The following is a 57671-nucleotide window of genomic DNA, read 5'->3' on the forward strand; positions in this document are numbered from 1 at the left end:
GGGGAGTCCGGGATCGGCGTCGATCGCCCGGAGCGACGCGCAGGTGTGACAGGGCTGTCCTGGCGGGAGCACGAGGGGCCCCACCGTGAACTGCGTGTCGGAAAACCGGAGGAGAAGATGCGGCAGATCCGCGAGGAGCCAGCGCTGGGCTCGTTCCAGGGGTTCGAGATACCGCTCGACGTGGAGGACAACATCACACGTCCCGACGGTTTCGACCTGCACACACGTGTCCGCAGCGATCAGGGCGGCCGCGAGCCCCGGCACGGGCCACGCGCCATCGTTGAGGAAGACGCGCAGCGGAGACGTGCGCTCCGACCACGGCGGTAGCTTCGGGCCGGGATCGAGCGCGGGGGCCACCGCCGCCAACAGCGCACGAGCCTCGCGCGGGGTGGCACCAGCCGCGCGGGTGTGCTCGGGCCAGTCCTCGGAGTGCACGCCAGTGCGGATCCGCCCGATCAAGCGCTGCTGAGCGGGCGAGGGGTCGCGGACCCGAGCGATAGCGCGCTCGAAGCCCACGCGCAGCGTGTCGGGGTCTTCCCAGCCCAGCGGCAGGTCGGCACGGATCCGGAGCAGAGTCATGCGAAATAGTGTGCACGCAGTACCGCGGGGGAATCACGCTGTCCACAGAGCCCGGTCAAATTGGGGGGCATTCAGGACCCCGCGCCGCCCTGTGGACGACGCGGGGTCGCCGGCGCTACTCCTTTAGCGGGGTCGTTCCGTCCGCGCCGCCCTCGTGCGGCGGAAGCTCGCCGTCGAGCAACTGCGCGAGCGCGGCATCGAACTCGTCCGCTGCCGGATCCGCCGCGGCTTCGGTAAGGCCGAGGCGGGCGAGCAGCAGCGCGGGATCGTCAAGCTCCTCCGACGAGGGCAGCAGATCCGGGTGGGCCCAGATGCCGTCGCGGGTCGCCACGTCACTGTGTTCCGCCACGAGTCGCCACAGTGCGGCGGCCTCGCGGAGGCGGCGTGGGCGCAGCTCCAGGCCGGCGAGCGCCGCGAAGGCGTGCTCGGCTGGCCCGCCCGTGGCGCGGCGTCGGCGCACCATCTCCGCGATCGCGTCGGCGCCGGGGATGCGCTTCGCCGCGTCCGCGGTGACCACATCTACCCAGCCCTCGATCAGCGCGAGGATCGTCTCGAGGCGCGCGTGTGCAGCCTCTTGAGCTTCCGTCTTCGGCGGGATCAGCGCCCCGCTTGTGATGAGTTCCTGGATCTGTTCGGGGTGCGCTGGATCGATGTCGTGCGCGAGCTCTTCGATCCGATCCGTGTTGATGTGGATGCCGCGCGAGTAGTCGGTAATAGCTGAGAGGAGATGGAGTCGCAGCCACTTCGCATGGCGGAACAGGCGAGCGTGGGCAAGCTCTCGCACCGCGAGGTACAGGGTGACCGCCTCGGGATCCTGGTCGAGGCCCTCCGCAAACGCAGCGACGCCACCCGGGAGCAGCGCGCCACCCTCGCGGCCGGGGCCGGACAGCAGGGGGATGCCAATGTCGCCCGCGGACACAACCTCTCCCGAGAGCTTGCCGATGATCGTGCCCAGCTGCACCGCGAAGAGTGCTCCACCCACACTGCGCAGCATGGGTGCTGCACCCTGCAGTGCTGAGCTCAGCTCCTCCGGCATCTGCGTCTGAAGTGCGTGCATCAGCGCGCCCGTGATCGATTCGGCGACGGGCTCGGCAAGTCCGACCCAGGTGTCCACGGACTGCTGCACCCACTCGATCCGGCTCAGCGTGCGCGGTGCGTCAGGGGTGGCACCGAGTTCGGTGACCTCGTCGAGCCACAGGGTCGCCACGGGGAACGCTCGCATCGCGGGGGCCGGATCCGCGGCGGGGCCACCGCCGCTTGCGACCTCGATCGCGGTGCGCCGGGTCGCGGACCAGTCGATCTGTTCTGAAGGGTTCTGCATGGCACCCTGCAGCGTGGCAAACAGGCCCTGTAGCGTCTGCGGATCGACCGGGATCCCCGCAGCTTTGGCGAACTGCTCGGGGTCGAGCGCTGCCCCGCCGCCACCGCCGGACAGCATCTCCCCGAGGATCCGCTGGAGTTCCTCGAAATCGTTCCGGCTCTGGTCGTCGGAGCCGTCGTGCTCGTTCGCGCTCATGGCTGCTCCCTCAGTAATCGTCGTGTGTCAACGCTACGGTACGGTGCCCAGTTCTGCCTGCTAGATTGACGGGCGCTCGGCGATTTCCATTGCGCCGAGTGCGAACAGACGCAGGGAACGGGACGCTGGGGAGTGCAGTGAGCGACGAGAAAACGAGCGTGACATCGGGTCCCGCACCCCGGGACTTCACGGGTTCGGGTGCCTTCGGCCCGGTCTGGCGAGAACGCCGCCGATCCCGCCGCTCACTCGTGGTCGCCGGGCTCGCGAGCGTACTGCTCCTCGCCGCCGTCATCCCGTCTCCGTACACGATCGAACGGCCGGGACCCGTCGTGAACACGCTCGGTGAGGTGCAAATCGAGGGCGAGGCCCAGCCCGTGATCTCCTTGCCGGGCAGCGAGACGTATCCGACGACCGGCACGCTCAACCTGCTGACAGTCTCGCTCGTGGGTAGCCCGGAACACCCGGTGTCCTGGTTGTCCCTCATTCCCGCGGTGGTGGATCCGACTCAGCGAATCCAGCCGCGCACGAACTTCTTCCCCGAGGGCAGCACACTCGAAGATCGCGAGGCGCAGGGCACCGTTCAGATGCAGTCTTCGCAGGCGCAGGCAGCAGCGGCGGCGTTCCGGGAACTTGGACACGACGTGCCTGTAGAACTGATCGTCGCCGCCGTTTCTGAGGATGGCCCCGCCGAAGGGATCCTGCGCGAGGGGGACGTCCTCACAGCGATTGCTGGCGAGCCCGTGGCGGACTTCGCTGGGCTCCGTGCCGCGATTGTGGCGTCTGGGGCCGATACGGAACTGACACTCACCGTGGAGCGAGATGGTGAACCGCAGGACGTGGCGCTCACGCCGCAGGTCCCGGATGGGGGAGGGGACCCGCTCATCGGAGCCGTCATCGCCACGACATTCGAGCTCCCCATCGAGGTCGATATCTCGCTCTCCGAGATCGGCGGTCCGAGCGCGGGCATGATCTTCGCGCTCGCAATCATCGATCAGCTCACCCCGGGTGCCATGCTTGGCGACCTCACCGTGAGCGGCACGGGTACCGTCACTGACGCCGGCATTGTCGGTCCGATTGGTGGGCTCGAACAGAAGCTCTGGGCCGCCGCCCGCGCCGAAAGCGATCTGTTCCTGATGCCGGTGGGCAACTGCGGTGACCTGCCGAAGCGGCTCCCGTCTGGCATCGACGTTGCTCCGGTCGAGACTCTCGAAGAAGCGATGGGTGTGATCGAGGATGCGGCCGCAGGCAAACCGGTGCCCGGGATCGAGCGCTGCGAGGCCGCGCCAGCGCAGTGAACCCGGAGGATTGTCAGCGCCGACCGATAGGCTAACTGGCGGAACCCGCCCGGCAGCAGCCGGTGCCATACCGACAGGAAAGTACTCAGAGACGTGACCGACCAGAACGCAGAAGCTCAGGCCGCCCGTCAGCGCCGCATTTCCCCACTCGCCGCCACGATCGTGTTGGTGGTGATCCTGATCCTTGGCTTCCTCGCGGTTGCTGCGGTGACGGCGGAGGTGCTGTGGTACCGGCAGACCGGATATCTCCCGGTATTGATGACCCAGTGGATCGCCGCGGCGGTGATGTTCGTCATCGGTTTCCTTGGGATGGCGGTGCCGCTATTTTTCGCGATTGATATCGCCTATCGAAAACGCCCGGTCTACGCTCGGCTGACCGCCCAGCTCGATCGCTACCAGGAACTCTTCGAGCCGCTGCGGCGCCTCGTGAAGTGGGGCCTGCCCGCGGTGATCGGTCTCTTCGCGGGCGTGACCGCCGCGGCACAGTGGCAGAACATCTTGCTGTGGCTGAACAGCACGCCGACCGGGGAGAAGGATCCGCAGTTCGGCTTCGATGTCTCGTTCTTCCTGTTTGACCTTCCGGTCTTCCAGGGTGCGGTCGGCTTCGCGTCGGCCGTGGCCCTCATCGCGCTGATCGCCGGGGTGGCCACGAGCTACCTCTACGGCGGCATCGCCTTCTCGGGTCGCGACGTGCGCGTCTCGAAGGCGACCCGAATTCAGGCGGCAGTGCTCGCCACGATCTACCTGCTGTTGCAGGCTGTCAGCCTCTGGCTCGACCAGTATCGTGCCCTGACAAGCAGCGCCGGGCTGCGCACCGGTGCAATGTTCCAGGACGTGCACGCCGTGATCCCGGGTAAGCAGATCCTCGCAGGCATCGCCATCATCGTCGCGATCTTGTTCCTCGTCACCGCCTTCACCGGCAAGTGGCGTCTGCCCGTTGTCGGCACCGCCCTGTTCCTCGTGTCGAGCATCGTGCTCGGTGTGGGATACCCGTGGGCGATCCAGCAGTTCCAGGTGCGACCCGATGAGAAGAGCCTGGAGTCCGAGTACATCCAGCGCAACATCGACGCGACCCGTGTGGCCTACGGCTTGGACGAGGTTGAAGTTGAACGCTACGACGCCGTGACTGACGCGGAGCCCGGCGCGCTCCGCGACGACGCGCTGGCAACCGCGAACATCCGCATCATCGACCCTGAGGTCGTGTCACCCACGTTCTCCCAGCTTGAGCAGATCCGCCAGTACTACCAGTTCCCGAAGTCGCTGAGCGTTGACCGCTACGAGATCGACGGTCAGGTTGAGGACACGGTGAGCGCGGTGCGCGACATCAACATTGAGGATCAGACCGGGTGGTACAACCGGACCCTGGTCTACACGCACGGCTATGGTCTGGTCGCGGCGTTCGGCAACCAGCGTTCACCCGGCGGGGAGCCCGTATTCCTCGAGAACGGGATTCCCACGAGCGGCAAGCTCGGCGAGTTTGAACCCCGCGTGTACTTCGGACAGAACTCTCCCGAGTACTCGATTGTCGGCGGTGAGCGCACGAAGCCCATCGAGCTCGACTTCCCGGCGGATGGCGAGAGCAGCGCCGAAGCGACCGCGGACGATCCCGTGCCCGCCGATCCCGAGGCAACCGAGGCCGCCGCGGAGGCGTCGGCTGAAGAGCCCGCAGCGGAAGACGCTCCTGAGGAAGAAGCCGCGGACTCCGGGCGTCAGAACATGACGACCTTCGGCGGCGACGGCGGCCCGGAACTCAGCAACATCTTCACGAAGCTGATCTACGCGCTGAAGTTCCAGGACATGGAGGTGCTGCTCTCCGGTGCCGTGGTCGACGGGTCGCAGATCCTGTACGACCGTGACCCGGTGGAGCGTGTCCAGAAGGTGGCGCCGTACCTTACGCTCGATAAGGCCCCGTACGCCTCGGTCGTTGACGGCCGGATCGTGTGGATCGTTGACGGCTACACAACCTCTGCGGACTACCCGTACTCCGAGGTCAAGGACATGAACGACCTCACTGTCGACTCGGCGAACAAGACGCGCGACCCGATGCCGAAGCCGGTGAACTACATCCGGAACTCGGTGAAGGCCACGGTTGACGCCTACGACGGCAAGGTGTCGCTGTACGCCTGGGATACCGAGGACCCGCTGCTCAAGTCCTGGGGCAAGATCTTCCCGGACACCCTGAAGCCGGTCACGGAGATGAGCGGTGGCCTCCTGAGCCACGTGCGCTACCCGACGGATCTGTTCAAGGTGCAGCGCTCGGTGCTTGGTGAATACCACGTCACCGACCCGGACGCGTTCTACTCGGCCGAGGATCGCTGGCGCACGCCGAACGATCCGGTAGCAAGTGCCGCTGCCGACGCGCAGAAGCTGGCGCAGCCGCCGTACTACCTGACGCTCGCGGCGGGTGCAGGCGCTGATCCGAACTTCTCGATCTACTCCACCTACATCCCGGACGCGCGGGGCGAGGGACAGCGAGATATCCTCACCGGATACCTTGCCGCGAACTCAAACGCCGGTTCGAAGGACGGGGCAATTTCTGAGGACTACGGGACGCTGAAGCTACTCACGCTGCCGAAGAGCAACTCGATCCCCGGCCCCGGCCAGGTGCAGAACAGCTTCACCACCGACTCCAAGGTGTCGAACCTGCTGAACATCCTGCGCCAGGGCGAGAGTAAGGTCATCAGCGGGAACCTGCTGACGCTCCCCGTCGGTGGTGGACTGCTCTATGTGCAGCCCGTCTACGTGCAGGCGTCCTCGGGTACGAGCTTCCCGATCCTGCAGAAGGTGCTTGTCTCCTTCGGTGACGACATCGCATTCGAGGACACGCTCGACGCGGCGCTCGACGAGCTCTTCGGCGGCAGCTCGGGTGCAAATGCTGGTGATGGTGGGGTGCCCGTCACGCCCGGGGACGGCGCGACGCCGCCCGCGGACGGAGACGAGAGCACGAGCGGCGGCAGCACTGGCGGCTCAAGCGACCCGATGGACGCCGTGTTGCAGGAGATGCAGCAGGCCATCAAGGACCGCGATGCGGCAATGAAGGCGGGCGACTGGACGGCGTACGGTGAGGCCGACGAGAAGCTGCGGGACGCGCTCGAGAACGCGCTGCAGGGCAGTTAGTGTGCTGGCCTGGGCGGCGCAGCAGCGCCGCCCGGGCCTGCACACCACAACCTGACCACGTCCCTACCAAACGACCCCGGAGTTGCAGGATCTCCTGCAACTCCGGGGTCGTTTGGTGTGTTGGGGGTCGTTTCGTGTGCGGCGGGGAGCGTCGAGCGAGTCCGGCTAACGCTTGGGCCAGCTCCAGTGCGGACCCTCGAATCGGAGTTGGCCGCGCACGGAGGTCGCGCCGCCCTCCTTCTCGAGCTCGATCAGCTGAGCTTCGTGCGCGAGTGCCTGGACAAGCGGCTGTGCGTGTGTGACCACCACCACCTGTGTGTGCTGGGCGGCGTCGCCGATCAGCGCAGCGAGCACGGGGAGCAGGCTCGGATGCAGGCTGCCCTCGGGCTCGTTCAAGACGAGCAGCTCGGGTGGGCGCGGGCTCAAGAGCGCGGTTGCGAGCAGAAGGAAACGGAGCGTGCCGTCCGAGAGCTCCGCGGCGCTCACACGGCGTTCGAGGCCTGGCTGCGTGAGGCACACCTGTGCCACTCCGTGATTGTCGCCGTCGAGCACGATCTCGGAGCCCCCAAAAGCGTCCGCAACGGCGCGCTGCAGGCGATCCCCGTCACCCACACCGAGGACGGTCGCGACGGCACCCGTGAAATTCGCGCCCGAGGGATCGAGCACCGGGGTGAAGCTGACGGGGCCCGCGCGCCGGGCCGGCGCGTCCACATCGGTGCGCAGATTGTCAATGAAGCGCCAGCGACGAGCCGACTCCCGGAGGGAGAATAACTCGGGGGTGTCTGCGGGAGAGGACAGGGTTGCGAGCATAGATTCGCTGTCCCGCACGCGCCAGTCGCTCAGGACGAGTGCCCCACTGCGGTCCCGGAGTCTCACTGCGAGAGAGCGGCGTTCGGCCAGGAGTGCGGCTGGACGAAGGATCGGGCCGTGCCAGACCGCCTCGGTCTTCACTTCAGGGTCGAGCAGCCGCGCGGTGCCTGGAACGCTGAACGCCGGGAGCTGGGGCAGACCCAGGTCGATCGCGTAAGAGAAGTCGTCGGTGGCGCAGCCCAGACGCAGCGCCACCGGCCGCGACGAATCGCGCTTGCCCGCGTACAGGGCGCTGTGCATGCCGCCCTCTGCGGCGAGCGAGCCGAGCGCCCCGTCGCGCACGATCTCCGAGAGAAGTCGGAGCGCGCGGTATACGTTCGATTTTCCGCTGCCATTGGTCCCTGTGATCACGGTGAGCTGCCCGAGTTCGAGCGTGACCTCCCGGAGCGAGCGATAGTTCTCGATGGCAAGCGTCCGGATCATGCACCCCACTGTAGTGGTGACCGAGGCGAACCGACGGCCCGCACGACCGTGCACCGAGGCCTCCTCCTCCGATAATCTGATGAAAGTAAGGTCAAGCTCAACTACATCGCATCAATTTGGAAGGGGCGCTGTGCAGTCCTCTCATCTCGTTTCTCGATCCAGGCGACACGGGTCGATCAGCCGTGTCGCCGCTGTACCCCGCGTGGGTATCCGGGCCACTCCCTGCTCGGTGAACGGAGACTGAGCCGTGGCAATTCCATGCGCACCTGCACGGGTCGTCGGCACGCAGCGCGTGACGCCAAATATGATTCGAATCCAGTTCGAAGCCGAGGGGGACTGGCGGTGGCCCGAGCATGGCCGCGGCGATGAGCGCGTGGATATCGCACTCCCCATGCCCGGTGAAACTCGGGCCGCGATCGACGTGTTTCTGCTTCCTGAATACGGGCGGGGCTGGGAGGGGGAGGAGCCGCCATGGCGTCACTACACGGTTCGGCACGTGCGCGAGGGCGGTCGTGTGCTTGAGATCGACTTCGTTGTGCACGAGGGGGGTCTCGCTTCGTCCTGGGCTGAGCGTGCCGAACCCGGTCATGTCATTGGGGTCTTTGGTGCCGGCACGCGCGAGGAACCCTCCTCCTACTACGCCGCACCTGACGACGCGGAGTTCCAGCTGCTCGTCGCGGACGCTACTGGAGTGCCAGGGCTCGGGCGGATCATCGAACAACTCCCCGCCGGCGCTCGCGCGTTGGCGGTCGCCGAGGTGCCGAGCCACGCCGATATCCAAGAGTTCGACACCCGTGGGGATGTCGAGATGATCTGGCGGGTGGGGACCGGAAACGGCCTCGGAGCGAGTTCCCTCGCCGCAGAAGTGTCCCGGGTTACTGACCCCGGTGTGCCGTGGTACGCCTGGGTGGCGTGTGAGGCCGCGACAAGTCGCGCGATCCGGCGCGACCTGCGAAACCGGCTCGGCCTGGCTCGCGACCGGCATCACGCGATCGGGTACTGGACGCAGGACCGCACGGGCAACATGTCCGCCGAAGTGGAGTGACCCGGTGTGGGGGCTGTCTTTCAGCCCCCACACCGACGCCGCGGCCTGTAGAGAACACCTGTCACAGTGAGGGCGCGGCTGTTGCGCGGAAGGCGGGAACTCGTTCTCCCTGGGCGGACGAAGTGATCAGACTGTTCAATCGTTTCACTCTCGTTTCTTCCCGCTTTGCACTCATCACCCACCAAACAGCGTCACGTTGATAGGACGGCGTGAACGTCGAAAACTTCTCCCACGCCTGCGGATCTTCCCTGAATTTTTGCGCGTAGCTCGGGTGAAGTTCACGCTCTCGGGTGCGAGATGAATACCCCTGAACGTCGCTTCGGCTTGTGAAGAGCTTCATTCCTTCCGGTCGCATCTTCCCTGACCGCACCAACGCCTCAGCCTTTTTCACGTTGACCGCACTCCACACGCTCGTGGGCTTCCGAGGGGTGAAGCGCACTCGATAGCTCTCGGTATCGACGCGCTTTCTGAGTCCATCGATCCAGCCAAAGCACAGTGCCACGTCGACGGCCTCTGGCCAGGTTTGGCTGACCCTTCCTGAGCCTTTCTTGTGAAACAACACCCATACTTCGGAGACGTCCTTGTGGTGCGTTTCAAGCCAGGCGTTGAACAACTCCGCATCACTGAAGAACAGTGTGTCGACCATCGTGCCTCCTACTTGACGGGGTGTTGTCCCAACCAGTCAATGATCGCACTCGTGGACTCGGCGTGACGTTCCTGATGCACCCAGTGGCCGCTGTCACAGCTCAGCTCTGCCACATTTGGGACAAAAATGGACAGACTTTCTGAACGGGCGACGGCGTCGCGCAGCCCGTAGATCATGAGCGCAGGCTGGTGGATGATCGGGTCGGCGTCTGCCAAGAGCCGCCAGTTTCTATTGAGGTTGCGGTACCAATTGATCCCGCCAGTGAATCCCGAGCGTGAGAACGCGGAGTCGTAGACTGCCAGCTCGCGTTCGTTGAGCAGCGGCTCGCCCAGCGGGGCGGAATTCTGGGCGATCTCGATCATCGCCATACCGGGTTTCGGTGGGGAGAGCGGCTCATCCTTCCGGTACAGATTGTTCAGAAAACGCGCAGGATTCTCGTCGAAGATCGCGTCCGCAACTCCCGGCTGCTTGGTGAAATGCACGAAATAGTAGTCCTCACCGAACACTGCCTCCATGAAGTCAAGCCAGGGCACGTCCCCGCGTGCGAGGTAGGGCAAGCTGAGCGCCACGATCTTGTCGACCCGCTGGGGGTACAACAGCGTGAAACTCCAGACGACAAACGCACCCCAGTCGTGGCCCATGAACACTGCGCTCTGGTACCCGAAGTGGTCGAGGAGCGCAGCGAGGTCCCCCGTGAGGTGCTCGATGTCGTAGGCAATGATTTCTTCTGGTCGGGCAGAGTTGCCGAATCCTCGCTGGTTCGGAGCGATCACGTGGTACCCGGCAGCCACAAGCTCTGGGATCTGAAAGCGCCAAGTGTATGCAATGTCAGGCCAGCCGTGGCAGAGCACGATTGGATTTCCACGGTTCTCTTGGCCGGCTTCGAACACCTCGAGATCGACTCCATTTACGGAGATGACTGTGGCTTCGGGGAATGTGCTGTCGTGTGTGGGAATGTCCATTCCATAAAGCTAGTTTCCTAAATAGGTCATCTAGTGACCGGTTTTTCTGGAAGTATGCACATTATGAAATCGGATCGTTTGGTGGCCATTCTCCTGATGCTGCAGCGACGTGAGCAGGTCACAGCCGCGGAGGTCGCACGGGAACTCGAAGTTTCTGAACGCACGGCCCGCCGTGATCTCGACGCACTGGGCATGGCGGGGATACCGATCTATTCGGTCCAGGGCCGTTCGGGTGGGTGGCGTCTCCTCGGCGGTGGCCGCACCGACCTGTCGGGCCTCACCGAGAGTGAATCCCGCGCCCTGTTCCTTGTTGCAGGCCCCGCGGCAACCGCGGGCAGCGCTGCACCAGAACTGAAGGCGGCACTACGGAAGCTCGTGCGGGCGTTGCCGGAAAGCTTCCGCAGGCCCGCGGAGGCCGCCGCGTCGTCGATGATCGTGGATTCGCAGCCGTGGGGGACAGGGAGAACTGCGGAACAGCCCCCACCCTGCCTTGAGGTGCTGCAGAATGCCGTGATCAGTGGCGTGCAAGCTCAACTCAGTTATGTCGACAGCGCAGGCACTGAAACCGAGCGGATTGTGGAACCGCTCGGGCTCGTGGCGAAGGGGCCGCGGTTGTATCTCGTTGCTCACACCGAGCCGGGTCGTCGGACGTTTCGGCTCGATCGCATAGCGGCCGTGACGCTGACGGATGTCCCGGTGCGCCGGGTCGAGGGCTTCGATCTTACGCAGAGTTGGCGTGCCCTTACCGACGAAGCGGAACGCCACCGAACCGTCGTCGAGGTACACGCGAACTGCGATCCCGCAGGGCTCGGCTTTCTCCAACAGGCAGTGGGGAGCGACCTCGAAATAGGCCAGGCCAGGAGCGACGGCCGCATCCCAGTCGTGATTCACGCCCCCAGCGAGTACGGGATCGCGGGTCACCTCGCAGGCCTCGTCGAGTGGCTTGACGTCACCAGCCCACCCGGCGTGCGGGACAAATTGAGGATGATCGGCGCCGGGCTCACCGAGCGATACGCCACGCTTGACGGGGTGGTAAGCAGGAATGATGAAGGCCCCTGATCCAAAGATCAGGGGCCTTCATGCCGCAGTGCGACTCTTGGTTGCGGGGGCAGGATTTGAACCTACGACCTCCGGGTTATGAGCCCGGCGAGCTACCGAACTGCTCCACCCCGCGGCACGAGTAAGAGTCTAGCGGGCAGGGATGCGCGGGCACGAACCGGGGTGCACGCGGGGCGTGTTGCCGGGCGTTGTGCGGGTGAAAGGTCCGTGTGTGCCGGAGCCGCGCGAGTGTCGCTCACAGGGGAGCGAGGTTGCGGTGAACCGCGTCGTCTGGCGCGCGCATTTCTCGGGCGAGCGGTGCAACGCAAAAGGCCCCTGATGTGGAATATATTCCAGATCAAGGGCCTTGCGTGTGTCGCATATCCGTTGCGGGGGCAGGATTTGAACCTACGACCTCCGGGTTATGAGCCCGGCGAGCTACCGAACTGCTCCACCCCGCGGCACGATTAATACTCTAGCACGCGGTGGGGGAGCGCCCCAAATTGAGGCCGCGGTGTGCCTGTGGATGGCGTGTCGCACTGGCGCTCGAGTTCTCGGATCATCGGTGCACGCGACTCACTGTCCGGTGAGCGTGCACGCACCAGCAACGGTGTCACACCGAAGGGACTGCCATGCCAGGCTTACAGCGATGGACGTATTTGCGGATCGGGGACGGAACGCGTGGGGGAGCCCGAGGATGGGCGCGGCGGGCCTGGGGAAACCGGCGCGCGGGCCGGCGAGGTTCGCGCTGGCGCGAACGGACGCTTGTCGGCGGACTCATCGCGGGTGTGCTCGCCGGGACGTTGATCTCGATCGATTCGCCTCCCGTTGAGGCCGTACCGCGGGGTGAAGCGATGGCGTTTCCCGGCGGCCTCGTGATTTCGAACTACATCATGCCGAATGGGACGCGTGCCTACTGTATCGAGATCCAGTTTGGGGAACCGTCCGGATACATGTCCGAAGCGGGGCGGGTGTCGACCTTGCCGGGCCGTCCGGGAATGTTCACCTCGTGGGGCGAGCCTGCGGGGATGCGGCAGATGAACTACCTGATCGATCGACACGGGCAGAATCGCGACGCGTGGAGTGCCGCCGCGGTGCAGCTGTCCGTCTGGCGGCTGCGCGCGAATTTTCTCTCGGGGAACCCGCCCTCAACTCGCGAATCGCAATCCTGGAGGGGTCAGCCCAGGGGCGGGCGCTGATTGCCGCGTCTGACGTGTTGGTGCAGGATGCGCGGCAGAACGCGAACCCGCCCAGGGATCCGAAACCAGTGACCGGCAAACTTGAATTGGCACCGGATCCCGGTGGCCGTGAAGGGCGTTACCGGGTGGCGTATCCGGCGGGGACCGGGGAGCTTTCGGTGTCCGGCGGGCTGTTTGTGCGCAACGGCGGTACCTCGTTGTCAGTTGCGGGGTCCGGATCATCGGCGCGCTATGTCGACGTCTCCGAGGGTGAGCGGCAAATTACCGTCAATGGATCCTGGCTCGCGTCGGGAACACGGGGTTGGGAGCCAGTTCTTGACATCTATAACACCTCGACCGCCAGCGGCGGTGTGGGACAACGTCTCGCCGTGGCGACCGGCGAATCGACGGGAAAAGACCTGCGAGGACGATTCGACGCGGTCGCGGTGAAAGTGCCGCCCCCGTTTGCGGACCCGCAGGCCGTGACGCAGGCGCAGCCGTCCGCGGACGTGGGCGGCACGATGCGAGACACGCTCGTCGTGAGCGAAGCACCCGACACCCGCGCTCGGCTATGGCCCGAGGCGGTTGCCGACTTCACCGCGTATCTGATGCCCGAGGTTGGCGCACCCAAGTATGGAGAGAACTGGGAGCCGCTGTTTGCTGCGGCGGAGCCTGTGTCTGCCCAGGCGGAGTCTGTGCAACCACGCGAGAATGAGCCTCCGAGCGATCACCAGGTCCCCGGCACCCCTTTGGATAGGCAAAACGTTGAAGAAGCTGAAGGCGCAGAGGAGGCGGAGCACGCAGAAGCCTTGCGCTGGACCGCCGCAGAACTCGAATCGATGAGTGCCGGGGAGCGGTGTGTTGCGCAGCCCGTCTATCGGCAGGGTGGGATCCCCATTCCAGGCCTCGGTGAGTACCAGACGGCCGAGGTGAGCGTGCGATCGCCGGGCACGATCAACTGGGTGGAACGCATCGTCTCGCAGGGGCGCACAGTCCACGAGGGCACGTGCGGCGTGCCCAATGAGCGGACGGTGACCGAGCAGCCAGGCGTGGTCACTCAGGCCGCGCCGCAGGCGATGATCGGGGAGCTGCTGACCGACACAGCGACGGTGACGGGGCGTTTCTCTCCGAACGCGCAGTACAGCCTCCGATTCGAGGCCTACCGAGCAGAAGAATCTGTCGAGGGAGTGCCGCTCTGCACGGCGGAGAACCGGATCTATCGTTCGGAGAGCATCCCAGTGAGCGAGCCCGGTGACGTCGTTGCCCCGGGCTTCGTGGCGCGATGGGAGCACGGCACGAAGGTGTGGTGGGTGGAAACCCTGAGCATTGATACCGGATCTGGACCCGAGCGGCTACACCGCGGCACGTGTGGCCTGGACACCGAGACCACAGAGATCGGCCGGCCCGAAGTTGCAACGGTGGCCCCGGAAACTGCCGTCGTCGGTGACGTGATCCGGGACACCGCCCTGGTGACCGGGGACCTCACCGAAACCGAGCATGCGCGGTGGGAACTGACATTCGCGGGGTACCGTGGCTCGGAGGACGCAACGACCCCGGTGTGCACAGCGGGCAACCTGCTGTTCGAGACGGGGTCCACGCCGGTGACCGAGCCGGGAGCGGTCGAGTCTGAGGCGGTATTCGTGCCCGTGGGGTGGGCGGGCCCGGTGTGGTGGGTCGAAACGCTGTGGCTTATCGAGGGCGACACCCGAACCCCTGTGATCCAGGGGGACTGCGGGGCGACCCAAGAACGCACACTCGTGACCGAACCTGGGGTGGCGACCCGGGCGAGCACGGTTGTGGCGACCGGGGAAGCAATCCGCGACGTTGCCGAAGTGACGGGAGACCTCACTCAGCGGGAGGACGCTTCCCACGATGTCGTATTCGAGGGATACCGCGGCGATGCCAGGCTTACGGGCACCGACGCCGCCCAGTGCGTCACGGATAACGCCCTGTTCCGCACGGAGCCGGTGCCGGTTACCGCGTCCGGGGAAATCGAGTCTTCCGAGGTCACAGCCCTGCCTGAATTTGGAGATACCGTGTGGTGGGTAGCCGTACTGCGGTTGCACGTCGACGGTGCGACATCGGAACTTGTCCGCGGCGTGTGTGGCGCGCCCGAAGAAACAACAACGGTGCAGACCCCGCACGTCCGCACGGAATCCGCGGGCACGATCGCCCTGGGGAGCGAGATGTACGACACCGCGATCGTCGAGGGGCGCTTCGCAGATCGTCCCGAAGTGAGCTACCGCGTCTGGTTCACTGCCTACGCCGCAGACGCCGATGGAACGCTCACGTGCACGCCAGATCGGGTCATCCCTGCACTCTCGGACCTCGAGGGAGTCGCGGTCGACGGGCCGGGGAGATATGTCTCGCGCAGGGTCACCGCGACCCCAGAGCTCGTCGGGGTGGGCGGCTTTGTGGAGACGCTCGTGATGCGTGAATCCGGCAAAGACCATGTGATGAGTGTCGGAGAGTGCGGTGCTGCGAGTGAGCGCTTCGAGGTCCTGGCAGCGGTTGTTCCCGATGCACCGCCCCTGGCCCGCACCGGCGGACCTGGGCCGGCGGTTTTCCTGTGGGGGAGCGCTGGACTGCTCCTCATGGCGCTCGCTGCAGGTGTTGCTGTGCTCGCCCGGCGGCGCAGGGAACGTCGAATCTTGGGCGGAACGGTGCAATCTGCAGCCCCTATGCAGTCTGTACCTACGAAATTCATAGATTAGGGGGCCAAGCTAGTCACATGAGAAGGGAGCTCACATGACTACCACGCCTGAGAGCCACAACACCGATCGCAGTGACGCGCCGGAGCAGCCGAATACCGAGGCCGCGCCGACCGCGGCTCCGGTTGAATCGGCCGGTCCCGCAGAAGCAGGGCACCCCGCACCGCAGTACTCGCCACCGGAGCAGCCGGTGACGGGCCACGCGGCCGCGGGATATCCCGCACCGGCGGGATCGCCCGCAGCCCCGGAAGGCGCGACAGCCCCGGAGGCCCCCGCGGCCCCGCAGCATCCGGTCGCCCCGCACGGTGTCGCCCCGCAGTACGCGGCCGCCCCGCAGCACCCGGCGGCCCCGCGAGCTGGAGAGACGCAGCCGACGGTTGCGCTGGGGGCCGATCCGCTGCAGCCTGCTGGGGCGCACACGCCCGGCGCGGCCTTCGGACCGGGGCACGGCGAATCTCAGCCCTCGCAGGCCTCGGGCAACGCGAAGCCGAAGACCCGCACCGGGGCGCTCCTCGCGGGTCTCGCGATCGGTGCCCTGCTCGGCGGGGTTGTCGGTGGCGGAGTTGCCGCGGTTGTGGCATCGAACGTGGCCCCGCAGGCCGCCTCTCAGGGCAGCGGAGCAATCACCCTGAACAACGCAGAGAACGCCACCGCGATCTCCGGTGTCGCCGCGGTCGCGACCCCCAGCGTGGTCACCCTGGAAGTCCAGAGCGGAAACGCGAGCGGTTCCGGATCGGGCGTCATCTACAGCGAGGACGGCTACATTGTCACCAACGCGCACGTGGTGACACTCGATGGTGCTGCGCTGGAGAACGCCGGGATTCGCGTGAAGCTCAGCGACGGTCGCATCCTCGATGGCACGCTTGTGGGCGTGGACCCATACGCGGACCTTGCCGTCGTGAAGGTCGACGCGGACGGACTGCCCGCGATCAAGGTGGCAGATTCCGACAAGATCGACGTGGGTGATCTGACCGTAGCGATCGGCGCACCGCTGAACCTGGCGAACACCGTGACGAGCGGCGTCGTGAGCGCCCTCAACCGCGGAATCTCGGTGGGTAGCCCGCTGATCCCGCAGGACCCCAGCCAGCAGCCCGACGACAACGGGGGCAGCGAGGAAAACCCGGGCTTCCCCTGGGACTTCCGATTCGGGCTTCCGGACAGCCGTCAGCAGCAAGAACAACCGCAGCAGCAGTCGAGCGGTGGCGGGTCTGTCACCCTGCCCGTGATCCAGACGGATGCGTCGATTAACCCGGGCAACTCCGGCGGCGCGCTCCTGAACGGCTCCGGCGAGCTCATTGGGATTAACGTCGCGATCGCCTCGGCTTCTGCGTCGAGCGGCACCGCGGGGAGCAACGGCCTTGGCTTTGCGATCCCCGCAAACCTCGCCTCGCGCGTTGCCGACGCGATCATCGCGGGGGAGCAGCCCTCGCACGGTCTCCTCGGTGCCTCGGTCGCGAACTCAAGTCAGGACACTGACGAGGACGCGAACCACGCGGGCGGCCTGCTCGTCGAGGTTGTGCGTGACGGTGCCGCGGCGAAGGCCGGCCTGAAGGCCGGCGATGTCATCACCGCTGTGGACGGGGTGTCGGCGGTCGACGGAACTTCGGTCTCCGCCCTGATCCGCATGCACGCTGGCGGGAGCGAAGTCAGTATCGACTACACCCGTGGTGGGAAGCCCGGGCAAGTCGATGTGAAACTCGGAAATCTCGAGTGGTAGTGCCCTAGCCCACGCAATCACAGTCACGGTGCCGGTGCCCCCGAACGGGGGCACCGGCACCGTGCGTTGATCCCCCTCTTCTCCGCAGCTCGATCCTCTACAGTGGGGGGCGATGAGTACCGCAGGATTCACCTTCGCGCGCGGCAACCTTTCGAAGTTGCTCGCCGTTCCCCAGTACCTTCTCTCGATCGTGCTGTCATGGTTCGTTCCCCGGCGTGCGGCACGCTGGGCATTTGGGAGCGGGATCGGGGTGGGCGAGGGGGCGCTCGCGGTCGCACGCGCGCTGCGGGCGTCCGATCCGGCAGCCGAGATTCTGTGGCTCGTCGCCGACGAGGCTGAGGCGGAGCTCGCTCAGGCTGAGGGCTTCACGCCCGTGATCCGGCGCGGCTGGGCTGGGTACTGGGCCACGTTGCGGGCCGGGCAGATCGTGGTGACGCACGGGCTCGGCGACGTGAACCGCTTCGGGATCACGGGTGCGCGGATCGTGCAACTCTGGCACGGGGCCCCGCTCAAGCGCCTGCACCTCGATTCTCCAGTGACAACCGCGGTGCGCGGCCCGGCACCGGTGCGTGCGCTGCTGCGCCGGATGTACCTTGCCGGATCTCGCGAAATCGACCTCTATGTTGCTGGATCGGAACTCGCCGCCGAGCGGCTTCGATCCGCGTTCCGCGTGGACCCGGGCAAGGTCCGCGTCCTCGGTGATCCGCGAGACGATGCGCTCGCGCAGCAGGCTGCCAATCCGGCAGCAGCGGCGGCAGCCCGCGCCGAGATGATCCGGCTTCTTGACGATTCCGGCACCATCGCCCCGGATGCCCAGTTTGTCCTTTACGCCCCGACCTGGCGCGATGGCGAGGAAGACCCCGCCGTGCCGACGCCCGCGGAGGCCGCAGCGATCGCGGCGACGCTTGAACGACTGGATGCGCACCTTGTGATCCGGCCCCACCAGCTGGGCCGCGGGGCCTACGAGGAGCTTCAGAGCGATCGGGTACATCTGCTCGGCTCCGACCGGCTGCGGGATCTCACCCCGATGCTCGGCGCATTCGACGTTGTCATCACCGACTATTCCTCGACCGCGCTCGATTTCTCTTTGCTGGGCCGCCCCATCATCTGGTTCGCTCCCGATCTGGCGCACTACACGGCGACGCGCGGGCTCTACGAGCCGCTCGAAGTGACGAGCGGCGGCCGCGTGGAACGAGACTGGGCGGGAGCGCTGCACCGCCTGGGTGAGCTCGGTCTGGGAACTCACGCGCGTCGTGCAGCTGAAGCCGAGACGCGCGCTCTCGCGGCCCGCTTTCACACATTCCCCGAGGGCGGTGCTGCGACACGCGTCCTCGCGGCGGCCGGTGAGCTTGCTCTCCCCGCGCGGGAACTTGTCACACCGGGAGGGGTGTTTTTTGAGAGCTTTTACGGCAGGCAGGTGAGCTGCAATCCCCTCGCGATCGATGCCGAGATTGCTCCAAGATTCCCGGATCTGCCTCGCTACTGGAGCGTGACAAGCGAGGCCCAGGCTGTGCCGGAGGGTGCGACTGCGGTGGTTGTCGGGAGTCGCGCGTGGCACGCTGCGCGTCGCTACTCTCGGCTGCTCGTGGTGAACGACTGGTTGCGCTATGGATTCCGGCGTCGGCGCGGCCAGATCGTGTTGCAAACGTGGCATGGCACCATGCTGAAACATCTCGCGCTCGGCCGGCCGAATATCGGGCTGCGCACCCGCCTCGCGATTCGGCGCGAGAGCCGACGGTGGAACCTGCTGCTGTCTCAGAATCCGCACTCCAGCGAGCAATTTCGGAGGAGCTACGCGTACCGCGGGGAAATTCTGGAAACCGGGTACCCGCGCGCGGACAGGCTGGCTCGTGCGGTGCTCGGTCACGACCGCAACCCGATTCTCGTCGGGGCTGCGCGAGCCGCGCTCGGGATCCCCTCGGGGCGGCAGGTACTCGTCTACGCGCCCACCTGGCGCGATGGCGGAATCTCAGTCGTCGATGAGCTGGACGTGCGGCAACTCGCTGCGGAGCTCGGCGACGAGTGGGTGGTTGTGGCGCGCGGACACACGCGTACGCAGGGGCTGGGCGGCTATGGTGCGGGCCTCGGCGGTGTCGGATCAGCCCTGATCATCGACGCTTCCGCTCATCCGGACGTCAACGACGTGATTCTCGCGGCGGATATCTTGGTCACCGACTACTCCTCGATCATGTTCGACGCGGCTGTAGCGCGCGTTCCACTCATGTTCTTCGTGCCGGATCTCGAAGCATACCGGGACCGGGAGCGCGGATTTACCTTTGACTTCGCTGCCACGGCACCGGGGCCCCTGCTGAACCGCCGGGGCGAGGTCATCGCTCACGCGCGGGAGTGGGCGGAGCACGGTTCCGGGGCATCCTGGGTGCGGCCCGACGCTGAGGCGGCCTGGCGTGTCCGCTTCGCGCCGCACGACGACGGGCATGCCGCCGAGCGTGTTGTCTCCGCCCTCGTGGATCGCGGGGCGCTCGGGCGCTAACGCGTGGGGCGGAGGTCCCTCACGGCTTCCGCTTATCGGCGCGACGGCGCAAGTGTTGCCAACTGGCCCAGCAAGGAGTCGGGGACGAGCTCCGGATCGGCCTGACCGTCGCGGACCAGCGCCGCGATCCGCGCGCCGACCTCGTCTGTGCGCATGCCCATCTCGGCCCCGGCGAGCGCCGGTAGCTCGCCGAGCACCTGCACCGTGGCCGCTTCGATGGCGCGGGCCGCTTCGCCTTCGCCGAGGTGGCCCAGCAGGAGTGCGAGTGAGAGGATGGCGCCGGAGGGGTTTGCCCAGCCCTTGCCCGCGATATCGGGCGCAGAACCGTGAATCGCCTCGAACATGCTGGGGGCGGAACCGTCGAGGTTCAAGTTCGCGCTCGTCGCGACGCCGAGGCCGCCCTGGATGACGGCACCCAGGTCGGTGATGATGTCGCCGAAGAGGTTGTCGGTCACCACGACATCGAAGCGCTCGGGTGTGAGCGGGAGGTGGAAGCACATCGCGTCCACGTGCACGTAGTCAGTCTCGACCTCGGGGTAGCGCAGTGAGAGATCCGCGACGACTTCCTGCCAGAGCTGGCCGGCCGCCACGAGGATGTTTGTCTTGTGGCAGAGCGTGAGCTTCTTGCGGCGACCGAGTGCCAGGCGGAACGCGAAGTCGACGACTCGCTCGATCCCGGCGCGGGTGTTGAGCGACTCCTGCATGGCGACCGCGTGCTCGGTGCCCGCGTGAACGGTGGAGCCGCTGCCCACATAGGCGCCCTCGGTGTTCTCGCGCACGATCACCATTTCGCAGCGCTCGGGGGTCAGCCCGGCAATGGGTGTCGGGACGCCGGGGTAGAGGCGCACGGGGCGCACGTTCGCGGCCTGCTGAAAACGCTGACGCATTTCAAGGATGAAGCCGCGCTCGAGAATTCCCGGGGTGACTGCCGGATCGCCCATCGAGCCAAACAGGATGGCGTCGTGACCGCGCAGCGCGTCCGCAACTTCTGCGAAGAGTTCGCCGGTGGCGAGGTAGTGCTGTGCGCCAGCCGAGATGGGGGTGCGCTCGGTCGTGAAGCCGAAACGGGCCTCGGCGGCGTCGAGAACTTCGAGGGCGCAGCCCACGACCTCTGGGCCGATGCCGTCGCCGGGGAGTACTGCGAGGGAGTAGCGCTTCGTCATGGGAGATCCTTCCGGCGGTCGCGCCGAAAACGGCTGCGGCGTTGCGTTGGCGAACGGGCGATGTTCAACTATATTAACTGGTAAGGCCACTCGCGTCACGCGGCGGCCGCACACTTCACCGGTCAGTCGTTGCGCTGGGGCACACCTTCGTGCCGCAGCGCGGCCCGCACGCGAGGACACCACCATGAGCGACGACACGCAGCGCGACACTTCTGAGCACGGCACCACTCAGAGCCCGGGGAGTGGGCGCTCGGCGCTGGCCCTCCGGGCACCGGCCGGGCAGCTCCCGATCGGCGCAGCATGGCGCCCGGTTGCCGACGCAGCTGACGTCATATTCCCCTTCGACGGCACGGTGGTTGCTGAAGCCCCGGTCAGCACTGCGGCCGAATCCCGCGACGCGCTCGACGCTGCCGAGGCTGCCCGGCCCGAGGTCGCAGCGCTCACCACCGCAGAACGAAAGGCCGTGCTGCTCGCGGTACACGACCGGCTGCGCGCAGAGGCAGAGCGTTTCGTCGAGCTGCTCATTCTCGAGACCGGCAAGCCCCGCGTCGACTGCCAGACCGAGGTGAACCGAACCATCGTGACACTCCAAGCCACCGCAGAGGAGGTGTCGCACGTGCACGGGGAGACCGTCCCCCTTGACCTGCAGGAGTTGGGCCGAGGAATGATTGGGTACTACACCCGAAAGCCCGCTGGTGTGGTCGTCGGCATCGCTGGCTTCAACTACCCGCTGCTGCTCGCCACCCACAAGCTTGCTCCCGCGATCGCCGCGGGCTGCCCCGTGATCATCAAGCCGGCCCCCAACACTCCGCTTGCGACCCTCGAACTCGTCGCAATCGTGCGCGAGGAACTGACCGCGCGCGGGATCACACAGGCTGCGGTACAACTCGTGAACGGTGCCCCCGAGGTTGGGGAGACGCTCGTGCGGGACCCGCGGGCCCAGGTCGTCTCGTTCACCGGCTCGGCGAAGATCGGTCACCTGATCGCGCAGCAGGCGGCACCGCGCAAGACAGTGTTGGAGCTCGGCTCCAACACAGGTTTTATTGTTGCGGCCGACGCCGACGTTGACGCCGCCGTCGAAGCCGTGCTGCGCGGTGGTTTCTACGCCAACGGCCAGGCGTGCATCTCCGTGCAGCGCGTTGTGCTCGAACGCCCGATCGCGCAGATGTTTACGGAGCGCCTCATCGCGCGCATGGGAGAGGTCGTCGTGGGTGATCCCCGCGCTGCTGAAACGACAGTGGCCCCCGTGATCAATGCGGCGTCTGGCGACCGGATCCGGGCGATGATTGCCGCCGCTGTTGCTGCAGGGGCCACGGTGCTCGCGGGGGAGGACGGGAGCGCACCCGACGCCGCCGCGAACCCCGCACTCGTGCGGCCGACGGTGCTCGGAAGCGTTCCGGCAGCGGCGGAGGTCTGGGCTGAGGAGATCTTCGGCCCGGTCATTTGCCTCACCACCGTCGACTCGATGCCGGACGCAATTTCGCTCGTGAATGCCTCACGCTACGGCCTGCAGGCCGCCATCTACACGGCCTCGTTGGAGAGCGCGTTCGCCGCGATCGAGCAGCTCGAAGTCGGCGGTGTCGTCGTGAACGAGATCCCCGGTTTCCGCTCCGACATCATGCCCTACGGCGGCGTCAAAGACTCCGGCATCGGCCGCGAAGGCCCGCGCTACGCCATCGAAGAGTTCACCGTCACCCGCATGGCAATGATCCGGCCCCGCGCCCGCGGCTAGCCGGCCGCCCACTCCCTTCGCCCCGACCCGCACCACCAAAGGACCCAGCATGACGCAGCTCCCCGCTTCCCCCGACTACACTCGGCTGTTTCGCCTCGACTCGCGCACGGTTGTCGTGATCGGTGCCGGATCGGGTATCGGCCGTGAATCGGCGCAGGCGCTGGCCGCCCAGGGTGCGCATGTTGTTGTCGCCGACTGGGCCCGTGACGCTGCAGAAGCAACGACGGCGATCATCACCGAACAGGGCGGCTCGGCGGAGGCCTACCGTCTGAACGTGCTCGATGACGCCGAGGTCGCCGAGGCAGCCGAGCGCTTCGGCACCGCCGCGGCGCTCGTGTTCACCGCCGCGACGAACGTCCGGAAGCGGATGGCTGACTACACGATGGACGAGTTCGATCGTGTGCTGAACCTCAACCTCCGGGCGTCATTCCAGCTGATCCGTCACTTCGCGGAGAGTTTCGCGGCGAACGGTGGCGGCTCGATCATCGGCTTCGCCTCGATCCGGGCTCAGGTCGTGGAGCCCGGCCAAGGCGTGTATGCCGCGACGAAGGCCGGGCTTGTGCAGCTCGCGAAGACCGCTGCGGCGGAGTACGGCGCACACGGGGTACGGGTCAATGTTGTTGCGCCCGGCGTCGTTGAGACGCCGCTCACCGCGCAAATCAAGGCCCATCCGGAGTGGTACAACGCGTACGCGGAGAAGAGTGCGCTGGGTCGCTGGTCTCGACCCGATGAGCTTGCCGGTGCCGTGGTGTTCTTGGCCTCGGATGCGTCCTCTTTTGTGACGGGTACAACGCTCACCGTCGATGGTGGCTGGACCGCAATCGATGGTCGCTTTACCCCGCCCGCGAGCTGAGCGCTGCGCAACGACAGAACCCGCCCAAGTCAGCTGACTTGGGCGGGTTCTGTCGTGTGCGGCGTCGGATCAGGTGCGGTGCGTTCCCGTGCGTGCGCGGGTCAGCAGCAGGGCCGTCCCCGCGAGCGCGCTCCCGTCGGGCGTGCGTGCGTCCGGGCTGGGCGTGCCGGGCTCCGTTGATGCGTCGGTGCTCGGCTCCGTCGCGGGGTCCGTGCCGGGGTCCGTGCTCGGGTCCGTTGAGGGGTCCGTGCCGGGGTCGGATCCGGGGTCCGTCGCCGGGTCAGCCGCAGGATCGGTGCTCGGGTCGGTTGTGGGGTCCGTGCTCGGGTCCGTCGTGGGCTCCGTGCCGGGATCGGTGCTCGGGTCGGTCGTGGGATCGGTTACGGGGTCCGTGCTCGGATCGGTCGTGGGTGATGAGGCGAGTTCGACAGCGCCGATATCGCTGCGGGGGCCCTGTGGACGGGGGACACCGCGCTGATCCGGCACCTGCTCCGGGTCGGTGTCGCCGGCATCAATGAGCGGGCTGTCCTCAGCCGGGAGCACGGTGGGGGTCTGCCCGCCGTTGTCGGCAAGCGTCCCCAGGCGGAGCTCGGCGGGATCGCGCACGACAACGTCCTCGGTGCTCTGGATCCGCGGCTGGCCGCTCTCGTAGGCATCCACGTAGGCGCTCCGCAGCGAGGTCGCGACGATCGGGACGGCGGGCTCATCGGCTGCCGGTGCAGCGGCCTCCGCGGGTGCCGAGCGTGCGGGCTGCGCGACGTTGATGGGGTCCCAGTCGCCAGATTCGATGACAGTGTCCTGCATCTGGAACACGGGCGTCTCGACCCAGTAGGCCACTGACACGATGCCGTGGAGCACGGTCACCTGGTCAAAGGTGGACCGAGTTGCGGGGTTGTTGAGGGTGAGAACGCGTGAGGGGGCCTCTTCGAGGCCCACGAAGGTGCTGTTCGCAACATCGAAGACGACGGGCTTCTCGGTGGTCGGCTCGGCCTCACTCGCGCCATCCGCTTCGCCACCGTCGTTCGCCGCTGCGAAGGACGGCTGGGCCATTTCTGAGAGGTCATCCGAGTCATAGCCGAGGTTGCCCTCAAACGTCGTGCCGGTAATTTTGACAACACGTGCCGAGCTCGGTGCGTCCCAGCCGGGGCTGCTGACGGCGATCCCGCCAGCCGAGTACCCGGAGTTCCCGGAGAGCACGGAGTCCGTCACGACCAGGCGTGGGACATCGGGCACGTCCTGCGACTGGTTCAGCACGATTGCGCCCGCCGGGGCGGTGGGCTCCTCAATGTTGCCGTTGTGCGAGATTGTGGTGCGTGCGAAGCGGATCTCGGCGCGTGTGTCCGGCACGCGGTTCCATTCTTGGAATGAGGCGGCTGTGACACCAAAGCCGGTGATCGTACTGTCGGTGACAGTGACAGCCGTCGCGGAGCTGTCCTCGCCCACAATTCCTGTGGCTCGGTTCGCCGGATCCTGCTGGATGAGTGTGCTTCGTTCCAGCGAGACCGGAGCGTGGGACCCGGCGAAGACAAGGGCGCTGCCGGTCGCGTCACGGAGGATTGCGTCACCGATCACGATGGATTCGCGGGCGGAGGGTGCCTCAATGAACACGACGGACTCGGCGCGTTGCGCCGCATCGAGCGTGACACCCGAGACTGTGAGTGAGGAACGCTGGGAGTGCAGCAGCACGTCTGCCGGACGGGGCGCGCTGGGATCGGTCACTGACACGTTCCAGTCGCGCCCCGCGGCTACGGTAACGCCGGGGCCGGTGAGGGCGAGGGCGTCGGTGCTCACCAGCGGGCTGTCGATTGTCACAGCCGAGATGTCGGCGGCGAAGCCGATTGTTTGCGGGCCCGCGGTGGCGTTCGCCTGTTCGACGGCGGCGCGCAGGGTGCCGTCGCCCGCGTCGGCCGCGGAAGTCACGACAATATCGGGGGCGGCGGCGGTCGTCGCCGTAGCAAGCGCCGCGGTCGGGGCCCAGGCGCTCGCACAGGCGGCGCCGGCGAGAACCGTGAGTGCTGCGGTGCCGAGGGCGGCAGCCGTGCGCATGGGGGTGGACAAGGAGGCGGGTACGTCGCGGGGAATCACAGGGTCTCCAGGCGGTGCGAAAAAGGGGGAACCGACGTAGCGTAACCCGAATCGCGGCGATATTACATGAGCGTGAATGAAGTTTCCGCGCTGTTCACACACATTTCACCCGGAGCTTCACCCGGCCACGTACGGACCAGCTAGGGCAGGCGCGACCAATCGACCGTGGCATCGCTGCCGCGCACCGTCTCGAACCAGGCGGCCACTCGGAGCAGACTGTCGTCGCTCCCGATGTGACCGGCGATCTGGAGGCCGATTGTGCGCCCGTCGTCCTGGATTCCCGCCCCGACGGAGACGGCCGGTTGACCCGACATGTTGTAGGGGACAGTGAACGAGATGTGTCCCATGGTCTGCAGCGGATCGGTGATCGGCATCGGGTCCTCGGCGGCGAACGCCGCGACGGGGGTGACCGGAGAGAGCACGAGATCATAGGGTTGCGTGGCCGCGCGGGTGAGACGCGCCATTTCATCCATCATGCTGCGGTTCCGCACGGTCTCCGCCGCGCTGAAGTCCCGCCCGGCGACGCACCACTCCACGATGAACGGCAGCACAACCGCTTGTTCGGCGGGCGTGAGTGCACTGTAGTCCGCATACGAGCGGCTGCGCCAGAACCCGACGATCCCGTCGAGAATTTCGGGCGCAATGAAGGGGGAGAGCGGCTCGACGGTGGCCCCGGCAGCGGCGAAGAGCTCAGCGGCGCGTTCGATCGCGGCGCGCGTCTCGGGCTCGACCGGGAGGCCGGAACCGGCGTCAAGCTGCAGTGCGACGCACATCCCCGAGGGGGAGAGGGGGGCTGTCGTCCAGTCGAGGCCCGCGTAGGGGCGCGTGAGGTAGTCCCGGGGATCCGGCTGGCCAATCACGGACATGAGCCGGATCGCATCGGCAGCGGTGCGCGTCAGCGGCCCGGCAGCCCGACCCGTGTACGGCACGTCGAGCGGAATGAGTCCCTCGCTGGGCTTGAGCGCGGTCAGCCCCTGCCACGAGCCGGGAAGTCGGATCGATCCGCCAATATCGGTGCCAACGTGGAGCGGCCCGTAGCCCGCCGCCGCTGCGGCTCCGGCACCTGCGCTCGATCCTCCGGAGGTGTGCGCGGGGTTCAGCCCGCCGCGGGTGATCCCGTGCAGGCTCGATACCCCGGAGGAGAGCATGCCCCAGTCGGGCATGGTTGTCGATCCCACGATCACGGCGCCGGCCTCGATGAGTCGATCCGTGGTCGGCGCGTTCTGCTCGGGCACGGGAGGATTCGGGATCGCGGTGCCCGAGGGCTTGGGATGTCCCGCGCGGGCGATGTTTTCTTTCACGGTGACGGGCACGCCGTCGAGAGGACCACGCGGGGTGCCATCGGCCCAGCGCGCCGTGGCCGCGGCGGCGTCCGCGCGGACCTGCTCGGGGTCAAACAGATACAGCGCGTTCAGCTCAGGCTCGCGCTCCTGCACCCGTGCGATCACGTCGTCCGCGACCGCGCTCGGGGTGAACGTCCCCGCGGCGTACCCGGTCGCCAGCTCACCGGCCGTGAGATCGGCGAGGCGGCGATCGGCGGCGGTGTTGGGGGAAGCGGGGGCAGCGTGGTCGGTCACGGGGTGTCCTTTCGGGAGACGAGATGGAACGGGAACGGGAAGCCGAGGCCCGGAGCTAGAACGCGTGTTGCAGCTCCTGGCGCAGCGTGAGCGACGAATCGATGAGGCGTTGCGTGTACGGGTGCTGAGGGGCGCGGTAGACGGTTTCGGTGGGACCCGCCTCGACGATCTCCCCGGCCTGCATCACGATCACGGAGTCGCACAGGTGGCGCACAACGTTCAGATCGTGCGAGACGAAAACGAGGGTGAGCCCGTACTCATCCACAAGGTCAGCAAGCAGGTTGAGCACCTGAGCCCGCACGGACACGTCGAGCGCGCTCACGGGCTCATCCGCGACGACTACCTGCGGACGGCAGATCAGGGCGCGGGCGATCGAGATGCGCTGGCGCTGCCCGCCAGAGAACTGGTGCGGGTAGCGCTCTGCCGCCGAGGCGGGCAGCCCGACGGCCTCGAGCATCTCCGCGACCATGCGGGAGCGCTCGGCCGCGGTTTCGGAGCGGCCTCGCACCAGCAGCGGCTCGGCGATGATCTGCTCCACCGTCATGCGCGGGTCGAGCGAACCCATCGGGTCCTGGAACACGATCTGCAACTGCTGGCGCAGCTCCCTGAGCTGGTGCTCCTTCGCCCCCGCAACCTCGTTGCCGGCCACGATTGCGCTGCCCGACGTGGGCTGATCGAGGCCCGCAAGGATCCGGAGCAGGGTGGACTTGCCGGAGCCAGACTCGCCAACCACGCCGAGGCGACCGCCGCGCGGTACCTCGAAGGAGATGCCCTTGAGCGCGTGGACCTCGGGGGCGGGCTTGAACAGGCTCGTTTTGCCACGGGTGTACGTGCGGACAAGGTCCGTCACGCGCATCACGGTTTCGGGTGTCGTGGCGTTCTGATCCGGCACCGTGTCCTGCTCCGGCACTGTGTCCTGCTCCGACACCCTGTCCTGATCCGGCACCCTGTCCTGCTCCGACACCGCCGCAGCCGTAACGGCCGCGGCGGCTGCCTCAGCCGCGAGCTGTTCGCGTGTCGGGGGGATGTACTCCTTCGCGCTGGCGACAGTGAAGAGTCGGCCGTCCGCGTCGGTCGCGTCGAGGTCGCTCGCGGCGAGCAGGCCACGGGTGTACGGGTGCTGTGGCCGGGTGAAGACCTCCTCGGTGGTGCCCTCCTCAACCACGATGCCCTGATTCATGACAAGCACACGCGTGCACATGTTCGCGACCACGGCGAGGTCGTGGGTGATGAACAGGAGGCCGGTGTTGCGCTCCTTCACAAGTTCGAGGATCAGATCGAGCACCTGCCGCTGCACGGTGACGTCGAGCGCCGTGGTGGGCTCGTCACAGAGCAGCAGCGCAGGATCGTTGGCGAGCGCCATGGCAAGCATGACGCGCTGGCGTTGCCCGCCCGAGAGCTGGTGCGGGTATGCGCGGGCGGCCTGCGCGGGATCTGGGAGGTGCACGGCGTCGAGCATCTCGACGGCCCGGCGGTGCGCTTCGGCCTTCGACGGTGCCAGCTTGTGCACGAGCATGATCTCGGCAACCTGAGCCCCCACGCGCATGAGCGGGTTCAGAGCGGTCAACGGTTCCTGGAACACCATGGCGGCGTCGCGCCCTCGGACCCGCATGAGCTCGGACTCCGACGCCTCGAGCAGGTTGCCGCTCGGGGCACCCTCGCGCCCGGAATTGAGCTGCACGGAGCCCGTCGCGGACACCCCGGCGGGGAGCAAACCGAGCAAAGCGGTGGTGGTCATGGACTTGCCCGAGCCGGACTCGCCGATGAGGCCGATCCGCTCGCCGTGTGCCATGTGCAGCGTGAAATCGTGCACAAGGGTGCGGTGCGGGGTCGCGACGGTGAGCCCGTCGACGGCCAGCAACGGGGCGCTGCCGGTAGTGGGGTGAGTGATCGTGGTCATTAGCCGCGGCTCCCGTTCAGCTTCGGGTCGAATCGGTCACGGAGCCCGTCGCCGAGCAGGTTGAAACCCATCACAGCGATCGCGATGGCGATGCCGGGGATGATGGCGAGCAGCGGGTGGGTGCCCAGGAACTGCTGCGACTCCTGCAGCATGCGACCCCACGACGGGGTGGGCGGCGGGGTTCCGAGTCCGAGGAAGCTGAGGCCGGCCTCGGCGAGCACCGCGAGCGCGAACGACACGGAGCACTGCACCACAACGATGCCAATGATGTTGGGGAGCACGTGCCGCAGCGCGATCCGGAACCGGGACTGGCTTGACGCCCGGGCGGCGAGCACATACTCGGTGCTCATGACTTGCAGGGTGCCGGATCGGGCCACGCGGGCGAAGCCCGGAATCGTCGCGATGCCGATGGCGACCATCGCCGTCAGCGTTGACGCGCCGAACACAGCGCTAAACATGATGGCGAGCAGCAGCGCGGGGAACGCGAGGGCGATGTCGGAGCTGCGCATGATGACCTCTTCGATCCAGCCGCCCCGGATCCCGGCGATGATGCCGAGTGGGGTGCCGATGAGGATCGCGATGCCGACGGAGATGATGCCGACAAACAGGGTGATCCGCGCGCCGTAGAGCATTGCGGAGAATACGTCGCGGCCGTATTTGTCCGTGCCGAACCAGTGGGTGCCGCTGGGGCCCTGGAGCCTGTCGGCGGCGATGGCCTGCACCGGGTCATAGGGGGTCCACACGAAGGAGACGAGTGCGGCGACGGTGACGACACCGACGAGCACGAGGCCGATGATCAGTGTGGGGGAGAGTCGGCTGCGCTTTCGCGGCGCGCGGGGCGCGGAGATCGCGCTGGTGCGCGGGGCCTGCACCGGGGGCGTGGGAACGTTCTGCGTGGTCATGGTTACGCGCTCTTTCGCATCCGGGGGTCGACGATCGTGTAGAGCACGTCGACGACGAGGTTGAGGACCAGGGTGATGGCCACGAGCACCATCACGACGGACTGCACGGTCAGGAGATCGCGGTTGCCGACGGCGTCGAGCAGCATCGAGCCGAGGCCGGGGATCACGAACACGCGCTCGATGACAACTGCGCCGATGATGAGCGCCGCTATCTGCACACCCGTCACGGTGATAACGGGGATCGCGGCGTTGCGGAGGCCATGCTTTACGAGCGCGCCCATCTTGCTGAGCCCCTTAGCGCGCGCGGTGCGGAGGTAATCCTCGCTCATGATCTCGAGCACGGCGGAGCGGACGTAGCGGGTGAGGATCGCGCCCTGCACGGAGGCGAGCGCGAGCACCGGCAGGACCAGACGGCGCAGGAAGTCGCCGAAGTCCTCGCCCGGCGGCGTCCAGCCGCTCGCGGGCAGCCAGCCGAGGCCGACGGCGAACACGAGCACGAGCAGGATCGCGGCCAGGAAGCCGGGGACGGCGACGCCGAGCTGCGATCCGGCACCGATCACGACACCCGAAATGTTGCGGTGCTTCACCGCGGCCCAGGTGCCGAGGGGGATCGCGATTGCGAGCGCCACGATCATGGCGGCGATGACGAGGATCAAGCTCACCTGGAGCCGGTCGGTGACGAGCGGGCTGATGTCGGTGCGCGTCACATACGAGGTGCCGAAGTCGCCGCGCAGGAGGCCGCCGGCCCAGTCGAAGTACTGCACGATCAGGGGCTGATCCGTGCCGAACTCTTTTCGGGTCTGCTCGAGCAGTTCCGGGGTGGCGTTGACGCCGAGGGCGATCTGCGCGGGATCGCCGGGGATCAGCCGCATGAAGAGGAACACGACGACGGTCGCGACCAGATAGGTCACCACAAAGCGGGCGAGGTTAATCAGAATCCGTATGGCCATGCGTGGTCCTCGGGGGTTGAGAGAGGGAGTGCGGGCGCGAACCGGGGAGATTCGCGCCCGCGTCAATCAGTGGGCGGAGCCCGTTACTTCCAGCTGAGCTCGGTGAGGTCGAGCGCTTCGATGATGGCGTTCTCGGGGAGACCCTGCAGCTCGGCCTTGGCGACCGTGATGTTCGGGAACAGGAAGAGCACGCCGGAGGCGGCGTCGTCGACGATCTGCTCGGCGACCTGCTTCATGCCCGAGACGTAGCCCGCCTCGTCCGCAGCGTCGGCCTCGGCGGCGATCGGGGCGATCTTCGCGTTGTCGTAGCCGATGTAGTAGTTCGGGTCGTTGAACACCGTGAGCAGGTCGCGAGCCTCGGTGGCGAGCACCGTGGTCATCTGGTAGTTGTGCTTCGTGAACACCTCATCGAGCCAGACGGCGGGGAACTCCGAGCTCTTGATCGTCGCGGTGATGCCGACATCCTTGAGCTGGGAGACGACGATCTCGGACACGGCCTGCGCGTAGGGGCGGGTCGGCACGGTGTATTCGATGCTGAGGTTCTCCTGGCCGGCCTCCTTGAGGAGCGCCTTCGCCTTTTCCGGGTCGAACGGGTACCGGTCGTTCAGATCCTCGTAGTACGGATCAGTCGGGGTGGCGTAGGTTGCAACGAGCGAGCCGTAGCCGTTCCATGCGGTGTCGAGGATCGCCTGCTTGTCGAGCGCGTAGAGCACCGCCTGGCGCACCCGCACGTCGTCAAAGGGTGCGGCCTTGTTGTTCAGCGACAGGGAGATCTCGCCGCTCGAGGTGCCGGTCGTGACCGTAAAGGCATCGTCAGCTTCGAAGGTGTCGAGGAGCTCAGGGGCCTGCAGGTTTACGATCGCGTCGATGTCGCCGGTGCGGAGCGCGTTGGTCGTGGCGGTTGCGTCCGCGAAGTACTTCAACGTGACGGACTCGACGCCGGGAGCCTCACCCCAGTAGTCGTCGCGGGTGTCGAGCACGATCTTCTCGTTCGCGGTGAACGTCTCGACGGCGTAGGGGCCGGTGCCCACGGGGGCGTTCGCGAGATCAGACACGGCGTCCGAGGAGAAGATTGCGCCCACCGGCGTGGCGAGGCTGAACAGCCACGCGTTCGAGGGCTGCGTCAGGGTCACGGCAACCTCGGTGTCCGAGATCACGTCCACGCTTGCGACAACGTCCATCTTCGCTTTCAGGCTCGACACCCAGTCGGTCTTGACACGGTCGAAGCTGAACTTCACGTCGTCCGCGGTAAACGCGTCACCGTTCGAGAACGTGACGCCCTCTTCGAGCGTGAAGGTGTAGGTCTTGCGGTCGTCGCTCACGGTCCAGCTCTTCGCGAGCAGCGGCTGGATCTCGCCGGCCTGGTCGAGCTGCACGAGGCCCTCGTAGACGTTCGACATCATTGCCTGCGGGATCGCGGATCCCGCCGTTGTCGTGAAGTCGAGGTTGACCGGTGCGCCCGTGAGGGCGATTGTCGCGGTTGTCGGCGTGGTGCCGGATCCGCCAGAGCTGCTGCCAGCGGAGCCCGCGGAGCAGCCCGCGAGGGCGAGCGTGCCCGCGGCGATGAGTGCCGCGGTGAGGGTCAAGGAGTTCCTGCGTCGCATCATTGCTTCCTGTTCGAGGGTAGGGCGTTGGCGTTCGGGCCGCGGCTCGGTCATACAGTGGAACAAGCGGGGTGTGCCTGTCTCCGTGATCTTGTGGGTGGGTACACCCGGTACGGTAATCATCCTTGATATGTCATGCGATCACGGGGTTCGAACCAGGATACATGGTAAGGCCACTGCGCGGGGACTAGACTGAGGACAATTCCGGCACCGCCCGGGAATAGCGCGAGGACGAGCCGTTCCCACCCCGTGTCCGCCCCAGCAGGAAAGGCTCTCAGTTGACGAACACCCACAGCTTTTCGCCCGCGGTTCCCGTGCACACCTACCAGCGCATCGTCGAGCAGATCGAAGACGCGATCCTCTCTGGCGAAATTGCCATTGGGTCCCAGCTCGCGAGCGAGCGTGACCTGATGGTGCAGTTCAGTGTGAGCCGTCCCACCGTACGTGAAGCACTCCGTGTGCTGCAGTCGATGGGGCTGATCGAGTCACGTCCGGGAACGCGCGGCGGACCCCAAGTACTTGCGCCCTCCTCGAAGACGCTGGGGCGTTCCTTCCGCACAATGATCGGCACCGACGCGCTGAGTGTCTCCGAGCTTGTGCAGTACCGCGTCATCCTTGAAGGATCGGCGTCGAAACTCGCCGCGCTCAGCCACACCCCGGAGCAGCTCGACCGCATGCGCCTCGCCGTTGAGCGCATGCAGGCCGCCGCCGATACCAATGCGGAGGACTTCGCCTCGGCCGATCTTGAGTTTCACGAGGCGGTCTGGGCCGCGAGCGGCAACCAGATCCTCGAGATGAGTGGACAAGCTGTCTCCGGGGTACTGCGCGGCATGATGCAGCGCGACGCCGAGGGCGAGCACCACGACAACCGCGTGAAGCTTGCCTCCGCGGAAATCGACCGCGGCCTCTTCGATGCGATCGCCGCGCGGGACGCCCAGGCCGCGGGCAAGATCGCCCGCGGCGCGGTCGCCGAGCGCTTTGGTCCCCTCCTCGCGCCCGCCGAGCGCGCGGCCCTCGAGCTGCTCGCAGAGTAGCCGGGCAGCGTTAGCTTTGGCGGCGCCGCCCCGCGGCGATCGCGAGGGCGCCGCAGGCGAGTGCTGTCGCGAGCGCGAACACCGTCACCGCGTTTGTGAGCCCGAGTCGCTCCACCAGTAGCCCGAGTGAGATCACGGGCAGAGCGCTTCCCAGGTAGGTGACCGTGTAGATCGCACTGACTGTCGAGGCATGGTGATCCGGATCGACCGCAGCGGTTGCCGCAGTGAACGCGGCCTGAAACGCGACGCCTTGGCCCATGCCCGCCGCGAGGCTCGCGGCGACGAGCAGCGCCGGGCTGCTGGTGACGCCAGCGGCGGCGAGGCCACACAGCGCGAGCGCGAGCGCGCCGAGCCCAACGGGGAGCCGCCACGCGCCCCGGAGCGGCAGCAATTGGGTGAGTGCAGAGGCCCCGAGAGTGAGGGCAGCGAGGAGTCCGATGAGGGGACGCGAGTCCGTGCCCACGATGCCCGCGAAGTGCGAGGGTGCGAGGGAGAGACAGAAGCCAAACACCGTGAAGCTGAGGAAGCCAGTGGCTGCGGCGATGCGGAATGCGCGCAGGGCTTCGGGGGACTGCCGACCCCGGCCCCGGTCCATGCGCGGGACTCGCGGCGGGGCATCGGCGAGCGCGATGGGCGCCGAGAATCGGGCCGGCCGGCACAGCTCGTGCGGGGCGATGATCAGGATTGCGGGGATCAGGGTAGCGAGTGCGATCGCGAGGGTCACAAACGGTGTCGTGAGCGGTGCCGCGCCCTGCGAGAGCGCGCCGCCGATGATTGGGCCGGCTGCTACCCCGCCTGAGCTTGCGAGGAGCGTGAGCCGCCCGACGAGCGCCGGTCGGCCCGGGAGCAGGGCGCGGAGTGCGCCCGAGGCGGTGCCGGTGGCGCAGGCGATGGCGGCACCCTGGGCAGCGCGGGCGAGGCAGAACCAGCCGAGGCTTGGTGCGAACGCGAGCGCAAGAGTTCCCAGCGCGGTGACCGCGAGTGCAGTGACGAGTACCGTGCGCCGGTTCACGGTGTCCGCGAATCGGCGGAACACGATGAGGCCGACGATGAGGCTCAAGACATAACTCGAAAATGCGAGCGTCGTGCCGAGCGCGGTGATGTCGAGCCGGAGTTCCAAGAGGGGGAACAGGGGAGTGGCGAGGTTCGCGCTGACAAGGAGCGTGAAGAGTGTCAGGGCGGTCAGTGCGATGCGTGTGCGGGGGCGGACCTGGGCCGGGGTGGCGACCTGGGCGAGGGTGGGGTGCTCGTGGGTACGGGCGACGCTCATGGCGTTCTCCTTGGGTGGGCGTGCCCTTGTGGGGCGTAACCATCCGCGTCCGCCGGGTGTGGCGGGTGCGGTGCTCCTGCTGAGTATACGGACGCACTGACCGCGTCCCAGAACACAATTGAGTCAGGATCGCGCGATCCGCGCAAGCGCGAGTGTCTCAATTGTGCAATATGATGGGTGGAGTAGTCATTAACCCATCAGAAAGCGTGCAAAATGAGCGATCTTGACGCGACCGACCGGCGGATTCTCCGCGAGCTCGACCATGACGCGCGGATGCCGACCGCGATGGTTGCCCAGCGGCTGGGGCTGGCCCGCGGCACCGTCCAGGCGCGCCTCGAAAAGCTTGCGGGCTCGGGTGCGCTGCGCGCTCACAGCGCCCGCGTTTCGCCCGCTGCGCTGGGCCGCCCCGTGGGGGCAAGCGTGCAGGTCGAACTGGACCAGCACCTGATCACGGAAGCGATTGCCGCGCTTGCTGATATCCCCGAAGTGCTGGAGTGCTTCGCCCCGGCTGGCAGCACGGATCTGTTGCTGCGCGTTGTCGCGAAAGACCCGGACGACCTCTACCGGGTGAGTGAGGAGATTCGACTGTGCCCCGGGATCAACCGAACCTCGACAAGCTTGTTCCTGCGCGAGGTGATTCCCTACCGCGTGACGGGTCTGCTGGGCCTGCGGGACTAGCCGATGCGGGAGCGGTCCACGACGCGACCCCCACCGAGTGTGATGCCGCGCAGAAACCCCGCACCCCAGCTGAGGTGCATGGTGATGAGCGTGGCACCGGTGAGAATCCGGTCTGTGATCCCGCGCTGATCCGGGATCCGCGCGACAGCGAACAGGATCCCGAGTAGATACAGGGCGGCGGGGGCGAGCAGGATCGGCCAGGCCGAAGCCCAGGGCAGCACTCCGCTCACCAGAAGGATTAAGGCGATGACGCTCACCGCGATTCCAAGTACCAGCGCGCCGGGGGCAAAGAAACGCCACGGGTTCGCGCGGCCGTAGCGGCGCACAAGCACCGCGCGCCACGTCCCGGTCGCAAAGAACTGCCGAGCGAGGTCGCCGAGACTCGCCCGCGGCCAATACGTCACTCCGAGGGCCGGCTCGAACCACACGGTAAAGCCCGCGCGCCTGATCCGGAGGTTGAGTTCCCAGTCCTCGCCGCGCAGGATCGTGGGGTCGTAGCCGCCGACAGCCTCAATTGCCTCGCGCCGGAAGATGCCGAGATACGCGGACTCGGCCTCCCCGGCAACGCCGTCGCCGTGATAGGCGCCGCCGCCGAGACCAAAGGGGCTGTTGTAGCCCCGGGCAATGGCCCGCTGCACGCTTCCGCGGCCCGCGGCCCGCATGATCCCGCCGACATTTGCTGCCCCCGTGCGCGCGAGCGCCGCGATCCCGAGCCGGGTGTAGTCCGGGGTCAGCTCTGAGTGCGCGTCCACCCGGATGATCACCGGGTGGCGGCTCGCCGCGATTGCGTGGTTGAGTCCAGCGGGGATGTCACGCTCGGGGTTCGCGACGAGGCGCACGCGCGGGTCCTCCGCCGCGAGCCGTTCCGCAATTGCGTCGCTCGCGTCCGTGGACGGGCCGAGCGCCAGCACGATCTCTTTTTCGCCCGCGTAGTCCTGGGCAAGGATCGTTCGCACCGCTGACTCAAGGAAGCCCTCCTCATTCAACACGGGCATCACAAAGCTCACGGCGGGGCGTTCGGGGAGAGGAGGCAACTGCACGCCTCGATCCTCCCACACGCGCTCTGGGTCCTCCCGACTGTGCGGCGCTATCCTGGAGGGATGCAACTGGCGAAGGATACGAAGCGCGCGGTCAAGCTGGCAAAGCGCGTACTCAAGGGGCGTCGCGCGTACTTCGAACTCCGTACGATGCTGGAGGCGCGTGGTCCGCTTTCCGAGCAGCGCTACCGGGTCGGTGTGTACTTCGCCGACAGCGACGTCAACATCTATCAGATGCGGCAGTGGTACGCCCCGCTGCAGGAGCTTTCGAAGACACACCCGGTCCTCGTGCTCTCCCGGAACGCGGCCGGTGCGCGTCAGCTCATGCGCGAGAGCGGTCTCGACGTCGCCTTCGCGCAGAAGGTGACGGATCTTGAGCGCGTCATCGAACAGCAGCCGCTCGACGTGATTCTCTACGTCAACCAGAACACGCGTAACTTCCAGATGATGCGGTACGGCCAGCGGTGGCACGTCTTCGTGAATCACGGGGAGAGCGACAAGATGTATATGACGAGCAACCAACACAAGGCGTACGACTACGCGTTTGTCGCCGGCGATGCGGCCCGCGCGCGCTTGAGCGCTGCACTCTGGGACTACGACGTTGAGGCTCGGACCATCGCAATCGGGCGCCCGCAGGCGGATCATCTGGACGGGGTGCCGCCGTTTGCGCCCGACGAGCGTACCGTTGTGTTCTACGCCCCGACCTGGGAAGGTGACCGCCCGGCCGCGAGCTACGGCTCCGTCGCCTCACACGGTGAGCGCCTGGTCGCCGCGCTGCTTGCCTCGGGGCGACACCGTGTTGTCTACCGGCCGCACCCCCGCAGCGGTGTCGTGGACCCAGACTTTGGGGCCGCCAACGAGCGGATCATCGCCGCGATCGCCGAGGCCAATCGTGTCGATCCCGCTGCGCAGCACGTGTACGACGAGTCGCCCGTGCTTGGTTGGCAGCTGTCACTCCCGGACCTCGCGATCTGTGATATTTCCGCGATGGTCTACGACAGGCTCGCCACAGGCAAGCCGCTGATGGTGACCCGACCCGCCTCGCCCGATGCCGCGGTGGACGAGGATGGGTACCTGAGCGTCTGTGAGTGGCTCTCCGTGGGGGAGCTCGACGACACCGTCGCGGTCACCGACCGCGTGATCCGGGATGATGCCGCGCGCGAGCGGCTCGGCACCTGGTCGCAGCGATACTTCGGAGACACGGCGCCTGGCGCGCCGACGCGTCGTTTCCACGAGGCTATCGAGGAGCTGCTCAGCCGTGCCGATACTTGGCGGGCTCGCGGCTAATTGTTTCGCGCTGACGACTCGTCGGTGGCGCTGGGACGCGGTTACTCCGCCGGATGGTCGGCGTTGTAGCGGTCCACAACCTCGTCGATGGGTCCGTCGAGCACGAGTCGACCGCCGTTGAGGTAGAGCCCCCGGGTGCAGAAGCGACGCAGATCCCGCTCATTGTGGGACACGAGGAACAGCGTTTTGCCCTCGGCGAGCAGCTGCTCGATCCGGCGGTAGCACTTTGCGCGGAACGCTTTGTCGCCCACCGCGAGCACCTCGTCCACGAGCAGCACTGGCTCGTCGAGCTGCGAGATCACGGAAAACGCGACGCGTACCTTCATCCCGCTGGAGAGGTGCTTGAACGGCGTATCGATCACATCTTCGGCCCCCGCAAACTCGATGATCGAGTCAAAGCGTGCCGAGATCTCCTGTTTGCTCAATCCGTGAAGGCCGCCGGTGAGTTGCACGTTGTCACGCACGGTGAGGTCGCCGACAAAGCCGCCCGTGATCTCGATGAGTGGCGCAACGCCACCGTGCACGGTGACATGCCCCTCATCAGGGAAAAGGACGCGTGCCACGAGCTTCAGGAGCGTGGATTTCCCTTGACCGTTGCGGCCGACGACGCCGATCGCCTCGCCCGGCACAACCGTGAACGAGACGTCTCGGAGTGCCCAGAACTCGCCCCGGCGGGTGCGCCGCGCGCGGCTCGCGAACAGGTCCTTGAAGCTGCGGCGCGAGCCGCGATTGCGGCGAAACCGCACGCCGAGTCCGGATGCGGTGATCAGTGGTTCCGCGGTGTGGTCTGTCACGTCACAACTCCTTCAAGACGCCACCGATGGTGCGTCGGAACACAAGCACGCCGACTCCAAGGAGTACCAGCGTCATGATCGCGGATGCTCCTACGAGCGTCCAGTTCAGTTGGTCTGGGAAGAACCCGGCCCGGAACAGCGCAAAGATCCCCGAGAGGGGATTGAGCCACGCGAGCGGCTGCGCAAACGCCGGGAGGTCGGCGGCACCGTAGATGATCGGGGACGCGTAGAACGCGACACGGATGATCAACTTCACGGCCCGCTCGAGATCCCGGAAGAACACAACGAGGGGTGCCACGATCAGCCCAATACCGAGGATCAGCGCGGCGAGCATGATCACCGCGAGCGGGAAGAGGAGGAGACCCCAGCCCACCTTCGCGCCCGAGAAGATGGCAAACGCCACGAGCACGGGGAGACTCAGGAGAAACTCAACGCCCTTCGAGCACACGATCCGGCCCACCCAGATCCAGTGGGGAAGGGCGACCGAGCGCACGAGCTTTACGTCTCGGAGGAACGCGCGCGTCGAGTCGGACACGGCGCCCGTAAACCATACCCACGGCAGCAGAGCGGTCAGCAGGAACACGATGTAGGGAGACTCGCCCACCGAACGCGTGAACACCTGAGTAAAAACGAACCAGTAGATCAGGCTCATCAGGAGCGGGTCCAGGATCGACCACAGGTATCCCAAGAGTGAGGTGGAGTACCGCACCTTCAGGTCACGACGGGTGAGGAGCCACAGAGATGACCACGCGCTTGAGCGCTGCGATCTGGATGCGGAAGTCACACCGCTATTCTGCCGGTTTCTGTGATTCCCGGCGCGCATACGCTCCGAACGCAAGTATTTGATAAATTAGACGGTGTGCCGTCCGTAACCCCCTCAGCCGTGCCCGATTCCGAGCCACACGAGAGCTCGCCGTCGAGCGTCCCGGTTTCCGAGGGTGACCTCGGAACCGCCTCGAGTGGAACCTCCCGCGTGCGACCCAGTCGCGCCGCCGGGGCACCGGTCCCGCCCGTGACGCCTCGCGCCGACGCCCCGCAGCCCTCACCTGTGCCGACCCCCGAAGCCGAGGTGGTGCCCGAAGCGGCACCCGCGGTTGCGCCTGAGCCGGTTGCCCAGCCGGCTCCGGAATCGCTTTCGACGCCCGAGCCTGTCGCCGAGCCGACGCGGGCAGCGGAGCCGGCGCCGTCACCCGAGTCGACGCCGGAGCCCACCGCAGCACCACGTACCGGCCGGATCCAGGTGCCGGTGCCCTCGGTGGTGCGTGCGCGTGAGCGCGGCCGCCTCGCCGAACAGAACCCGGTGGTGCTGCGCACCGAGATGCTCACAAAGACGTATGGTTCGGTGATTGCCGCCAACGAGGTCTCGATCGAGGTCCATGCGGGCTCCTTCACCGGTGTTGTCGGCCCGAACGGTGCCGGTAAGACGACCACGCTCTCGATGATCAGCGGGCTGTTGCGCCCCACCTCCGGGCGCGTGTCCGTGAGTGGCGTCGATGTGTGGACCGATGGTCCCGCGGCCAAGCGACTCATCGGTTCGCTGCCGGATCGGCTGCGCCTGTTCGATCGCCTCACCGGCGCGCAGTTGCTGTACTACTCGGGCGTGCTGCACGGTGTGGATGAGGCTGCGGTGGCCCAGCGCTCCTCGGAGCTCGCTGTTGCGTTCGGTCTGGAATCCGCGCTCGGACGCCTCGTGTCCGACTATTCAGCGGGCATGCAGAAGAAGATTGCGCTCGCTTGTGCGATGATTCACGCTCCCGAGGTCCTGGTGCTCGACGAACCGTTCGAGACGATCGACCCGGTGTCCGCGGCAAACGTGACCGAGATTCTTGAAAAGTACGTGGCCGGCGGTGGCAGCGTCGTGATGTCGAGCCACAGCCTGGACCTGATCCAGCGCGTCTGCGACCACGTCTCCATCATCGTGGACGGCAGCGTCATTGCGCAGGGCACGGTCGACGCGGTCCGCGACGGTTTGAGCCTGGAAGAGCGCTTCACGCAGCTCACCGGCATGAGTGATACACAGAAGGGCCTGGAATGGCTGCACGGCTCCTCCGAATCCGCCTAGCGCTGCTCGGCGGCGCATTTCGGGGGTCGTTCGGACGTGGGCTGCGCACCGCGCTGCTGTTCGTGCTCCTGGGTGCCGTCGCGGTGCTCGCCGCCGCGCTTCCCGCAGTGTTGATCGCGAATCCCGCTGACCGTGCGATCGTGGACACCGGTTTCGGTGCGATCGTGCTGGCCGCGGTGTTCGCCGTGCCGTTCTTTGCCCACCGCGGCCATCTGGAACCGCGCCAGTTCGGTCAGGTTCCGGCCTCGCCCGCCTCGATTGGCAGCGCGTTGCTCGTGACAACCGTCGCGAGTTGGCCGTTCCTGTTGCTCGCGGTGTGGCTCATTGCGCTCGGCGTGCTGCGCCCGGAGTGGGGCGATCCCGCGTGGCTCGCTCCCGTCGCGCTTGTGCTCGCCGCGGTGCTCGCGGTGTGCAGCGCTCGTGTCACCTCCGCGCTCGCGAAGCTCATTGTGGGGGATCGCTACGAGGGGCTCGTCCGCACGATCGGTGCTGTGCTGCTGGTGGCGCTGCTGCCGCTCATCGTGTTCGCGATCGCTGCCGCGGCCGGAGTCGACGGGTTCTCCGCGGTTTCGGACTTCTCTGAGGTGCTGGGCTGGACCCCGTTTGGGGCACCGTTCGCGGCGCTCGCGCTCGCTGCCGATCCCGCTGCCGCCATGCTGCGGCTCGCAATTGTCGGTGCCGCAATCGTGCTGCTCGTGATTGTGTGGAGCGTGGTTGTCGGGTCGTCCCTGCGCCGCGTGGCGCGTCCGCTGGATCCGGGCGTGGCCCGCAGCGGCCTCGGCTGGTTCGAGCGGTTCCCCGCCCGCCCGGCGCCCGCCATCGCTGCCCGGCTCCTGACGTACTGGTCGCGGGATCCGCGCTACCGCGTCGCGCTGTTTGCGATCCCGATTGCCCCGATCTTCATGCTTGTCGCCTTCTGGGTCGCTGGCGCGCCCCTGGGGCCGCTCGCGCTCGTACCGCTTCCGGTGATTCTGCTCTTGCTGGGCTGGTCGCAGCACAACGATGTTGCGATGGACTCCACCGCGATCTGGGAGCACGTGGCAAGCGGGACCCGAGGTGCCGCGGACCGCGCGGGGCGGCTCGCTCCCGTGCTGCTGTTCGGTGTGCCGCTCGCGCTCATCGGTTCCAGCGTGACCGTGACGCTCATGGGTGACTGGCGGGTTCTGCCGGCAGTGATCGGCATGAATCTCGGAGTGCTCTTTGTCTCGAACGCGGTCTCGAGCGTGTTCTCGGTGCTGATGCCATACCCCGCAACGCGGCCGGGCGACAGCCCCTTTGTGCAGCCGCAGTGGTCGGGATCTGGCTCGGGTCTTGCTCAGACTCTCTCGATGATCGCGGCGATCGCGCTCGCGGTGCCGCCCGTCTGGGTCTCCGTAGTGGCGATTATCGATGTTGAGCTCGGCGAGAACCTCTGGGCTTTGCTCTTCGGTGCAGGGTACGGGCTGCTGGTGTTGGTGCTCGGGATCTTCGTGGGCGGCCGGGTCTTCGATCGCAGTGGGCCCGAGCTGATCGGCGTCACCCAGGTATTCGACTAGGAGCGGTTTCCCGGGGACGGGGGTAGAATCGTCTCATGGGAATCTTTACGCGTGGTGACTCACACAGTTCCGGTACGACCGGCGGCGGCACCGATGTGCTGGACCGGGAACTCGAGAAGCTCCTCGAGGACGCTCAGATCGAGGACGGTGACCACGAGCGCTTTTCGCACTACGTTCCCAAGGACAAGATCATGGAGTCCGCGCTGAGCGGCAAGGCCGTGCGTGCGCTCTGCGGCAAGAAGTGGACGCCCTCCAGGGATCCCGAGAAGTTCCCGGTGTGCCCGGACTGCAAGAAGGTCTACGAGCGCATGAAGAAGTAGCGCGAGACGTGACACACAACAGCCGAGGGGCGGGGCTCAGGCCCCGCCCCTCGGCTGTTGTGTGTTGTGTGTTGCCTAGCGGTACTCGGTGGGGATCGCGGGATCGCCTCGAGTGAGGCTCATTGCCACTGGCGGCAATTCGCTCACGCGCAGACGGTGCCGTTCGCGTGCGGCGGCGATGCCGTCGGTGCCGGTGTGGCCGGGCTGAATCTCGCCGGCGATGACCAGCGGTTCGAGGACCTCCCGACCGCTCTCTTCCGCGCCTTCGGTCTCGCCCCCGGGGCCATCGCCCAGGAAGATCAGTTCGGCGTTCGCAACGCCGCGTGTGGTGAAGCTGCGACGTACACTCTTGCGCCCTCCGACGGAGGCCTTGTCGGCAGATTTCTTTGCGACCGACACCCAGTTGCCCGCATCGTCCTCGTGGGCGACGAGCTTGTAGACCATCCCCATTGTCGGGGTGCCGGATCCGACGACCACGGAGGTGCCCACCCCGAAACTGTCCACGGGGGATGCGGCGAGGGCGGCGACAGTGTATTCGTCGAGATCGTTGGTCACCGTGATCCGGGTGCGTGTGGCACCGAGTTCGTCGAGGAGCTGGCGCACTCGGGCGACGACGATCGGCAGGTCGCCGGAGTCGATGCGGACGGCCCCAAGCTCGGTGCCCGCAACCTCGACCGCGGTGCGCACACCCTGTTCGATGTCGTAGGTGTCGACAAGCAGGGTGGTGTCCGCCCCCAGAGCCGCGACTTGAGCCTCGAACGCCTGGCGCTCGCTGTCGTGCAGCAGCGTGAAACTGTGCGCGGCGGTTCCCATCGTGGGGATCCCATAGCTGCGGCCGGCTTCAAGGTTTGAGGTGGCGCTAAAGCCCGCAATGTAGGCGGCACGGGCCGCCGCGACGGCGCTGTACTCGCCGGTGCGGCGGGAACCCATCTCCGCGAGCGGCTTTCCGCCCGCGGCGTGCGCCATGCGGGAAGCCGCCGTCGCAACTGCGGAGTCCGCGTTGAGGATGCTGAGCGCGAGCGTTTCGAGGAGGACGCCCTCCGCGAAGCTGGCCTCGACGGTGATCAGGGGTGACCCCGGGAAGAACACCTCTCCTTCGGGGTAGCCCCAGATGTTGCCGCTGAAGCGGTAGTCGGCGAGCCAGTCGAGCGTGCGGTCAGTGACGATCCGGTTGTCGCGGAGAAACCCGAGCTCCGCATCGGTGAAGCGGAACCGTTCGATTGCGTCGAGGAGGCGGCCGGTGCCGGCGACGACGCCGTAGCGGCGAGCCCCGGAGAGCCGGCGCGCGAAGAGTTCGAAGACGCTCTGACGGTGCGCGGTGCCGGCGTGTAGCGCGGCATCCACCATCGTGAGTTCATAGTGGTCGGTGAGCAATGCCGTTGAGGTGGTCACATCGCCAGCATAGTATGCGGGTTCTGGTTCCTGAGCGGGATTAGTGGAAGTCGCGTGATCCCACGCTGGCGGGGGCCGCGAGCGGCTCGAAGGTGTGCGCGACGACGTTGACCACGCCCTCGGGTGAGCGTTCGAGGAGGCCGCGCACGATGAGTGCGGGGGAGGCCCGCGCGACGAGCCGGTTGCGCTGCCACACCTGTGCGAAGGTGACGATGTTGACGGTGCCCGCCTCGTCCTCGAGCGTGAGGAACGTGATGCCGCCCGCGGTGCTCGGTCGCTGGCGGTGGGTGACGAGGCCGGCGACTGTGACCACGGTGCCGGGGGTGCCGTGGCCTGTGCGGTCGGAACGGAGCACACCGCGCCCGTCGAGTTCGTCGCGGAGCAGCGCGAGGGGGTGGTCGTTGGTGACGATTCCTGTGCTCCACAGGTCGAGTGCGGTCTGCTCGGAGCGGCTGAGCACGGGGAGCAGCGGGGGTTGCACGTGGACGGCGATCCCGGGGAGGAAACGTTCGCGGTTGTCCGCGGCAGGGGCGGCTGCCCAGAGTGCTTCGCGACGCCCCACCCCGAAGCTCTCGCAGGCACCCGCTGTGGCGAGCGCTTCGAGGCGACTGCGGTCGAGATCCGCGCGGCGCGCGAGGTCAGCGAGGTCCACAAACGGGCCATCGGCGCGGGCACGGACGATGCGCTCAGCGGTGGCGGGCTCGATCCCGCGCACTTCGGAGAGTCCCAGCCGCACCGCGAAGCCGCCGTCGCGACGGTGTGCGCCGCTTGTGTCGGGCAGGCTTGGCTCGAACGGAGGCACCTGGACGGTGGCCTCGTGCGGGGCGAGTGAGCGGACCGGATCGTCGGCGGTGCACGCGGCGTGTTCGGGATGGCTGGATGCGGATACGGATCCGGATCCGGCGCGGGTGGGCGCGACGTCCACCGCTTCGAGGCCCGCGAACACTCCCGAGCGCTGCACGTCTACGGCTCGGATCTCGACGCCGTGGCGGCGGGCGTCGGCGACGAGGGTGCGCGGCGCGTAGAACCCCATCGGCTGGGATCGAAGCAGGCCGGCGAGGAACGCGCCGGGGTAGTGCAGTTTGAACCAGGAACTGATGTAGACAAGCAGGGCGAAGCTGATGGAGTGACTCTCCGCGAAGCCAAAACTCGCGAAGGCTTCGATCTGGGAGTAGAGGTGGGTCGCGTCTTCGCCGGTGATCCCGTTCTCCGCCATGCCCGTAAACAGTTTCTCTTTGAGGGCGGTGATGCGCTCCTCACCGCGCTTGGAGCCCATCGCGCGGCGGAGCAGGTCGGCGTCTTCCGCGGAGCAGCCGCCGACCGCCATCGCCATCTGCATGAGCTGTTCCTGGAACAGCGGCACGCCCAGCGTCCGTTTCAGTACGTCCTCGAGTTTGGGGTGCGGGTAGGTGACGGGCTCATCACCGTTGCGGCGCCGGAGATACGGGTGCACGGCCCCGCCCTGAATGGGGCCGGGCCGGATCAGCGCGATCTCGATGACAAGGTCGTAGAAGCTGCGGGGCCTGAGGCGCGGGAGGGTGTTGAGCTGTGCCCGGCTCTCGAGCTGGAACACTCCGATGGCGTCGGCGCGGCAGAGCATGTCGTAGACACCGGGTTCTTCTTTGGGGACGGTCTCGAGCGTCCAACGCTCCCCGGTTGCCTCCGCGATCAGGTCCATTGTCTTTTGAAGTGCGCTGAGCATGCCGAGGCCGAGCATGTCGAACTTCACGAGCCCCATGCTCTCGCAGGACTCCTTGTCCCACTGGAGCACCGTGCGGCGGTCCATGCGGGCGTGCTCGATGGGGCAGACCTCGCCGACCGGGCGCTCGGTCAAGACCATCCCGCCCGAGTGGATTCCCAGGTGGCGGGGGGCACCGAGGAACTGTTGCGCGAGGTGCTGCACGGGCAGCGGGATCGGGCTTTCCGGGTCCGCTTCAATGGCGCGCCACCGCTCCATCGCCTTGGTCCAAGCGCGCTGCTGCCCGGCGCTGTAGCCGAGCGCCTTTGCCGCATCCCGGATCGCGGCCTTGGGGCGGTAGCTGATGATGTTCGCAACCTGCGCCGCGTTGCGCCGACCGTAGGTCTCGTAGACGTACTGGATGACCTCCTCGCGGCGCTCCGAATCGAAGTCAACATCGATGTCGGGCTCCTCGTCGCGCATGCTCGAGAGGAACCGCTCGAAGGGGAGTCCGTAGCGGATCGAGTCCACCGCGGTGATTTCTAAGACGTAGCAGATCGCCGAATTTGCCGCCGAGCCGCGGCCCTGACAGAGGATCCCGCGTCGCCGGGCCTCTTGCACGATGTCGTACACGATGAGGAAGTAGCCAGGGAAATCCTTCTCCTCGATGACCTCGAGCTCGCGCTCGATGCGGGTCCGAATCGCCTCGGTGAGGGCGCCGTAGCGTCGCTCCGCGCCGGCCCACGCGAGCTCCCGGAGCCAGGTCATGGGTGTGTGGCCCGTGGGCACGGGCAGCCTGGGAAGCTTGGGGCGGGCCGAGCGCAGGGAGAACGCGAGTTCGCGCGCGAGAGGGACGGTACGGGCAACCGCGTCAGGATACGCGGCGAAGCGCCGCAGCTGTGCCGCCCCGGAGCGCAAGCGCGCGGCTCCGGTGGCGGGAAGGTAAGGATCGAGTTCGTCGAGGCTGCGCCGGGCGCGCACCGCCGCCATCGCCTCGGCGAGGGGTGCCTGGGCTGCGGTGGCGTAGTGCACGTTCCCGGTGACAAGCGTGGGCAGCCCGAACTCTGCCGCGAGCTGGGCGAGCTGGGCGTTGCGCAGATCGTCGCCCGGGTGGCCGTGCTGGGTCAGCTCGACATAGGTGTTGTCCGTGCCGAAGCGCTCGGTGAGGCGGCGCAGCTCCGCGCGTGCGTGTTCCTCGCCTGCGGCGCGGGTGGGTGCGGCGTCAAGCGCTTGCCGCACCGCTCCCTTGCGGCAGCCGGTCAGGATGGCCCAGTGCTCACGGCCGAGCTCCGCGAGCATATCGAGGTCGTAGCTCGGACGCCCCTTCTCGCCGCCGGTGAGCTGTCCCTCGGTGATCGCGCCAGCGAGTCGGTGATAACCCTCCGCGCCGCGGGCGAGAACAAGCAGGTGCGTGCCTGTGGGATCTGCCGCTCCGAGCTGGGGCACGTCGAGTCCAAGCGAGAGCTCCGCCCCGTACACAGTGAGGAGCGGTGCGGGGGCTGCGGCTGTGTGTTCCGCCGCGGCTGTGTATTCCGTCGCGGCTGTGTGTTCCGTCGCGGCTGCGCGTTCCGCCGCGGCACGGGTCGCGGCTTCCGCAGCTTCCGCGAACACCGCCGCGCCGTAGAAACCGTCGTGATCGGTGAGGGCGAGGCCGTTCAGCCCGAGCCGCGTTGCTTCCGCGACGAGCTCCTCCGGGGTGGCCGAACCATCGAGGAAACTGAAGTGGGAGTGGGCGTGCAGCTCGGCGTAGGGCACTGTGGGGATGGGGTTCGACTCCGCCGGTTGTGCCGGGGTGGTTGCTCGTGGGCTCGGCTGCGCGTCGGGCTGGGTACTCGGCCCCGCGCCGTCCGGCCGCTGCGTGGCGGGTCGGCCCGAGAGGCGGCGCTCCATTTCGCGCCAGGGGAGCGGCGGGTTGTTCCAGCCCATTAGTCGTATCTCCCCTCCGCGAACCACGCGCCGTGCTCGTAGGACAGCAGCCAGGCATCGCCGCCCGCAAGCTGCAACTGCAGTCGGATTCGCTCGGGGGCACCCTCCCACCAGCGTTCTCGGAGCGGCCAGGGGTGTGACCAGTCTTGGACTGGCTGGGGGAACCGGGTGCGAGCCACCTGGAGTTGCGCGGGAGGCGCGGTGAGGAGGTCCTCTGCGTCGACGCCGATGAGGGTGCCGCGCGCATCGCGCAGCTCAGCGGGGAACGGTTCGGGAAACACGCGGCTCGGGATGGCACCCGTGAGCGCCCCCGGCCAGGGGCCCGCGGCTGAGGAACGGGACGAGCGCGACTCCCGGGTGCGCACCCGTGTCGTGCCCCACGGCACGAGGCGTTGCCTGTCGGTCAGGCGGCGGCCCCCGGTGAGCTGCATAGTGCCGACAGCGGCGTGCCCCAGGCGAGTCTGGGCGCGACTGAGGTGGTGATGTACGCGTTCTTCAGGCTCGGTGCTCCACAGTCCCGGCTCGTGCGCGGCGGCGCGGTCGGTGTGCGTGGGGGTGATTCTGATCTGCGTGACCCCGGCCCCACCGCGCTCGCCAGTCTGTGGCAACGCGGAGGCCTGCCACCGGATCCGGCCGACGGTGTCGTTCGCGGTAAAGCGGTGCGGGTGCGCCCATTCCCGTTCGTGACGCACGCCGATATCGTCGGTGAGTTCAATGCGGAGCGCGGTGCAGACAAGGCGTTCCTCCGCGAGCCCCGCGATGAAGCGTTCGGCGAGAGTGACGCAGGCGAACGCCAGCTGATCCGCGGAGTCGAGGGGTGGCTCGAATGTGAGGTCAACGGCGAACTCGCGTACTGGGGGGCGCGGGCGCAGCTCGATTCCGTGGACCGGGCCGGAGGCGGTGGCGCGGCGGTGGGTGGCCACGCCGGCCGCCCCAAATCGTTCCCTGACGGCGCTCTCGGGAAGCGCGGCGAGGGCGCCGAGCGTGCGGATCCCGAGCCCCTGCAGTACCTCCGCAAAGTCGCCGGGTGCCGCGCGCCCCACGGGGAGCGGGCTCAGGAACGCTGCGGAGCCGCCCGGGGCCACGATCTGCACCCCGAATCTTGGGGAGTGGGTCGCCGGAGCGGTTCCCGTGGTGCGTGCCGCCTGTTCCGCGGTGAACAGGCCGTCCGCGATGCCCACGCGCAGCTCAGGCAGCCCGAGCGTGCGCGCCAGTTCGAGGAGGGCGGCGGCGGCAGGTTCCTCGCCGCCGTAGAACCGGGCGGGGCCGCGCGCCCGCATCGCGCATACCCCGGGCCGGCGCGATTCGACACCGGGGATGAGCTGTTCGATCGCGGCGATGACGGGTGCAAAGCGGCGCTCGTCGACCTCGGGGATGTGGGGGCGAAGGATGAGGTCTGGGCAGCGCATTTGGGCCTCGCGTTCGCGGAGCCCGATCCGGACTCCCTCAGCGCGGGCCGCCGCCGAGCAGGCGATCACGCGGTGCCCGGCAATTAAGGCGATCGCCGGGGCACTGGGGGTTGTTGCCGCAACTGGCTCCGCGACCGTATCCGCACCCTCAGCGTCGGTCTGATCCTGCAGATATGCGTGGATAGGCCAGTCAGGAATCCACGCAACCAGCGCACGTTCTGCGGTGCTCATGAGCCCACCAGTGTCAGCGGGTACGGGGGCCCGGCGATGGCGGGCGCGTGCGAAGCCGGCTGCGCAGGAGCGAGGGCTCCGTCGGCAAAGTGCACGCGATGCTCGGTGATCCCGCGCCGGTCATGTGACTGCACCGACAGCTCCCGCTCCGACAGAGCGCCGTGGCCTTGACCGAGCCCGGACCAGCGCGAACCCGTCACACGGAGGGCGCTTTCCGGATGGGGCCAGTCGCCCGTGACCACCAATGCGGATCCGTGTTCGCGCAGCCGTGCAGCGATGCGCTCGGTGTCCCCGGAACGCGGCCGAACCGGAATGTGGAGCAGGACCACGGTGAGGACCTCACTGAGCGCCCCGGTGAGCCCGATCGCCTCAGCGCCGGGCTCGGGAATGAGGACGCAGCGATCCAGCGCAATGCCCAGTGCGGCCGCGGCCTCGGCACCGAAGTCCGGGATGCCGATCACCCCGCACCAAGCCCCCGCGGCAGAAGCGGCGGTGAGGAGCGCGAGGGCGAGCTGTTGTGAGCCCTGCACTGTGTAGCTGGACCCTTTTCGAAGTGCGCCGCCGGGGAGGAGTGGGCGCAGTTCGGGGGCCGTCGGGAGCGCGCGATCGTCGAGTCGCAGCGGCTGCATCTGGGTGATGCGTTGCTGCAACGAGCGAACCGTCGCGGAAGAATTCATGGAGCCATATTCGAACATATGTTCGAATAAGTCAATCTCGATTCCGCCGGTGTGTTGGCGGTGCGCTGAAGGGGTTACTGTGGGTGCCGCCGCGGGAAACGCGGGGGGTCCAGCTCGCCGCGTCGAGACGGCATAGGATGGGGGAGATGAACGAGGACGAGCTTGATGATTATGAACGCGACGCGGAGCTGTCGCTGTTCCGTGAGTACCGCGACATCGCGAGTCAGTTCCGCTATGTCGTAGAGACGGAGCGCCGGTTCTACCTGGCGAATGAGGTCGATCTGCAGCGGCGCGACGCCGGCAGTGATTTCTACTTCGAGCTGACGATGAGCGACGTGTGGGTGTGGGATGTGTATCGCGCTGACCGTTTCGTGAAGTCGGTGCGTGTGCTCACGTTCAAGGACGTCAATGTCGAGGAGCTGTCCGCGCGCGAGTTCTCACTCCCGCAGGAGTTGGCGCTCGACGAGTAGCGGGATCGGTGTGGCAGGATGAGCACATGAAACTCGCCGAAGCGTTGCTTGAGCGCTCTGACCTGCACAAACGCGCGGATACCCTGCGCGCTCGCGTCCTCATGAACGCGAGCTATCAGGAGGGTGAGGAGCCCGCGGAGAACGCGCAGGCGCTGCTCGACGAGTGCGTCGCTGTGCTGCGCGAGCTTGAGCAGCTGATCACGCAGATCAACCTCGCGAACGCGAGCGCGGTCACCGCTGATGGGCGCACACTCACGGAGGTCCTCGCCGCGCGGGAGACGCTCCGAGCTGAGCACAGCCTCCTCACACAAGCCGCCGACGCCGCTGGGGGATCCCGCGTGCCGCGCCAGTTGCGGAGCGAACTCCGACAGCTTTCGGCGCTCGCGGTCCCGGAACTGCGTCGGCAGGCCGACGCAGTCGCCGTGCGCTTGCGCGAGGTCGATAGCCTGATCCAGCGCATGAACTGGGAGGTCGACATTCCCCACGCATGAACGCTGAGTCGGTAGACGACTTGGGGCGAGCACACGCCGTGGCCGGCGGTGAAACCGGCCAGACATTCGACGCGGTGGGCAGCGTCTTGACCGAACGGTCATCACACCTCAGCCCCGTACCTGGCACAGGTCACCGCGCACACAGGATGAATGATTACCACGTGCTGACCAACCGTCGAGGGCGGGTACGGGGACCTCAGCGTTCTCTCTGGGTGCGATGATCCGTGTGGGTGTCGGCGTTTTGTGCCGTTGAGTGGGGGAGTGGTGGGAGATTCTCGGGGTACTTCCTAGCCTGAAACCACGCAGTGTGGGGGATTCAGCGGCAAAGGAGCACGATGAATTCTCGAGGATCCCTGAGGGCATGGCCGCGTCGGTGGCGGGCAGCAGGAGCGGGGCTTGCGCTGACCGCGACGGTGATCGCCTTGGCGGGCTGCGCCGGCGGAGGCGGTGGGAACACGATCAAAATCGGGTTCATTTCCCCGATAACCGGGGCATACGCGGGCTTCAGCGATGGTGATCCCTACATGCTGTCCGTGGTGCGGGAACAGTTTGCCGACGGCATCGAGATCAACGGCGAGACCTATCAGGTCGAGATCCTCGACCGAGATTCCGGATCCGACCCCGCGAAAGCTGGTGAACTTGCCCAGCAGCTGATCACCGGGGACCAGGTCGATCTGATGATGGCGACGGCCACTCCGGAGACGGTCAACCCGGTCGTCGCACAGTGCGAAGCGAACGCGACTCCCTGCCTTACCGCGATCGCCCCCTGGCAAGCGGTGGTGTACGGTGCCGGCTTCACCGAGGAGAACCCGATGAAATGGAGCCATCACTTCTTCTTCGGGGTTGAAGGATTCGGGGAGGTGGAGCGACAGGCGTGGGAGCAGATCGAGACGAACAAACGTGTGGGCGTGCTGTGGCCCAATGACGCAGACGGTGGGGCATTCCGGGACCCCGACGGAGGATACGCCCAATTCGCCGAAGAGTTCGGGTACACCATTGTCGATCCGGGCCCCTACGAGAACGGGACGCAGGACTTTACCTCGGTCATTCAGACGTTCAAAGATCAGGACGTTGAGATCATCGCGGGAATTCCCGTCCCACCAGATTTTGTGACCTTCTGGACTCAGTCCGCGCAACAAGGCTTCAGCCCCAAAGCGGCGACGATCGGGAAGGCATTGTTCTTCCCCGCGACCGTTCCCTCGATCCCCAACGATCTGGGCGTGGGGTTGGGATTCACGACCTGGTGGGGGCCGACGTTCCCGTACGAGTCTTCTTTCGGTGGGATGACCCCCCAAGAATGGATCGACGGCTTCGAAGCGAGCCCGGAGGGCGAAGGGTTGACCTGGAATCAGGCGACCCCCGAGAATGTCGCACTGTTTGAGCTGGCTCAGGCAGCGCTCCAAGCCGTTGACGACCCGCGAGACAAGGGAGCGTTGAACGAGGCAATCGCGGATCTCAATATGATGACGCTGGCGGGCCAGGTGGACTTTACTGACGGGCCGTTCCCGGGAATTGCTGTGATCCCCACCGCGGTGGGGCAGTGGCAGAAAACCCCCGATGATGATTGGGAATGGGTAGTGGTAGACAACGGGACTATCCCGGACCTTCCTGTCGATCGTCCGTTTGAGCCGCTGCCCTAATGATCGTGGGAAGCAGGCTTCGTACCCGCGGTATTTCGCGGAGTACAGCAGAGCCATCAGCGTCGCTCCTTGAAGTACGGAGCATTCGGAAAACTTTTGGGGCTGTGCAGGTGCTCAGCGAGGTGAGTTTCGCGGTGGAACGGGGGGGAAGCCGTGGGAATCGTGGGCCCCAACGGAGCGGGAAAAACGACCCTGCTGAGCATCATCAACGGAACTGAAGCTGCGACTGAGGGTGCCGTGTACTTCTGTGGGCGTGACGTTACGCGCACCGGGCCCGAACATCGGGCACGCGCGGGGATCGGACGAACCTTTCAAATTCCGCGCCCGTTTGTCTCACTCTCCGTGTTTGAGAATGTGCTCGCCGGTGCCATGTACGGGGCAGGGCTGCGTGGCAGGGCTGCGGAGCAGCGGGCAGGCGAAGCTCTGGAACGATCGGAGCTGCTGAAGTTCGCGAATGAGCCAGCGGGGGCGCTGCCGTTGCTCCTCCGGAAACGACTGGAGCTTGCCCGAGCGTTGGCTACCGGGCCAGAACTCCTGCTGCTGGACGAGATTGCGGGAGGGCTCACCGAATCGGAATGCGACAGCCTCGTGCGCACAGTGAATACGCTCCGCGAGGACGGGATCACAGTGATCTGGATCGAGCATGTCGTCCGTGCCCTCCTGGCGGTCGTGGACCGGCTCGTGTGTATTGCCTCGGGCCGGGTTGTCGCGGACGGACACCCGGATGCGGTGATTTCGAGCCCTGAGGTGCGTCGGGTGTATCTCGGGAGCGGTGTGTGATGGTGCTGCTCGAGGCGGATCATCTCACCGCGGGGTACGGGGACACGCGGGCGATCACCGATGTGTCGATCGAGATCGGTGAGGGGTCAGTGCTCGCCCTGGTCGGAGCAAACGGAGCGGGGAAGTCGACGCTCTTGAATGTGATCTCGGGCGCGCATCGTCCCGACGCTGGGCGCTTGATTTATGCGGGGGAGGACGTCACGCGGGAGAGCGCGTTTCTGCGCGCACGTCGAGGAATCTCATTGGTCCCCGAGGGGCGCCGTTTATTCGCAAGCATGTCTGTGCGCGACAACTTGTTGACGGGGAGAGGCTCGCAGCGCCTGGGGCCGTGGAACCTTGACCGCGTGATCGCGGCGCTGCCCATGCTTGAGCCACTGCTCGGGCGCACCGCATCGAAGCTCTCCGGGGGTGAGCAACAGGCAGTGGCGATCGGACGGTCACTGCTCGCGAACCCGCGATTGCTGCTGCTCGATGAAGTATCTCTGGGGCTTGCCCCTATCGTTGTGGACGATCTCTACCGTTCACTGCGGACCGTGCTGGACAGCGGGCTCAGTGTCATCCTGGTGGAGCAGGATCTGCGCCGTACGCTCACCGTAGCGAATCACATCGTCTGCTTACTCGAGGGGACGCTCGTATTACAGGGGACGCCGGCCGAACTCTCGACCGAGACGATCACCGATGCCTATTTTGGGCACGCGCGCACCGGTGAATCACCACATCGCGCCGACGGTGGTCACTGATGTTGCTCGTGAACGCACTGGTCCAGGGGGTACTCCTGGGTGGCCTCTTCACGATGGCCGCGGTCGGGCTCTCGATCGCCTTTGGGGTGCTTCGAATCGTGAATTTGGCGCACGGGGAGGTGATGACAGTCGGTGCGTACGTGAGCGTCATGGTGCTGGCCATCACCGGGATGAACGTTTGGGTGAGCATGCTCATCGTCGTTCCGCTCCTCGCGGCGGTGGGGTATGTCGTGCAGCGATACGTATTGCAACGTGCGGTGGGGATCAGTGAGCTGGCACCGCTCTTGGTGACTTTCGGGATTTCGATCATGGTTCCGAACGCGCTGATCGAGTTGTTCACGAACGATAAGCGCCCCATCTCAACGGGAGGCCTCGCGGTGCAGAGCATGACGCTCGTCGACGGGGTGACGGTAGGGGTGCTCCCACTGATCACTGCGGTGCTTGCGGTGGCGCTCATTGTTTGCGTACAACTGTTCCTTTCTCAGACGCAGATCGGGCGGTACATGCGCGCGGCCGCGGATGATGCGCCGACGCTTCAGCTGATGGGGGTTGATTCTCGACAGATCTACGGAGTGGCAATGGCGCTCGCGTTTGGCATCGCTGCGTTGGCCGGGGTGTTCTACGGGATGCGGCAGGGCGGTGTGACGCCGTTCGATGGGCAACTGAGCCTCTTGTTTGCATTTGAAGCCGTCATTATCGGGGGCTTGGGCTCGCTATGGGGCACTCTCGCCGGAGGGACCGTGCTGGGAATCTCGCACACAATCGCGGGGCTCTTCGGGCCGGAGATGCCGCTCCTTGTCGGAAATCTGGTGTTTCTGATGATCCTTGTCCTGCGTCCCCGGGGCATCGTGCGGAGCCGGAGGGAAGGATGATGGTGGGTCCGATCCGAGTGAATCACAACCGCCGCCGCATGATGATTGCGGTGGGCGGGGCCCTGGCGTTGCTCCTGTTTCTCGTGGTTGCGCCGATGGGGTTGAGCCCGGCAACAACCAGTGCATGGATCAAGCTGTTCTACTTGATCGCGCTCGCCACCGCATGGAACTTGCTTGCAGGGTACGCGGGGATGGTCTCCGTGGGGCAACAGGCATATATCGGCCTCGGCGCCTATGGCGTGTTTGTGGTCAATGACTGGGGAGTGAACCCATATTTGAGCGCCGTGATCGCCGCGGTGATCGTGGGCGCGCTCGCGCTCCCCATATCCGTCGTCGCGTTCCGACTCCGTGGCGGATACTTTGCAATCGGAACGTGGGTGATCGCCGAAGCCGCACGGCAGATCGTGGTGCGCTTCGAATCTTTGGGCGCCGGACGTGGTCGGAGCCTGACCACGTATACGGAGGATCCCACGCTCCGGAATCTGTTCACCTACTGGCTTGCGCTGGGGGTCGCGGCGGTGGTTATTGCGATGACTGTCCGGTTGCTGAGGAGTCGCACTGGCGTGGCGCTCCAAGCAATACGCGATAACGAGGTCGCGGCACGCGCGCTGGGGATCCGGGTCAACACCACGAAGCGGATCGTGTTTGTGTGTGCAGCCCTCGCAGCGGCCCTCGTCGGAGCGGTGATCTGTTTGCAAGCCATCGGGGTGGCTTCACCGGGGCAAATCTTCGGGGTGAACTACTCGGCGTTCATGATCTTCATGGTGTTGATCGGAGGGATTGGCACGGTCGAGGGGCCTGTGCTTGGCGCCGTCATCTACTTCGTGATGGACTTCTACTTCAGCCAATTGGGGCTTTGGTACCTCGTGGTGTTGGGGCTTCTCGCGATTCTCGTGACGCTTTTCCTCCCCAAAGGAATCTGGGGAGAAATCAGTGCGAGGTTCTCACTGACGTTGTTCCCCATCACTCGGCACGTGGAGATTCCCGCCGATGATGGCGATCCTGCAACACCGTGAACACGCCGGGGACGCCGTCACGAGGATCTGGTTCATGCGGCCGCTCGCCGGTGCCGCCGTCTGCCGCAATGAATACGCGTCGCCACTCGCCGGGCGTGCAGTTGTATGCGCGTCGGAACGCGCGGATAAAGGTGGTGGTGTCGGGAAACCCGCACTCCGCGCCCACCCGGCCCACGGTCCAGTGGTGGAAGCTCGCGGACGTCAGCATGTCCGCGGCGCGACGCAGCCGCGCGCTGCGCAGGTACTCGGCGGGTCCAACTTCAAGCCGCTCGAAAAGCAGGTACAGGCTGCGACGTGACATTAAGAACTCGTGCGCGATATCCATCACCCGCACGGTCGTGAGATGCTGCTCGATAAAGTCCAGGATCGTCGCCAAGAGGCCGCCCGCGGTGTGTGGAACGACGCGCCGGCTGGTGAGCGCCCCCTGGATCATGGCCGCGGAGAGATCACTCGTCACCGCGGCCACTTCTGCGCGAGCGATCGTGCGCTGGTCTCCAGCGCGGAGCAGCTGCTCGGTGGCGTAGCGGTACAACACTCGGGAGTGCGGGGTGCGTGGGGTCGCAATGCGCGCGGTGGCGGAGGCGATCATTTCTGCGGACATCGCGAGCGCGGATCGTGACACCTGGATGATGAGTTGCTGTTGCCGGGGTGCGGTGTAGTCGAGATAGTAAGGCGCGTCGGTGGCGTACACGGACACGGAGCCGGGGCGGATCGAGACCGTCCGGTCGCGCTGATTCACGAAGCCGTGCGAGGACCGCTGGAGCGAGAGGTGTAGGTCATCGCTCTCGGCGCGAGCGGCCAGGCCGGCGGTGCGGTCGGCGGTGGTGCCGTCCGTGGTGACCACCGAGATCGAGACGCGCGAGTCGAGGGAGAGGTGATCCATCCGGCCCCGGAAGTCTGCGCTGAGGGCACCGGCACGCAGCGGGACAAAACAATTGCTGACGATATCTTCCCACTCGTCCGCACTCTGCGCCTCGCGTACCTCCATGGGACCGCCTCCTCGATGCAACGGTTTGGCTGAGGAAAGCTAACACCCGGGCGCGAGGAGAGTCAATCATCCACGATGCGGAACTGCGGTTCGGGTGCGGTGCTGCACGAAACGCCGATGCCGCGGATCCGGTGTGCACGCTTTGCCGACCGTGACCCGCCGACCCCGACTTGACTACGGAGAAACGGAGAGAAGGCGGGCACAGCGATGAGCGTGGGAACACAGGACACTTGGGAGGGGCGGGCATACATCGGTGGCTGGGTGCAGCTGGCGGATCGGATGCCCGTGGTCTCCCCGAGCACCGGAGAGCCGATCGCCTCGGTCGCGCTCGGTGCCCCCGCAGATGTCGAGACGGCGGTCTCCCTCGCCGTTGACGCGCAGCCTGCTTGGGCCCTCACACCGCCCGGCGAACGTGCCGCGGTGCTGCGGCGTGCGGGGGACCTCCTCAACGAGCATCGCGCGGTCGCTCGGAGATGGCTCTCTGATGAGGCGGGTTCTGCGACGGCGAAAGCCGAGTTCGAGATCGGGCTGGTGATTTCGGAGCTGTACCAGGCGGCGGCGACCGCGCTGATCCCGTTCGGACAGCTGCTGCGCTCGGAGCTTCCGCGGCTCAGCTTCAGCCGGCGGCTGCCTGTCGGGGTCGTCGGGGTGATCTCGCCGTTCAATTTTCCCGCGGTGCTGTCCGCCCGATCCGTCGCCCCCGCGCTGGCCCTGGGGAACGGGGTCGTGCTGAAGCCGGATCCTCGGACCACGGTGTCCGGTGGGCTCTTGCTGGCCGCGATACTCGAGGCGGCCGGCGTGCCCGCGGGGGTGTTCTCCGTGGTGCCAGGCGCCGCTGCGGTCGGACAGGCGCTGGTGACGGATCCGCGCGTCCCGGTAATCTCCTTCACCGGGTCAACGGCGGCCGGCCGCGCGATCGGGGCGCTCGGGGCGGAATCGCTGAAGCGTGTGCACCTGGAGCTCGGCGGCAACAACGCACTGGTGATCCTG

45 protein-coding genes and 2 tRNA genes (2 of these 47 cut by a window edge) are annotated in these 57671 nt (G+C 66.8%); 24 read left to right on the forward strand and 23 right to left on the reverse strand.

Annotated elements, in window-relative coordinates:
• Positions 1–579, reverse strand: partial view of a hypothetical protein gene (locus tag FM113_RS03320; RefSeq protein WP_087011496.1) — the 5' portion only. It extends 252 nt beyond the left edge of the window; the window shows 579 of its 831 coding nt (coding positions 1–579); it begins with the start codon at positions 577–579; its stop codon lies off the left edge, out of view.
• 115 nt (positions 580–694) lie between these two features.
• The gene (locus FM113_RS03325; protein ID WP_087011498.1) at positions 695–2095 is read right to left on the reverse strand and encodes a zinc-dependent metalloprotease; all 1401 of its coding nucleotides are present in this window, start codon (positions 2093–2095) and stop codon (positions 695–697) included.
• A 137-nt stretch (positions 2096–2232) separates the two neighbouring features.
• Between FM113_RS03325 and FM113_RS03330 the strand changes: the two genes are divergently transcribed.
• Together FM113_RS03330 and FM113_RS03335 are read left to right on the forward strand one after the other, a co-directional pair.
• On the forward strand, positions 2233–3390 hold the full coding sequence (locus tag FM113_RS03330) for a PDZ domain-containing protein (protein ID WP_254908844.1): 1158 nt from the start codon (positions 2233–2235) through the stop codon (positions 3388–3390).
• A 93-nt stretch (positions 3391–3483) separates the two neighbouring features.
• Positions 3484–6507, forward strand: coding sequence for a UPF0182 family protein (locus tag FM113_RS03335; RefSeq protein WP_087011500.1), 3024 nt, complete (start codon positions 3484–3486; stop codon positions 6505–6507).
• A gap of 165 nt (positions 6508–6672) precedes the next feature.
• Here the strand turns inward: FM113_RS03335 and FM113_RS03340 are convergent, their stop codons facing one another.
• Entirely contained in the window at positions 6673–7800 is a 1128-nt protein-coding gene (locus FM113_RS03340) for an AAA family ATPase (RefSeq protein WP_087011596.1), read from the reverse strand.
• A gap of 247 nt (positions 7801–8047) precedes the next feature.
• Here FM113_RS03340 and FM113_RS03345 point away from each other — a divergent pair, with 247 nt between their 5' ends.
• Positions 8048–8845 (forward strand): siderophore-interacting protein, encoded by a 798-nt coding sequence (locus FM113_RS03345; RefSeq protein WP_217895941.1) that lies wholly within the window; start codon positions 8048–8050, stop codon positions 8843–8845.
• A 61-nt stretch (positions 8846–8906) separates the two neighbouring features.
• Here the strand turns inward: FM113_RS03345 and FM113_RS03350 are convergent, their stop codons facing one another.
• On the reverse strand, positions 8907–9491 hold the full coding sequence (locus FM113_RS03350; RefSeq protein ID WP_087011502.1) for a YdeI family protein: 585 nt from the start codon (positions 9489–9491) through the stop codon (positions 8907–8909).
• 8 nt (positions 9492–9499) lie between these two features.
• Positions 9500–10453 (reverse strand): alpha/beta fold hydrolase, encoded by a 954-nt coding sequence (locus tag FM113_RS03355; protein ID WP_087011504.1) that lies wholly within the window; start codon positions 10451–10453, stop codon positions 9500–9502.
• Between the two features lie 54 nt (positions 10454–10507).
• Between FM113_RS03355 and FM113_RS03360 the strand changes: the two genes are divergently transcribed.
• Positions 10508–11512, forward strand: a complete 1005-nt coding sequence (locus tag FM113_RS03360) for a YafY family protein (RefSeq protein ID WP_254908845.1) — start codon at positions 10508–10510, stop codon at positions 11510–11512.
• Between the two features lie 38 nt (positions 11513–11550).
• Here the strand turns inward: FM113_RS03360 and FM113_RS03365 are convergent.
• Together FM113_RS03365 and FM113_RS03370 are read right to left on the reverse strand one after the other, a co-directional pair.
• Positions 11551–11627, reverse strand: a tRNA-Met gene (locus FM113_RS03365).
• A gap of 251 nt (positions 11628–11878) precedes the next feature.
• Positions 11879–11952, reverse strand: a tRNA-Met gene (locus FM113_RS03370).
• A 171-nt stretch (positions 11953–12123) separates the two neighbouring features.
• Here FM113_RS03370 and FM113_RS03375 point away from each other — a divergent pair.
• From FM113_RS03375 to FM113_RS03390, 4 genes are all read left to right on the forward strand, one after another.
• Entirely contained in the window at positions 12124–12690 is a 567-nt protein-coding gene (locus tag FM113_RS03375) for a hypothetical protein (RefSeq protein WP_140393278.1), read from the forward strand.
• Between the two features lie 68 nt (positions 12691–12758).
• Positions 12759–15383, forward strand: coding sequence for a hypothetical protein (locus FM113_RS03380; protein WP_087011508.1), 2625 nt, complete (start codon positions 12759–12761; stop codon positions 15381–15383).
• Between the two features lie 34 nt (positions 15384–15417).
• Positions 15418–17097 carry a S1C family serine protease gene (locus FM113_RS03385; protein ID WP_254908846.1) on the forward strand — a complete coding sequence of 560 codons (1680 nt, stop codon included), beginning with the start codon at positions 15418–15420 and terminating at the stop codon, positions 17095–17097.
• 112 nt (positions 17098–17209) lie between these two features.
• Positions 17210–19588 (forward strand): CDP-glycerol glycerophosphotransferase family protein, encoded by a 2379-nt coding sequence (locus FM113_RS03390; protein WP_087011510.1) that lies wholly within the window; start codon positions 17210–17212, stop codon positions 19586–19588.
• Between the two features lie 32 nt (positions 19589–19620).
• Here FM113_RS03390 and FM113_RS03395 read toward each other — a convergent pair whose 3' ends face one another.
• Positions 19621–20751: a 3-isopropylmalate dehydrogenase gene (locus tag FM113_RS03395; protein ID WP_087011512.1), complete on the reverse strand. Its 1131-nt coding sequence runs from the start codon at positions 20749–20751 to the stop codon at positions 19621–19623.
• Positions 20752–20935: 184 nt separating this feature from the next.
• On the opposite strand from FM113_RS03395, the gene FM113_RS03400 reads away from it, so the two are divergent.
• Both FM113_RS03400 and FM113_RS03405 read left to right on the forward strand, forming a co-directional pair.
• On the forward strand, positions 20936–22483 hold the full coding sequence (locus FM113_RS03400) for an aldehyde dehydrogenase family protein (protein ID WP_087011515.1): 1548 nt from the start codon (positions 20936–20938) through the stop codon (positions 22481–22483).
• A gap of 49 nt (positions 22484–22532) precedes the next feature.
• Complete coding sequence (locus tag FM113_RS03405; RefSeq protein ID WP_087011517.1) at positions 22533–23336, forward strand: SDR family NAD(P)-dependent oxidoreductase; 804 nt, start codon at positions 22533–22535, stop codon at positions 23334–23336.
• Between the two features lie 69 nt (positions 23337–23405).
• Here FM113_RS03405 and FM113_RS03410 read toward each other — a convergent pair whose 3' ends face one another.
• The 6 genes from FM113_RS03410 to FM113_RS03435 all read right to left on the reverse strand — a co-directional run bounded on the left by FM113_RS03410 (position 23406) and on the right by FM113_RS03435 (position 32357).
• Positions 23406–25421, reverse strand: a complete 2016-nt coding sequence (locus FM113_RS03410; RefSeq protein ID WP_087011519.1) for a choice-of-anchor Q domain-containing protein — start codon at positions 25419–25421, stop codon at positions 23406–23408.
• A 140-nt stretch (positions 25422–25561) separates the two neighbouring features.
• Complete coding sequence (locus tag FM113_RS03415; protein ID WP_087011521.1) at positions 25562–26998, reverse strand: amidase; 1437 nt, start codon at positions 26996–26998, stop codon at positions 25562–25564.
• 55 nt (positions 26999–27053) lie between these two features.
• Positions 27054–28898, reverse strand: a complete 1845-nt coding sequence (locus FM113_RS03420) for an ABC transporter ATP-binding protein (protein WP_087011523.1) — start codon at positions 28896–28898, stop codon at positions 27054–27056.
• On the reverse strand, positions 28898–29800 hold the full coding sequence (locus tag FM113_RS03425) for an ABC transporter permease (protein WP_087011525.1): 903 nt from the start codon (positions 29798–29800) through the stop codon (positions 28898–28900). The genes FM113_RS03420 and FM113_RS03425 overlap by 1 nt, the downstream gene beginning before the upstream one ends.
• A gap of 2 nt (positions 29801–29802) precedes the next feature.
• On the reverse strand, positions 29803–30750 hold the full coding sequence (locus FM113_RS03430; protein ID WP_087011527.1) for an ABC transporter permease: 948 nt from the start codon (positions 30748–30750) through the stop codon (positions 29803–29805).
• A gap of 83 nt (positions 30751–30833) precedes the next feature.
• A complete protein-coding gene (locus FM113_RS03435) occupies positions 30834–32357 on the reverse strand; it encodes an ABC transporter substrate-binding protein (protein WP_087011529.1) in 1524 nt (507 codons plus the stop codon).
• Between the two features lie 275 nt (positions 32358–32632).
• Between FM113_RS03435 and FM113_RS03440 the strand changes: the two genes are divergently transcribed.
• Positions 32633–33388, forward strand: coding sequence for a FadR/GntR family transcriptional regulator (locus FM113_RS03440; RefSeq protein WP_087011531.1), 756 nt, complete (start codon positions 32633–32635; stop codon positions 33386–33388).
• A gap of 10 nt (positions 33389–33398) precedes the next feature.
• On the opposite strand, the gene FM113_RS03445 is transcribed toward FM113_RS03440, so the two are convergent.
• Entirely contained in the window at positions 33399–34658 is a 1260-nt protein-coding gene (locus tag FM113_RS03445; protein WP_087011533.1) for an MFS transporter, read from the reverse strand.
• A 213-nt stretch (positions 34659–34871) separates the two neighbouring features.
• Between FM113_RS03445 and FM113_RS03450 the strand changes: the two genes are divergently transcribed.
• Complete coding sequence (locus FM113_RS03450; RefSeq protein WP_087011535.1) at positions 34872–35336, forward strand: Lrp/AsnC family transcriptional regulator; 465 nt, start codon at positions 34872–34874, stop codon at positions 35334–35336.
• On the opposite strand, the gene FM113_RS03455 is transcribed toward FM113_RS03450, so the two are convergent.
• Entirely contained in the window at positions 35333–36376 is a 1044-nt protein-coding gene (locus FM113_RS03455; protein WP_087011537.1) for a glycosyltransferase family 2 protein, read from the reverse strand. The two genes, FM113_RS03450 and FM113_RS03455, sit on opposite strands and share 4 nt — an antisense overlap.
• Positions 36377–36436: 60 nt before the next feature.
• Between FM113_RS03455 and FM113_RS03460 the strand changes: the two genes are divergently transcribed.
• Positions 36437–37660, forward strand: coding sequence for a hypothetical protein (locus FM113_RS03460; protein WP_087011539.1), 1224 nt, complete (start codon positions 36437–36439; stop codon positions 37658–37660).
• 41 nt (positions 37661–37701) lie between these two features.
• On the opposite strand, the gene FM113_RS03465 is transcribed toward FM113_RS03460, so the two are convergent.
• The gene (locus FM113_RS03465) at positions 37702–38454 is read right to left on the reverse strand and encodes an ABC transporter ATP-binding protein (RefSeq protein WP_087011541.1); all 753 of its coding nucleotides are present in this window, start codon (positions 38452–38454) and stop codon (positions 37702–37704) included.
• Position 38455: 1 nt separating this feature from the next.
• Positions 38456–39238, reverse strand: a complete 783-nt coding sequence (locus FM113_RS03470) for an ABC transporter permease (RefSeq protein WP_254908847.1) — start codon at positions 39236–39238, stop codon at positions 38456–38458.
• A gap of 189 nt (positions 39239–39427) precedes the next feature.
• Between FM113_RS03470 and FM113_RS03475 the strand changes: the two genes are divergently transcribed.
• Genes FM113_RS03475 through FM113_RS03485 form a run of 3 tightly spaced genes read left to right on the forward strand, consistent with a single transcriptional unit; the run spans position 39428 to position 42371 of the window.
• Positions 39428–40516, forward strand: coding sequence for an ABC transporter ATP-binding protein (locus FM113_RS03475; protein WP_176387063.1), 1089 nt, complete (start codon positions 39428–39430; stop codon positions 40514–40516).
• On the forward strand, positions 40486–42051 hold the full coding sequence (locus FM113_RS03480) for a hypothetical protein (protein ID WP_087011548.1): 1566 nt from the start codon (positions 40486–40488) through the stop codon (positions 42049–42051). Before FM113_RS03475 ends, FM113_RS03480 begins: the two co-directional genes overlap by 31 nt.
• A gap of 35 nt (positions 42052–42086) precedes the next feature.
• Positions 42087–42371 (forward strand): DUF3039 domain-containing protein, encoded by a 285-nt coding sequence (locus FM113_RS03485; protein WP_087011550.1) that lies wholly within the window; start codon positions 42087–42089, stop codon positions 42369–42371.
• Positions 42372–42446: 75 nt separating this feature from the next.
• Here the strand turns inward: FM113_RS03485 and FM113_RS03490 are convergent, their stop codons facing one another.
• Genes FM113_RS03490 through FM113_RS03505 form a run of 4 tightly spaced genes read right to left on the reverse strand, consistent with a single transcriptional unit; the run spans position 42447 to position 49684 of the window.
• Positions 42447–43763: a nicotinate phosphoribosyltransferase gene (locus tag FM113_RS03490; protein ID WP_087011552.1), complete on the reverse strand. Its 1317-nt coding sequence runs from the start codon at positions 43761–43763 to the stop codon at positions 42447–42449.
• Positions 43764–43803: 40 nt separating this feature from the next.
• The gene (locus tag FM113_RS03495) at positions 43804–47367 is read right to left on the reverse strand and encodes an error-prone DNA polymerase (protein WP_087011555.1); all 3564 of its coding nucleotides are present in this window, start codon (positions 47365–47367) and stop codon (positions 43804–43806) included.
• Complete coding sequence (locus tag FM113_RS03500) at positions 47367–49007, reverse strand: DNA polymerase Y family protein (RefSeq protein ID WP_087011557.1); 1641 nt, start codon at positions 49005–49007, stop codon at positions 47367–47369. The genes FM113_RS03495 and FM113_RS03500 overlap by 1 nt, the downstream gene beginning before the upstream one ends.
• Positions 49004–49684, reverse strand: coding sequence for a hypothetical protein (locus FM113_RS03505; RefSeq protein ID WP_176387064.1), 681 nt, complete (start codon positions 49682–49684; stop codon positions 49004–49006). Before FM113_RS03505 ends, FM113_RS03500 begins: the two co-directional genes overlap by 4 nt.
• 146 nt (positions 49685–49830) lie before the next feature.
• Between FM113_RS03505 and FM113_RS03510 the strand changes: the two genes are divergently transcribed.
• The 7 genes from FM113_RS03510 (at position 49831) to FM113_RS03540 (ending at position 55693) form a co-directional block, all read left to right on the forward strand.
• On the forward strand, positions 49831–50154 hold the full coding sequence (locus tag FM113_RS03510; protein WP_087011559.1) for a DUF2469 domain-containing protein: 324 nt from the start codon (positions 49831–49833) through the stop codon (positions 50152–50154).
• A 26-nt stretch (positions 50155–50180) separates the two neighbouring features.
• Entirely contained in the window at positions 50181–50645 is a 465-nt protein-coding gene (locus tag FM113_RS03515; RefSeq protein ID WP_087011561.1) for a DIP1984 family protein, read from the forward strand.
• Positions 50646–50980: 335 nt separating this feature from the next.
• Positions 50981–52285, forward strand: coding sequence for an ABC transporter substrate-binding protein (locus FM113_RS03520; RefSeq protein WP_087011563.1), 1305 nt, complete (start codon positions 50981–50983; stop codon positions 52283–52285).
• A 162-nt stretch (positions 52286–52447) separates the two neighbouring features.
• A complete protein-coding gene (locus FM113_RS03525; RefSeq protein WP_217895942.1) occupies positions 52448–53065 on the forward strand; it encodes an ABC transporter ATP-binding protein in 618 nt (205 codons plus the stop codon).
• Positions 53065–53805, forward strand: a complete 741-nt coding sequence (locus FM113_RS03530) for an ABC transporter ATP-binding protein (RefSeq protein ID WP_087011565.1) — start codon at positions 53065–53067, stop codon at positions 53803–53805. The genes FM113_RS03525 and FM113_RS03530 overlap by 1 nt, the downstream gene beginning before the upstream one ends.
• Positions 53805–54677 (forward strand): branched-chain amino acid ABC transporter permease, encoded by an 873-nt coding sequence (locus tag FM113_RS03535; RefSeq protein WP_087011567.1) that lies wholly within the window; start codon positions 53805–53807, stop codon positions 54675–54677. Before FM113_RS03530 ends, FM113_RS03535 begins: the two co-directional genes overlap by 1 nt.
• Positions 54678–54679: 2 nt before the next feature.
• The gene (locus tag FM113_RS03540; RefSeq protein ID WP_176387065.1) at positions 54680–55693 is read left to right on the forward strand and encodes a branched-chain amino acid ABC transporter permease; all 1014 of its coding nucleotides are present in this window, start codon (positions 54680–54682) and stop codon (positions 55691–55693) included.
• Here the strand turns inward: FM113_RS03540 and FM113_RS03545 are convergent.
• Positions 55641–56681 carry an AraC family transcriptional regulator gene (locus FM113_RS03545; RefSeq protein ID WP_087011571.1) on the reverse strand — a complete coding sequence of 347 codons (1041 nt, stop codon included), beginning with the start codon at positions 56679–56681 and terminating at the stop codon, positions 55641–55643. The two genes, FM113_RS03540 and FM113_RS03545, sit on opposite strands and share 53 nt — an antisense overlap.
• Before the next feature lie 207 nt (positions 56682–56888).
• Between FM113_RS03545 and FM113_RS03550 the strand changes: the two genes are divergently transcribed.
• Positions 56889–57671 carry the 5' portion of an aldehyde dehydrogenase family protein gene (locus FM113_RS03550; RefSeq protein ID WP_254908848.1) on the forward strand. The gene runs 738 nt beyond the window's last position, so the window shows 783 of its 1521 coding nt (coding positions 1–783); its start codon is at positions 56889–56891; the stop codon falls past the right edge of the window.

Origin of the sequence: Leucobacter sp. 7(1), assembly GCF_900163635.1 — a bacterium.
Classification (GTDB): Bacteria; Actinomycetota; Actinomycetes; order Actinomycetales; family Microbacteriaceae; genus Leucobacter.

Coding starts and splice junctions, on each gene's coding strand:
- FM113_RS03500 (WP_087011557.1), bottom strand. CDS start 49,007: ATGAGCACCGCAGAACGTGCGCTGGTTGCGTGGATTCCTGACTGGCCT.
- FM113_RS03325 (WP_087011498.1), bottom strand. CDS start 2,095: ATGAGCGCGAACGAGCACGACGGCTCCGACGACCAGAGCCGGAACGAT.
- FM113_RS03505 (WP_176387064.1), bottom strand. CDS start 49,684: ATGAATTCTTCCGCGACGGTTCGCTCGTTGCAGCAACGCATCACCCAG.
- FM113_RS03405 (WP_087011517.1), top strand. CDS start 22,533: ATGACGCAGCTCCCCGCTTCCCCCGACTACACTCGGCTGTTTCGCCTC.
- FM113_RS03545 (WP_087011571.1), bottom strand. CDS start 56,681: ATGGAGGTACGCGAGGCGCAGAGTGCGGACGAGTGGGAAGATATCGTC.
- FM113_RS03395 (WP_087011512.1), bottom strand. CDS start 20,751: ATGACGAAGCGCTACTCCCTCGCAGTACTCCCCGGCGACGGCATCGGC.
- FM113_RS03375 (WP_140393278.1), top strand. CDS start 12,124: ATGCCAGGCTTACAGCGATGGACGTATTTGCGGATCGGGGACGGAACG.
- FM113_RS03360 (WP_254908845.1), top strand. CDS start 10,508: ATGCACATTATGAAATCGGATCGTTTGGTGGCCATTCTCCTGATGCTG.
- FM113_RS03385 (WP_254908846.1), top strand. CDS start 15,418: ATGACTACCACGCCTGAGAGCCACAACACCGATCGCAGTGACGCGCCG.
- FM113_RS03450 (WP_087011535.1), top strand. CDS start 34,872: ATGAGCGATCTTGACGCGACCGACCGGCGGATTCTCCGCGAGCTCGAC.
- FM113_RS03480 (WP_087011548.1), top strand. CDS start 40,486: ATGGCTGCACGGCTCCTCCGAATCCGCCTAGCGCTGCTCGGCGGCGCA.
- FM113_RS03355 (WP_087011504.1), bottom strand. CDS start 10,453: ATGGACATTCCCACACACGACAGCACATTCCCCGAAGCCACAGTCATC.
- FM113_RS03460 (WP_087011539.1), top strand. CDS start 36,437: ATGCAACTGGCGAAGGATACGAAGCGCGCGGTCAAGCTGGCAAAGCGC.
- FM113_RS03400 (WP_087011515.1), top strand. CDS start 20,936: ATGAGCGACGACACGCAGCGCGACACTTCTGAGCACGGCACCACTCAG.
- FM113_RS03515 (WP_087011561.1), top strand. CDS start 50,181: ATGAAACTCGCCGAAGCGTTGCTTGAGCGCTCTGACCTGCACAAACGC.
- FM113_RS03390 (WP_087011510.1), top strand. CDS start 17,210: ATGAGTACCGCAGGATTCACCTTCGCGCGCGGCAACCTTTCGAAGTTG.
- FM113_RS03435 (WP_087011529.1), bottom strand. CDS start 32,357: ATGATGCGACGCAGGAACTCCTTGACCCTCACCGCGGCACTCATCGCC.
- FM113_RS03520 (WP_087011563.1), top strand. CDS start 50,981: ATGAATTCTCGAGGATCCCTGAGGGCATGGCCGCGTCGGTGGCGGGCA.
- FM113_RS03425 (WP_087011525.1), bottom strand. CDS start 29,800: ATGACCACGCAGAACGTTCCCACGCCCCCGGTGCAGGCCCCGCGCACC.
- FM113_RS03495 (WP_087011555.1), bottom strand. CDS start 47,367: ATGGGCTGGAACAACCCGCCGCTCCCCTGGCGCGAAATGGAGCGCCGC.
- FM113_RS03445 (WP_087011533.1), bottom strand. CDS start 34,658: ATGAGCGTCGCCCGTACCCACGAGCACCCCACCCTCGCCCAGGTCGCC.
- FM113_RS03530 (WP_087011565.1), top strand. CDS start 53,065: ATGGTGCTGCTCGAGGCGGATCATCTCACCGCGGGGTACGGGGACACG.
- FM113_RS03420 (WP_087011523.1), bottom strand. CDS start 28,898: ATGACCACGATCACTCACCCCACTACCGGCAGCGCCCCGTTGCTGGCC.
- FM113_RS03350 (WP_087011502.1), bottom strand. CDS start 9,491: ATGGTCGACACACTGTTCTTCAGTGATGCGGAGTTGTTCAACGCCTGG.
- FM113_RS03510 (WP_087011559.1), top strand. CDS start 49,831: ATGAACGAGGACGAGCTTGATGATTATGAACGCGACGCGGAGCTGTCG.
- FM113_RS03535 (WP_087011567.1), top strand. CDS start 53,805: ATGTTGCTCGTGAACGCACTGGTCCAGGGGGTACTCCTGGGTGGCCTC.
- FM113_RS03340 (WP_087011596.1), bottom strand. CDS start 7,800: ATGATCCGGACGCTTGCCATCGAGAACTATCGCTCGCTCCGGGAGGTC.
- FM113_RS03430 (WP_087011527.1), bottom strand. CDS start 30,750: ATGGCCATACGGATTCTGATTAACCTCGCCCGCTTTGTGGTGACCTAT.
- FM113_RS03485 (WP_087011550.1), top strand. CDS start 42,087: ATGGGAATCTTTACGCGTGGTGACTCACACAGTTCCGGTACGACCGGC.